A 55,879-nucleotide genomic window follows, 5' to 3' on the forward strand; every position below is an offset into this window, starting at 1 on the left:
CCCCCCCCCCCCCCCCCCCCCCCCCTCTTGGGGGTGTCCTCCCAATTGTACCATTTTCGGCGGCAATCCGCCCCCTGCCCCGGGCCGCCGAGGGCAGCGGGCCCTACGGACTTGGCTCTCCCTCTGTGAGAGCTGTCGGCGCAGCCGACTGAGAGGGCCCGCGTCCCCCCCCGCCGTTTGTTCACCGGATCTCGATGGCCCCTACCGGGCAGCTGTCCGCCGCCTCCTGGGCCGCCAGCCGGCACTCCTCCGGCACCGGGCCGCTGATGGCCCGGGCGGGTTCCCCGGGATCCAGGGTGAACACGTCCGGGCACACCGCCGGACACAGCCCGCACTGGATGCACGTTTTCGCGTGGACCATAGCCTGCATATTCCGCCCCTCCTTTCCGTTGATCTGCCCATAGTCTGCCCCGTTTCCCGGGGAATTATCGCCTGCTGCCTTGCCCGGGGCAACAAATCATGCTATACTGGCCTCATGTGTATAAAAAGGAGTGCATTTCCATGTCTGATACCATCGCCGCCATTGCCACGGCTCCGGGGCCGTCGGCCATTGGCGTGGTGCGCCTGTCCGGGCCGGACACCTGCACCGTGCTGGACCGGGTGTTCCGCCCGAAAAACGGCCGCCCCATGTCCCGGCAGGAGCCCCGCCGCCTGGTGCTGGGGGACGTGCTGGACCGGGACGGCCAGGTCATCGACAGCGCCCTGGCGGTGCTGTTCCCCGGCCCCGGCAGCTACACTGGCCAGGACTGCGGCGAGCTGCAGTGCCACGGAAGCCCGGTGGTGCTGGACGCGGCCCTGGCCGCCATGCTTGCCGCCGGAGCCCGCCAGGCCAAGGGCGGCGAGTTCACCCGCCGGGCCTTTCTCAACGGCCGCATGGACCTTTTGCAGGCGGAGGCCGTGGCGGACCTGATCGACGCCGAGACCGCCCAGGCCGCCCACAACGCCGTGGGCCAGCTGGAGGGGGTCCTCAGCCGCACCGTGGCGGAGATCTACGACGGCCTGATGGCCATCGTCTCCCGGTTTTACGCCGTGGTGGACTATCCCGACGAGGACATCGGCGACCTCCAGCGGGAGGACATGCTGGATACCCTCCGCCGCGCCGAAAACCGGCTGGAGGAGCTGCTGGCCACCTTCTCCCGGGGAAAGCTCCTGAAATTAGGGGTCCCCACGGTGATCCTGGGCCGCCCCAACGTGGGCAAGTCCTCCCTGCTTAACGCCCTGCTGGGCTATGACCGGGCCATTGTCACCGACGTGGCCGGAACCACCCGGGACACGGTGGAGGAAAAGGTCCGGGTGGGCCATGTGCTGCTGCGCCTGTGCGACACGGCGGGCATCCACCAGACGGAGGACGCCGTGGAGAAGATCGGCGTGGAGCGGGCCCGGGCCGCCGCCCGCCAGGCCTCCCTGGCCCTGCTGGTGCTGGACGGCTCCACCCCCCTGACCGACGCCGACCGGGAGGCCATGGACCTGGCCCGGCAGGCGCCCAACCTGCTGGTGGCGGTGAACAAATCCGACCTGCCCCGGGCGGTGGACATCGGCCGACTGGCCGACGAGTTCGACAACATGGTGTCCCTGTCCGCCCGCAGCGGCGAGGGGGTGTCCGTCCTGTGCGACGCCATCGGAGCCATGTACCCCGCCGGGGAGGGCCGCCCCGGGGAGCTGCTGACCAACGCCCGCCAGGCCGACGCCGTGTCCCGGGCCCTGGCCTCCGTCCGCAGCGCCCGCAGCGCCCTGGATATCGGCATGACCCCGGACGTGGTGCTCACCGACGCCGAGGCCGCCCTGGAGGCTCTGGGGGAGCTGAACGGAAAACACATCCGGGACGACCTGATCCAGACCATTTTCTCCCGCTTCTGCGTGGGAAAATAAAAAGACGCAAAAACGCCGGGACAGGGCTTTCCGTCCCGGCCTGTCCCGGATAAAAACCGGGACAAAGCCCGGCTTTTGCGGGACGTCCCGCCTGAAACCGGGACAGCTTTTGGGGAGGTTTTATGGACGTGAGTGAGGCAAAGAAAAAGGACCAGCTGCCCACCTGCCCGGTGGAGACCACGCTGACCTTGATCGGCGACAAGTGGAAGGTGCTGATCCTCCGGGACCTGATGCCGGGCACCAAGCGCTTCGGCGAGCTGAGAAAATCTGTGGGTGATGTGTCCCAGAAGGTGCTCGCCGCCCAGCTGCGGGACATGGAGAAAAGCGGCCTGGTCCACCGGGAGGTCTATGCCGAGGTGCCGCCCCGGGTGGAGTATTCCCTGACCCCGCTGGGCCGGAGCCTGGAGCCCATTCTGGACTCCATGTGGGCCTGGGGCGAGGGATACAAGGCATCCCTGGAATGAAAAACCGCCGTGAAGCGCTTGAAAAAAGAAGCGCTTCACGGCGATTTTTGTTATTTTTTCAGCAGAACATAGGTGACGCCCCGGTTTTCGGCATCCAGATCCCGGTCCTGCCGCAGCCGGGGACACAGGGCCAGCCACCGGCGGGCCTCCTGGTTGAAGATGCTGAACTCCTCCCCGGGCAGAAAGCACAGCTCCTGCTGCCGCAGCCAGGTGCGGCAGGCAGTGCGCAGCCGCCCGCCTTTGCCGGAGGAGCCGTAGCCATGGATCAGCTTCATGGCCGGAGTCCCCATTTTCCGGGCGGCTTCCACCTCCGCCGCCAGGCGGCGGAGGGCTTCCGCGGCGTCGGGCCGCCCCAGCTCCAGATTCAGCTCCCGCACGGGTCTGTCCATGGTTCTCCTCCTATCAGTGCAGCGAAATAGGCAAACAGGGCCTCTGCCCCGGGGGCGTCCGCCCGGCGCAGGCCATAGCTCTGGCGCTCCGGGTGCCACTGGACCCCCAGCACCGGCAGCTGCCGGTGGACCGCCGCCTCCACCACGCCGTCCGGGGACCACTGCACCGCCTGTAAGGGCGGGGCCAGGCGGTCCACCGCCTGGTGGTGGCAGCTGGTGACGGCGGGAGCTTCCCCCAGCAGACGGGCCATCAGCCCCTCCGCCCGGGTGGGGTGCACCAGATCGCCCCGGGGCAGCTGGTGGCCGGGGATATCCCGCAGGGTCCCGCCCCAGTGGACGTTCAGGGCCTGGAGTCCCCGGCAGATCCCCAGAATGGGCCGCCGGGACCGGGCAAAGGAGTCGATCAGAAAGGACTCCGTTCCCGGAAGGGGGCCCCGGATGTCCCCGCCGCCGGGCAGCAGCAGTCCCCCGCAGTCCAGACTGCGGTACAGGTCCCGGCACAGGACCACCCGGACCCCGGCGCTCTCCAGCGCCGCCAGATAGTTTTCATATTGACCCGGCACACCGTACAGATAAACAGCAGGCTTCATAGCGTTCCCCTCCCCTGTCTATTATGCGGCGGCGGGGAAAATTATGCCGGGACGGCGGACAAAACAATAAATCCGAACCCACGGCCAATCGGCAAAGGGTTCGGATTATATTGCGTTGGTGGACCTGAAGGGATTCGAACCCTCGACCTCTCGGATGCGAACGAATTAAAAGCTCTGATTTGTATTGATTTTTAGCCATTTCCGCCGCTTTTGCCTGGAATGTAAATGGTCTTGTGGCCTCTTTTTCCCGTTGTAACCATGTGTCCCGGAAGCGTCTGTGGTACGTGTTGTGGTCATAGAAAGACAGGCGGAAAGGCGTCCATCCTCGGTGCGCCTATTATAGCCAGAAATAGAAAAAGCGTCAACGATTTTCTTAACCCTTGGCGGCGCAAACCGTGGGATGCTATAATCAAAGAATAAGGGCAGCTGCTTTGTACGCTCTCCGAAGGCAGAGGAAAAGATGAGAGATGGTTAGTTGACACTAACCATCGGCGGTGCTATACTTTTTAGCAGAAATGGGAAGTAATGATTTTCTAAAAAAATCGTCCGAAAACGCTAAATTAAGCAAGAATAGCTTTGGGAGGGGTGCCGCAGCAATGCGGCTTTTCCAAGACACGATAGTTAGCGACATCTAACCGAATAACTGCACGTATCGGTTAGGCAAATCTAACACCGAAGGGAATGACAGAGATGCGAGAACACAAGAATTTCTGGGACAGAAATGCCGGTCGGTACGACCGCTTTATGCGAAAGGATCGGGCGGCGTATGACGAGATGTATGAGCTGATCCGGCCGGTGGTGAAAGCCAAAACGGTGCTGGAACTGGCAACCGGCACGGGGCTGATCGCAAAGCACATCGTGAATGCGGCGGCGCATATTGAGGCGACGGACGCCTCTGCGGAGATGATTGCAGAGGCCAAGCGGGACAACCGCTCGGCAAAGCTGCACTTTTCCGTGCAGGATATGTTCTGCCTGCCCTATGCAGACAAATCCTTTGATGTGGTGATCGTGTCCAACGCGCTGCATATCGTGCCGCAGCCGGAGAAAGCCCTTGCCGAGATTCGCCGGGTTCTGAAGGATGACGGAGTGCTCATCGGGCCCACCTTCACCCACGCGGAGAATTCTATTTTCGGCAAGGTCAGGGCATTTTTCATGAAGCTGGCAGGATTTCCTCTCCACAGCAGGTGGACGGGCGAGGAATACCTGCGCTTCCTAAGGCAAAACGGCTGGACGGTGCGGAAAAGCGTTGTTCTGAAAGCCTCATTCCCGCTGACCTATGCCGAGTGTGAGAAAACGGAGGTGTGATATGTCATTCTTTGAAAATACCCGCAAGCCCGAGGGCTTTGGCGGAAAAATCATGGTCGCCATGATGAACGTCGGGCACAGCGCCGTGGCTCGGTGGGGGCTTCGATTTTTGGAGCTTGCGCCGGACGCCAAGGTGCTGGACTGCGGCTGCGGCGGCGGGGCCAATATCCGGAAGCTGCTGAAAAAATGCCCGCAGGGTATCGTCAAGGGCATCGACTATTCGCCCGTCAGCGTGGAGAAATCCAAAAAGGTCAACGAGGCCGCCATCGCGGAGGGCCGCTGCACCGTTCTGCAGGGCAGCGTGGCGGATATGATCTTTGCAGGCGACTGGTTCGATGCGGTAACGGCCTTTGAAACCGTCTATTTCTGGCCCGATCTGCCGCAGTGCTTCCGGGAGGTTTACCGGGTGCTGAAGCCCGGCGGGACATTACTCATCTGCAACGAAAGCAACGGCGATACGGACAAGGACAAGAAGTGGACAGAGATCATCGGCGGCATGACCATCTATAAGGACATTGAATTAAAGGCGTATCTGGAACAGGCGGGTTTTCACGAGGTGCAAATACACAAAAGGAAAAGCTGGCTCTGCATTACGGCGCGGAAATGAGGGGGCTAAATCATGAGTATCTTTGCATCTATCTTACGCAGCGTATACAAGCTCTCCGGCGCGAAAAAGGCGTTCGCCTTGCCGGAGGATGCACTGCGAAAGGAAATTGAAAAGCAGAACCGACACCGCGGCGTTTTTACGCCCACCGACAGCAAGGCATATTATGAAACGATCGCGGTAAACGGATTTCCCTGCCTGATCGTGCGAGAGCATCCGAAGCCGTCCGAGCGCGCGATTCTCTATTTCTTTGGCGGCGGCATGGTGATCGGCCCCGATAAGGGCGACCTGCCTGTGATGCGCAAGCTCTGCCGCGAGACCGGCTGTGATGTGTGGTTTCCGTTTTACCCGCTCTGCATGGAACACTGCATTACTGAAACCTACGCAATGGTGTACGAATGTTATCGAAAAATGATTGCACTGTATGGCGGCGGAAATGTCAGTACCTGCGGCTTTTCCTCCGGCGGTGCGCTGGCTTTGGGGATCGCGGCGCACAACAACGCGCAGCCCGAGCCGCTGCCGCAGCCAAGGCACATCGTCGCCGTATCCCCCGGCGAAGTACCGTGGAACGACGCGGAAAAGGCGCGGATGCAGGCACTCAACAAAAGGGATGTTTCCATCGACTATGCCTTCATGGTGACGGTGGAAAAGTTCATGCGGCATGGCTGCGAGAATGTGCCGGACTATATGCTCTCCGGCTCCCGGGGAGATTTTACCGGCGTAGGCGATATTCACTTCTTCTATTCTGCCGACGAGGTGCTCTACGGTGCTTTGCCGGACTTTGAGGAAGCCTGCAAACGGGCAAATGTCCCCTATACGGTGTCCGCCCGCCCGAAGATGGTGCATTGCTACTGTATGCTGCCGATCTTCAAGGAGGCAAAAGAGGACTTCGTAAAGATTGTAGATTTTTTGAAGAAATGAGACCGGAAACGGTCGTGTGTTGATTGAAACACGGAGAGAAAACCATGGAACGAAAAGAAGCCATTCGCGGTGCGTACCGAATGACGGGCGGAAACAGCTTTTATGACGGCATGATTACCTGCTCTACTCTGAGTGGGAAAGCGGTGTGTCGCTTGGTGTGGGCAATGAACAAGGCGGAAAACGACGCCTATCTGGAAAAGGCAATGTCCGGTATTCCGGAGCATTTCTCCGACAAGCTGCTGGAAGTGCCGGTGGGAACAGGGATTCTGACCATGCCGGTTTATCAGACTATGCCGGAGGCGGACATTACCTGTCTCGATTATTCGCCCGATATGATGAGGCAGGCACGGGAAAAGGCTGACCGCCTGCACCTGAAAAATGTAACCTTCCGGCAGGGCGATGTGGGGGCGCTTCCCTATGAAGACGATACTTTCGACATCGTTTTGTCGCTGAACGGCTTTCATGCTTTTCCGGACAAGGAAGCCGCTTATCGGGAGGTTTTCCGGGTTTTGAGACCCGGCGGGACATTCTGCGGCTGCTTTTATGTGAAGGGCGAGCACAAGCGGACGGATTGGTTCGTCCGGCATGTTTATGAAAAGGCAGGTTTTTTCACACCGCTCTATGAGACGGTTTCCAGTCTGAAAGCACGGCTGGAACGTATGTACGCAGCCGTGACCCTCGGAAATGTGAAGAGTATGGCATGGTTTGTCTGCCGGAAAGCAGAATGAGGAGAAGCAGGGATGATTTTACAAACGATCCTGGAAGGCATAGGGCTGGGCGTTCTGCTCATTTTGGTTTGCGCCATCGGTATCCGCAAGGGCGCGGTGGGCATGGTGCATCTTTACAGCCAGGAGGTGCAGGAGCGGTGCGTAACGCTGGGACTTACAACACACGAAAAAATCAAGCGAAACGCCCTGCTATGCAAAGCCATCTGCGTTCCCGGCTATATTGCCTATGTGCTGGTGTGCGTCTATGCGGTGAACGGTGCGCGGGGTTTTCGTGCGGGCTTCTGGCAGCTTCTGGTCATACTGTCCGTTATGAATCTCATAGACCGATTTTGGGTTGACGGCTATTGGGTAGGACATACGAACGCATGGGAAATTCCGGGAACGGAAGACCTGAAACCCTACATTACAGCCAAGGATAAGGGCAAAAAGTGGCTGTTCGGCACAATTGGTATGGCGGTCATTTCGGCAGCACTGGCGGCGATTATGTCGGTATTTATTCACTGAAGGAGATACCTATATGAAATATAAAATCGAGAAAAACACCGTACAGGAGACGCTGATCATTCCGTTGTATGCGCGGAAGGTCTGCTCAGAACTATACCCGAATCTTTACCGGGACGAAACAGCGGTGCGGCTGATTAACGAGATCGACTACGATTTTTCTGAGGCGGAGAAAAAATCCCGCAGCCTGATGCAGCGTTTCGGTTCACTGGAGGTGGCCATGCGGCAGAATGACCTTGCTTTTGAGGTGCGGGATTATCTGAAAGACCACCCCCATGCGGCGGTGGTCAATCTGGGCTGCGGACTGGACAGCACAGGGAGAAGCTGCGACAACGGCAGTTGCAAGATTTATAATCTGGATCTCCCGGATGTGATCGCCGTGCGCAATGAGCTGCTGCCCACCGGGGAGCGGGAGGAAAACATCCCCTGCAATTTGAACGATACCGAATGGTTCTCCCAAATCGATGCCTCCGGCGGCGCGGTGTTCTTTGCCTCCGGCGTGTTCTACTACTTTCTGACGGAACAGGTCAAAGCATTGGTGCAAAAAATGGCGGACGCCTTCCCCGGCGGCGTGCTGGTGTTTGACGCTGCAAATCGGACGGCGGTGAAGATGATCGCCAAGACATGGCTCAGGACGGCGAAAATCAAGGATGTCGGCGCATATTTTGCGGTTTCGGACGCTCCCCAAGAGATCAGTGCGTGGGATAGCCGCTTGCAGGTCACAAGCCGCGGCTATATGCTGGGCTACAACGATCTCCGCGATCCTTCCGTCAGCGGCTTTTTCCGTTTTCTTGCCAAAGTCGGTGACGGAATGATGAAGATGCAGATTGTAAAGATCAACTTTTGAAAGAGGCATTTTGAATGAAACACATCCACTTTGATGTTGAAAGCGATGGCTTTTACGGCGCGTATTGGGCGTGCAAGGACGGATCGGACTGCACCGTCATCGCCATGCTCGGCGACGACCCCGAGGATTATATGGCGCGCTCGGCGGTGAAGTGGCTGATTCGCCTCGGCGTGAACATTTTGACCATGTCGCCTGCAAAAAAGGACTACGGTCATCACAACTATCCCCTTGAACGCATCGAAAAAGCAATGGCATGGCTCAAATTACACGGAAACGAAAAAATAGGCATTGCGGGAGCCTCAACGACAGGTACCCTCGCCCTGACGGCAGCATCGATATTCAGCGACATTTCTCTAACCATTGCAATGACACCCAGCGACTTTGTGTGGCAGGGGTTCATGCAGGGCAAAAAGGATGGCTGCAAGGAATGGCCAATCGAGGGAGAATCACTCTTTTCTTGCAAGGGAAAGCCCTTGCCATACATGCCGTTTTGCTATCAGCGCCCTGACTATTGGCGCATAATCTCGGAGGAGTCCAAACGCACCGGCAATATGATTGCCTCCCGCAAGCTGTTTGACGACTCTGAAGCGGCGCACCCGATTACCGAGGAGGAATTCATAAAGGTCGAGAATATCCGCGGCAAGCCGTTTCTTGTCGGCGCAGAGGACGACGCACTTTGGGACACCGCAAAATATATCCGCCGCATGGAAAAACGCCTTGCGGAGAAACCGCACTCCTGCGAAGTCGAGGCGGTCGTATATGAGCACGGCACGCATTTTGTTTTCCCCGACGGTATGCTCAAGACCATGCTTCCCGTCGGCTCGGCACTGTTTGTCAAGCTGGCGTTCAGCGCTGCGAAGAAATATCCCAGGGAGTGTAAAACGGCTCGCATTGACATTGACCGCCGCATGACCCGCGTGATATGCGATTGGAGGGACAAAAAGTGACCTATTTGGGAATGCCTTTCGGCATGTGGACGATGTTTGCGCCGTCCTTCCGAAACCAGCTGACAGCGGTGTTCGGCTACGGTACGAATACGGCAAAAGCCATCACGAAAAAAGCAAAGCCTAAATACAGGGAGATCATCTCCGAGCTGCCTGAATTTGAAAAAGGCGACCGATTCAAGATGAACCTCGTCAACTGCGCGATGATCGGTGCTTTTATTCTCTCCATGCCGCAGCGTCCGGAGGTGGACAGGCTGACGGATTACTATGCAAAAGCCATGATGACTGCGCCCATGCAGTGGTTCTGCCGCAAGAGCGGAAAAAGCAAGTTCACCGAAAAGGATATTGCCACTATGAAGGCAACAGCCGCTCTGAAAGCCGCCGACCGCAACCCCTATTCGTGGAACATGGAGTTTTACGAATACCCGGATGGCAGCGGCTACGAGGGACGCTTTACCAAATGCGGCATCTGTGTGCTGATGAAAGAGCTGGGGCTGTACGACCTAACCCCCGCCCTGTGCCATCTGGACTACACCATGAGCGAGGCGGGCGGCGCGACTGATTTTGTGCGGCAGTACACTCTCGCCTCCGGCGGACCCTACTGCGACTGCGGGTATAAAAAGAAAGGGTAACGGACGATGAAGAGGAAGGAAACCTATCTTTCCCGTGATTTCCGGGAGACTGTGGCACTGCGCTTTCCCGCGCAAGCAAAGGAACTGAACACCGCTTTCGATATGCGCCTGAGTGCGCTGCTGGCTGAAAATGCGGGTGCAAGCAAGGAAAAGCAATACCACCTCAAGCGGCAGATATTGCCGGGCATTGCGGCCTACGAGACCTTACAGCGGGTCATGCCGAAAGAGGAGGCGCTGCAAACCGTGCACGGCTATGTGGAGCGCTTGGCGAGAACGAGCCACAAACAGCTTGCCGCCCTGCTGCACATACCGGGGCTTTACCGCCTTGTCCCCGGCGTTTTCGTCAAATCCACCCGGAGCGTTTTCGGCCTGGCGGCGGGCTTTGCCCCAAAAGAACTGCAGACCGGTAACGGCGTCTGGCGTGTGGATATGATGGAGTGTCCCTATCACGACACCTGCGCAGAATACGGCTGCCCAGAGCTGTGCCGCTGCTTTTGCGACAGCGACGACATCAGCTATACCGGGCTGCATCCGAAGCTGATCTGGGAGAGAAGTATGACACTGGGGCGTGGAAATGACCGCTGCGATTTCTGCATGAAGGTCGAAAAATAGCCGGGAGGCAGATTGGTATGGACATCAAACGATTCGGCAATAGACAAGGAAAGACCATTATGCTGCTGCACGGAAATCTTATGTGTTGGCGGCAGTTTGAGAATCTGATCCCGCTGCTGGAAAAGAAATTCTGCGTGTATGCCGTCAGTTTCGACGGCTTTGACGGAACAGGCGAAACGACCTACACGACCGCTCAGGCTCAGGCGGACAAGCTGGCGGAATATATTGAAAAAGAACTGGACGGACGGCTGGACCTGCTTTATGCAGAGTCGCTGGGCTGCGGACCGACTATTTTTCTGAAGGCTTCCCCAAACATTCAAATCGGTCGAATGATCCTCAGCGGGCCGGAGTATCTGGATTTTGGCGTGCTGAATCGACTGATTTTGAAGGTCATGCCGCAAAAGCAGTATCGAACGGCACACGAAAAGTATATGCCTGCATGGGCGTTGCGCTTTATGGGGCAGACGGAGCAGGGAATGCAGACCATGCTCCGCCGTATCCCGGATCATATCAGCTTGGAATCCGTCCGGGCCACTTGGGAGGCAGGGCTTTATCTCTATCGGACGGACTTTCCGGTACAGCCCGATGCAAAGGTCGCCTGCTGGTACGGAGAAAAAGAAGGGCATATGAAAAAGGCCATCCAGCGACTGCGGAAGGCATATCCGGGTCTGATCGTCCGCTGCTTCCCCGGTTTTGGTCATGGTGAGATCATCAATCATCCGGCGCTGCTTGCATCGGAGCTGGAACGCTTTCTGACGGATGGCGGAACAGAGAGATGTGCTGAAGAATCAGGAAAGTGAAATACAATGAAAGTTACAACATTGGACGAAAAATCCATCCATGATATCGGTCACGCTTTCGGCTATTACGACTACGGAGAGGAAACGGGAATGTCCGCTGCCTTTTCCGGGAAAGAAGCCACGGCAAACTATATCTGCGCCTATGTGCGCGGGGTGCTGCGGGGCGGCTTTCTGCACACCACCGGCGAGCGGGGCGAGGGCTATATCGCCTACAAGCTGCCGAAGCAGAAACTGGGCGTCAGGACGCTGTGGCCCATTGCAAAGGGGATGCTGCGCAATTCCAGCCTGAAGAGGCTCGTGCACTTCGCTATGGCCATCAAGCGCGGCGGTGTGCCACTGCAAGATCGCATGGACAAGGAGAAGAAGCCGTATATCTTTGTAGGGCTTGTCTGTGTGCGGGAGCAGTATCAGGACAGGGCTATATGCGCAAGGTTATGGATATTGCCTTTGCCGAGGGCAACCGGCTGGGCGTGCCGGTAATTCTGGAGACCGATGCCAAGTCCAAGTGCGACAAATATGTCCATCTGGGCATGGAACTTGCCGGAGTGCGGGACATCGGCGAATTTGGAAAGCTGTATGACCTGATCAAAAAACCGGACGCGGAAAAGCAGCAGTCTGTCAGTACGGAGGCATCAACATCAAAATGAAAATCACGGTTCTTGTAACGCTCATGGTATTTCTGGCATACTTTCTTGTTTTATACGGCGGGGTGGGTTTCATTCAGGACAAGCGTTTTTTCTCATCCGCACCAAAGGAAAATCTGGACGCAATCCCCGATACAAAGGAACGATTTCCCGGCGCACATAGTATCGGCTGGGTGATTGAGATCATTGCCATCCTGCTTTTTCTCGCTGCGGCGGCACTAAGCGTATGGGACGGCGTCAGAAACGGCTTCGGCTTCCTGGACTTCTTTGTGCGGTTTCTCGCCGTGCTCTACGCCATGGAGATCTACGACATCATTTTCTTTGACTGGGTGCTGCTGTGCCACTCCAATTTCTTTCCGCATTTCTATCCGGAGCTGAAGGGCGTGGTCGGTCCGCATATGTTCGGCTATAACAAGCAAACACATATCTGGCACTTTGTGATCTACATTCCCGCCTCCGCTGTGGCAGCGTGGCTTTGCGCGCTGCTTTGAGGACGTGTGACAGAAGCAATCGTTTTGGGAGGCAGAGATTTTCTATGCGTGTGATAAAAAAAGTCCTGCATGAAAAAAGAAAAACAACAGAAGCCCATATCCAGCAGCTTCAGCAGGCGGGGAAACAGGGTGTCCGATATACAGCGATGATGCCGGATATTCCGTTCCTGATGTTGGGGCTAATCAGCGATATTGGCTGGATGATCCACTTGATTGCAGGTGTTATTTACTTTTGAAGAAACGGCTTTTGCCATGTGCTGGACTATGCGGCGCTACTTGCGCTGGCGGGCGTCCTGTTCGGTGTTGCGTATCTAATTTATCTGAACAAGATCCACGAAAAGGAGATTGCCACAAAGCTCCAAAAGAATTTGAGCTTTGGGATAACGGTTTATTCCGGACTGGCAGGGGCGGTTGTCGGAATGACTCAGATCACAACAGCGGGCGTTTCCTCAGTGCTTGTATGGCTCATCGTTGGCGGTGTTCTTAACTTCGTCGCAGGACTGCCAATCTACCTCTCCTTCAAAAAAGAAATTTTCTATGGGGTGCAATGACTTTATGAACCGCAATAGGAGGCGAAGAAAATGGGAGCATATGCCCGATTCGCACGCAGACTGAGAAGGGAAAAACAATGATCATACTGCAATTGTTGATTTATTGCCTGCTGTTTACCGCAATGGTAAAAATCGCTGTGATCGGCGGGGCGGTCAATGGACTGTACTTTTATCCCAAGACGGTGCAGGACCAAGCCATTGAGCTGGGACTGATCGACCGCAATACGATGAACCGGAAACGAAAGCGCTTTATGATTTCGTTTTACATCGTGATGCTTGCTGCTCTTGTGCTGATTATTGGTATGTGGAACAGGGCTTCTATCTTTGGTGAAGCCTATTGGCAGGCGCTGCTGCTTCTTGAGGTCATGAATGTTTACGATGGCGTTGTAATCGACAGGCTATGGGTCGGGCACAGCCGATTTTGGGTGCTGCCAGGGCTTGAAGATGCACCGTTTGTGCAGACCTGGCGGCAGGTGCTGAAAAGGCGAAGCATACTGGCGTTGATCTGGGTCGTAGGAGCGGCAATTGTCGGCGGTATTGTCGTTTTGATCTTCTAAGAAGGAGGAAATTGCCCAAATGAAAAGCAGAATCATGAACTGCAATCGGAGGCAAAAAAGATGAAGACGGAGAAACCGAAAAAGCTGATTCGATGGTACATTCTCGGTGCGATCGGAGCAGTTCTGATGGCTGCCGGGGACTGGCTGCTGGGGTGCGTTCCGCTTCAGAAAACCGACACCAGCCTTTTCAACAGAGCCTGTTATCTGTCTGGCTCTTATGGGCTGTGGAGGCCCGTGCTTACCGTTGGACTGGGAGCGATTGGGGGCTTTCTCTATTACTTTGCGGTAAAAGCACTGAATGCGGACATTGATACAAAGTACAGAAAAACAAAGATCATTCAGTATCTGTGCGGAATTTTCACCGTTGCGGTGGCGCTGACGATCCACACCTGGGTGGCTACCATGGCGTGGTTCACCACCTATCTGGGCCCGCGCATCGGAGAAGAAGCCGCCATCGCGGCGGTCACCGCCTATCAGGACGGCATGCTCCTCGCCATTGCGCCGATGTACGTTCCGATGATACTGGCTTTCGGCATCCATTTTGTGATGCTGCTTGCGGGCAAGACATGGTATTCCCGGTGGATGCTGGCTTTTCACCCGGTCACATGGAACATTCTGCTGGCAGGCGTCCCGGATATTGCCCAAGCGATGCAGGTGCCTGTCGATACATGGATGTCCGTAATGAGCCAGAGCAGCACCAATACCGCCATCGTGATCTGGTGCATTGCGGCGGCGGTTTATGCGAGAAACAATTTTAAGAGAAAGGAATCACTTACATGAAAAGCACTATTTCTGATGTTCAAAAGAAAATCAAAGTGGGAACGCACGGAGAGGACTACGGCAGCTGGATGTCAAATCCGGTCTTCTATGTTTTTGGGGGAATTGCGCTGGTGACGCTGGTGCTGACTGCACTGTCTTTTACCGTATTCCGCATCACGGTTTTGGGCGTTGTGTTCGCCGCAGCCACCGTGATTCTGGTGGCACTGCTGTGCTGGATGGCGTGGATCCGCCGCCAGTACGCCTTCGGCAAAGGCGGCATGATGGAAAAGGTGCATCAGACAATTCTGAGCAGCCTTGACTTTGACGGTCACGGAAGCCTGTTGGAGGTCGGCTGCGGCTCCGGTGCGCTGGCGGTCCGTGCAGCGCTCACATGGCCGGAGGCGAAGATCACCGGCCTTGATTATTGGGGCGCCATGTACAACTACAGCAAAGCACTCTGCGAAAAAAACGCGGCGTCCGAGGGTGTCGGTAAGCAATGCGGATTTGTCCACGGCGATGCCAATAAGCTGGATTTCCCGGACGGGAGCTTTGATGCTGTGATCAGCAACTACGTCTATCATAACATTATGGGTGCGGACAAGCATGCCCTGCTGCTGGAAAGCCTGCGGGTACTGAAAAAGGGCGGCGTGTTTGTCCTGCATGACAATATGAAGCCGCAGATGTACGGCGACATGAACGCCTTTGTGGAGGAACTGAGGGGCATGGGCTTTGCCGAGGTTCAGTATGTGGAGACCGCAGAGAAAATTTTCGGCTCGAAGCAGCGTGCCGCTATGATGATGCTGGGCAACTCGGCCATGATCGTTGGAAGAAAATAACGCCGGAGATCGGCGTGGGAGACAATCCATATGAAAAGAGCTTATGCAAAATCGCAATATGCAAAGCCATATGAAAGCTATTGCCGGGAGCGATATCCGAATGAAGCCGAGCAGATCTTCAGGGAAGCCGAAAGGTATTACCTCGAATTCATGAAGGATATGCCCGACCTCGGTGAAAATATAATGGCAAAGAATATGCTGGATTGGTTCACTATCCTTTCCTTCTATGAAGCAAGCGGACACCGACTTGACGGCGAAGCACTGCTCAAAATCAAACGGCAGATGACCGACAAAATGAAATTTCTCGGAAAATTCGTAGACGGAAACCGTCAGAGATGGCCGTATCGGTTATTTGAAAGGACATATATCAAGTTCATCCGGATGCAGAAAGAGCATCAGGCAAAGGGAGAATGGATGGATAGCTGGAGGGTTGAGATCAACCCCGAGCAGCACACGGAGGGCTTTGCTTTTCATCTTGTCGGCTGCCCGATAGTAAAACACGCAAAAGAGCATGGCTATGATAAGCTTTTGCCGTACCTCTGCAAAACTGACCACTATCTTGCCGAGGTCATGCACGCTCGGCTTATCCGCACGCAGACCAAGGCGCTCGGCGGCAGCTACTGCGACTATTGGTATGTAGGAGATAAAAGTCCTGTGCTTGAACAGTACAAAGATTTGGAGCAGATATGATTCTCGTACCGTCGGCAATATGCCGGCGGTATTTTTTGCAGTGTACTGTAAAATTTGCAAACCATATTGACAAATAAACGGAGCAACGATATAATTACAACATAATCAATTACATTGTAATTATGGAGGGAGGGGCGAATATATGGCACTTAGAGACCATACGCTTGACAATAAGATCATCACGGCTGCTCGACAGGAATTTTCGGCGAAAGGTTATTCCAGTGCATCGCTTCGGAAGATCGCCGAGAAAGCAGGCGTGACCGTAGGTGCAATACAGACCCGCTACAAATCCAAGGACGAGCTGTTCGGTTGCCTGCTGGAGCCGCTCCTGAGAGAGATCGAGGCCTTGTTTCAAAACACCAAAGCGGAGTATTACGCAAGTACAGATGCTGACCTCCTGACAGCCCTGAAAGTATCCATGCAGCACGAATCGGCAGCGATCCTGCACCTGATTTTCGACCACTATGAGGAGGCTGTACTGCTTCTGTGCCGCAGTACGGGAAGCAGCTTTGAACATTACTTCGAAGGAATCGTGCAGAGCAAGATCAAGGAAAGCATCGTGTTCTTTCGGAATTCCGGCTTCACCGGCATGGATGAAAAGCTGCTCGGACTTCTGATATCCGCACAGTTTGACAGCTACCGGCGAATTGTCAGCGAATGTACTGACCGCAAGGCCGCCGAAACGTATATGGATGCGCTGATGGCTTATCATATCGGCGGCTGGTCTGCGTTTTTTGAATCTGTAAATAAATCACGGGAGGACAAGTGATATGAAATACAACGGCTTTTATTTCTGGATGTTCAAAAGCCCGATGAAAAAGGTTCTGGCAGAGAAGTACGGCAGGGAATATGCCGCCGACATTATGAAAAAGAGCAAAAAGGTCTATCGTGAGCTTGTCGAGAAAGCAGACGACATCGGTGACGATAACCCTATGGCATACAACGAGTTGTTCGCCCTTGCCTTTGTTGCGCCGTATGTGGCAAGTGAAAAGAAAATTCCCCCGGAGACGGTGCAGGAGATGATGCGGTGTTCGCTTTACCACATCAAATGGTACTTCGGCAGGACTGACCTGAACACCGACAAGGGTAAGACGGAAAATAAAAAGAGCGTCGTGAAATATTACAAGTGGTACACGCCGGAAAAGGAAAAGCAGTATCCGACCTCCTTCAAGGTGGACTTTGTCGGTCAGCCGCACGAGGGAGCCTGCTACTACCGCATCACCCGCTGCCCGATTTGCATTTACACGGAGAAACTCGGTGTTTCCGAACTCATGCCGTTGTTCTGCGAACTTGATGAAGTGATGATCACGCTTCAGCACGGCGTGCTGCACAGAAAGCAGACGTTGGCAAACGGCGGAGAATTCTGCGACTATTACATTACAGGAAACAGAGAATAAACGAAGAAGCTCGTATCGTCAATAATGATACGAGCTTCTTTTCATATTTTTTAGATTGTGTTTCTTCAGACCTTCCATCCGGCGGCCTGCTTGCGCTCCACCACAAAGCGGCGGTAGAGCCCGTCAACAGCAACCAGCTCGTCATGCGTGCCCTGCTGGACGATCTCACCGTGATCGACAACGAATATTTTGTCGGCGTTGCGCACAGTTTTCAGCCGGTGAGCAATCATGATGACCGTCTTATCGTGGGTCAATTCCGCAACAGCCTCCATCAGCTCCTTTTCATTTTCGGGGTCAACATTGGCAGTGGCTTCGTCCAGAATGATGATAGGCGCGTCCTTCATAATTGCCCGGGCGATGGAAATGCGCTGGCGCTCGCCGCCGGAAAGCGAGCTGCCTGCCTCGCCGATGACGGTGTCAAAGCCGTCCGGCAGTGCCATGATAAAGTCGTAGCACCGCGCCTTCTTTGCAGCGGCCTGCACCTCCTCCATGGAAGCATCGGGCTTTCCGAAGCGGATGTTATTGGCGATGGTGTCCGAGAACAGATAGGTCCGCTGGAACACGAAGGAGAAATTGCGGATGAGGCTGTCGTAGCTGTATTCCCGCACATCCCGCCCGCCAAGGCGCACGCTGCCTGACTGCACATCCCAGAACCTCGCCATAAGATTGCAGAGAGTGGTCTTGCCGGAGCCGGAGGGGCCGACGATAGCGACCGTGGTTTTTTCTGGGATGGTCAGGGACACGTCGTGCAGGATGGGCTTGCTGTCATAGGAAAAATCCACATGAGACAAGGCGATGTCTTCCCGTTCCGGCGTCAGGTCTTCGCCATCGATGTCCATAGGTTCTACGTTCAAAATGGCGTTGGCCTTGTCTACGCCGATATCAATGGAGCGGAACAGAGCCGAAAAGCTCCCGGCAGAATCCAGCTGTTCAAAGAGAATGAAGGAGCAGATCAGCATCAAAAGGCAGTTTGTAAGCTCCATAGTGCCGCCGAAGTAAAAGCCGATGGCAGCGGTGCAGACGGCAACGCCGGTGAGCTTGTTGACGATGAACTGCGCCAGCATATAAAGAACAGACGGTATCTCCATGGCGAAGGACGCCCTGCGGGCTTCCTCCACGGCACCGTGTACCTGCGTTGCAGAATCGTGGGTCAGGTCAAAATTCTTGACCTCGGCGATGCCCCGCACATATTCCAGCACCTTGGAGACAAGCCGCTCGTCGGCATTGAACTTCCGCTGGGAAAGGGCCTGCTCCGAGCGCTGCATGGCGGCATTGACGGCGAAGAACAGAATCAGTCCCGCCAGCGTGATAAGCCCCATGCGCCAGTCGAACAGGAACATCATGACCGCGATGATGCCGGAGGTCAGGAAGCCCCTCGTTGTGACCATGACCACCCGTGTGGCAATGTTGGCCATGTTCTCCATGGTGTTGGTGGTGACGGAGGTCACCTCACCCAGGCTGTTGTCATTGAACCAGCCCATAGGCAGATACCGCAGATGCTCGGCAATCTCAATTCGCTTGTTGGCGCAGGCACGGTAGCCTGCACGGGTCTGGAGCATAGTGGCCTTCATATTGATGGCAATCGTAATGATCAATGAGATTACGATAATGCCGAGGCTCGTCCAGAGCGTCGGCATGGTGACATTTTTAGTGAGTAGCGCCTGAATGACGATGGCAGTGGCGGGAATCCGCATGGCGGAGCAGATGGCGCTGATCACGCCCAGCCAGATGGATGTCATAAACAGCCTGCGGTTGTCTGCCCCGCAGAAGGCAAAAAACTTTTTCAGTGTCTTGAGCATTATGCCACCTCCCCATCGTCTTTGACGCTGATGTGGGCTTCCCACATGGTTTGATAAAGCGGGCAGGACGCCAGAAGCTCTGCCTGTGTTCCGGTGGCTTCGATTTTGCCGTGATTCACGACAATGATCTGATCGGCATCGGCGATGGTAGACAGGCGGTGGGCGATGACCAGCAGCGTCTTACCCCGTACCAGCTTTGCCAGTGCCGACTGGATGACCGCCTCATTCTCCGGGTCGGTGTAGGAGGTAGCCTCGTCCAAAATGACGATAGGTGCATCCTTCAGCATAGCCCGGGCAATGGAGATGCGCTGCCGCTCACCGCCGGAGAGGTGTCCGCCGGAAGCACCGCATATGGTCTGATACCCGTTTTCCAGACCCATGATGAACTCATGGCAGCCGCTTTTTTTTGCCGCATCGATGACTTCCTCGTTGGTTGCGCCCTTTTTGCCCATACGAATATTGTCCATCACCGAAAGGTCAAAGAGGTAGTTGTCCTGGGATACATAGGCGATGCGCCTCGTACACTCCGCCAGCGGAAGTGTACGGATGTCCACGCCGCCCAGCTCGATGGCACCGTCCTTTACATCCCACAGAGAGGCGATAAGCCGGGCGATGGTGGACTTTCCGCTGCCGGAGGGGCCAACAAGAGCATTGACCGTCCCCGGGGCAATGTGCAGATTGATTCCGTGCAGTACCTCCTTGTCGTGATAGGCAAAGCGGACATCCTTCAGTTGGATGGCGTTATCGGCCGGCAGCTTTTCCGCCGTCGTTGGACGCTGCATATCCTCGTCGGACAGCACTTCCGCCACCTCACCGACTATGGTTTTGACCTGTGCAATGTCGTCGGTGTAGGAGAAGGCGGTGATCAGCGGCTGCATAACGCCGAAGGAAAGCACGATGACTGCCAGAAATGTTTCTGCCGACAGTGTGTCGTGCATATAAAGGAGACAGCCCACCGGCAGGATGCCGAGAAGCGTTGAAGGAAGTATCGCCATTCCGGCCACCTGTCCGAACAAGCTCCCGCGCATCCAGTCGATGAAGCAGTCTGCCCCTTCCTTTGCAGCAGAGACGAACTTTGCATAGCTGGTCTTAGACTGCCCGAAGGCCTTGATGACCTCAATGCCGCTGATGTATTCCACAGCCGTGTCGTTCAGCGCCTTTGTCGCGGTGACCGTGCGCTGAAACTTCTCGTTATAGCCGCTGAACATGGACATAAAGCAGATAATGCCCAGCGGCACGACGATCAGCATGGAAAGCCCCATGCGCCAGTCCTCGATAAACAGCAGCACCAGCACCGCCAGCGCGCCCACAATGTTGGCTGTCATCTCCGGCAGCAAATGCGCAAGGGTGGTTTCGATGGAGTCCACCCGCTCCACGATAATGTTCTTGTACGAGCCGGAGGAACGGTCCAGCACCGTGCCAAGGGGCAGCGTGGCCAGCTTATCCAGTAGCCGTGTGCGGGTATTGGCTAACACATGGAAGGTGGCATGGTGGGAAAGAGAGGTGGAAACGCTGTGCAGCGCATAGCGCAGCACCCAAAAGCCCGCCATCCACGCGCAGAGGGTCAGGCAGCGGGAAAGCTCCGCCGTCCCGTTTGCCAGTGCGGTGATGAGCCGGATGATGATGAAATACGGCGCAAGGGAGCAGGCGACGCCCAGCAGCGCCGTAAGGACGCTCAAAGCGTACTCGCCGTACCGCCCTTTTGCCAGCTCTGCCAGCCACGAGGCGGCAGAGCGATTTGGCTCAATTTCTTTCATGGTGAACTCCTTTCGACTGCATTACGCAGCAAGATGCTTTTTCACGATCCGCTTGCCGATCATTGTGCCGATAAAGGCCGCCACGATCACGCCGGCCACCAGCGCCACAGACACCCAGGACTGCAGCATTTGGGATGCGGCAAGGATGGCGTCCTGACGGCCATCGGTGACCATCTGATCCGCCATAGCCTTGGCTGCGATGGCGTAGGGAATTATAGTGCTGCCGAATGCGGCCAGCACCTGATTGATGACATAGCTGACGGTCAGCGCCTTCGCATTGCCGTAGCCCATCTTCCACAGCAGCAGCTCGGCAATGACACCGGAGAGAATAAAGAGGATGATGTACGGCAGATATCCGCCCATAATGGCGCGGACAATGCTGTAAATCAGGATCGCACCGGGCTTTTTCACCTTCGTGCCGATGATGAAGTAGACGATGCCCTCCAGCAGGGCGAAAAACACCGGCATCAGAATGATGGTAATGGGCGTTGCGTACAGGACGGAGCTGGCGAAGAAAATGACCACATTGATCAGGGCCAGCAAGACAACGGTAATGATGTCCTTGACTTTCAGTTTATTGGGGTTTGCAGTACTCATGGTTAAAGACTCCTTTTTGAATGGAATATGGTTGAACGTCGCAGAGACGGCGATCACAGAACAAGGCCGGCGGCGACCGATGCCGCCAGCAGGACACAGAACACAGCATCCCACGCAGAGAACCGAAGCGACAGATAGTTGCTTTTGCGGCGGGTTAAGTCGATGCCCCGTGTTTCGGCAGAGGCGGACAGCGTCTCGGCGATGCGGATAACGCGCAAAGCCATCGGTACGGTCAGTATTTCGATATAGGATGGCAGCGCCCGCAGCTTCTGAAGCGGCGTTGCAAATGCGCCCCGCGTGCGGATGGACTGCCGCAGCAGCTTCATGTCTCCCGACAGAACGGGGAAGAAGCGGAAGATCACAGCGACGATCATAATGAGCCGTTCCGGCAGGTGCAGATTACGCAGCGCCGCCAGGGTACGGCTGGCTTCATTCCGCCCAATCAGCGTCCGCATGGAAATGCCGATGGCAATGATTCGCGGGAACAGCACCAGCATGAAGGAGAACACCGTGCCCGGCAGCAGAGCGTTTGCCGCCCACAGCAGCCCAAAGCTCATCCCGCCTGCCAGCGCCGTTCCGAACCAGCCGTCAGCTGCGGTCAGCAGGATCAGTGCCGCGTATGCGGCATAAACTAAGTGGTTGTTGGACGTGGAGATCACGACCAGCAGAGTCAGCCAGTAAAGCAGCTTTGTCGCCGGATGGAATCGTTCTTTATGCTGTTTTTTCGCAGGAGCATCGGAAGGATGGAAGCGCTCCATATATTGCCGTACCACTTGCAAATCTCGTTCCGAATGAACGGGAAATTTTGCTTCTGCATGTCCATCCGACAGCCCGATGCAGTAGTCGCAGGCATCTGCAATCAGTTCAAGGTCGTGGGTGATGATGAGAACAGTCTTTTTCTTCCGCATCTCCCGGATCAGTGCCGCGCACCGCTCCAGACTTTCCGCGTCCTGTCCTGCTGTCGGCTCGTCCAGTATGACGATTGGCTTGTCGGACAGATACGCCATCATCAGCGTCAGACGCTGCATCTGCCCGCCGGAGAGGGAAAAGGGATGCCGGTCGCGGCAGTCCCACATATCCATACTTTTCAGCAGCGCTTCCGTTTTTGCTTCAAACTCCGGTGTCACCGCATGGCCGTATTGCAGTTCGTGCAGGACGGAGTTGGTGAAGAACTGGAACTCCGCCTCCTGAAGAATGAACAGCACTTGCTTTTGCAGCTGCTTTGGATTTTGCGGCTTTCCGAAAAGCATTATCCTGCCGCCGGAGGGGCGGTAAAGCCCTGCAATCAGCTTGCCGATGGTCGTTTTGCCGCAGCCGTTTGCGCCCACAAGGCCGACGATCTCATGCTCACGGACGGAAAAGCTGACACCAGAGAGGGTATCTCCGGCCTTCCTGCCGTATGTATAGCGGACATCTGAGACGGCATGTGCCGTCGGCGCGGTTTTCGGCAGCGGCTCTTTCTCCGGCACGGTGATCTCCGCAAGGTCGAGCGTGCGCAGAGAAAGTGTTTGTCTCCGCTCCACTGAGAACGCCTTTGCCTCTGCGGCAGTGTATTTTCCTTTGATCTCGCCGTCTGCCATGGCCCAATATTCATCGGCAATATCCGCAAGATAATAGAGTCGATGCTCGCTGAGCAGCAGCGTTTTGCCCTGCCTTTTCAGCGCCAGCAGAATCTCCTTTAACTGTTGCGTGGCTGCAAAGTCCAGGTTGGCCGTTGGCTCGTCCAGCAGAAAAATATCTGTGTCCATTGCCCACGCGGACAAGATGGAGATGAGCTGTCGCTCGCCGCTGGACAACTCGTAGACATTGCGATCCTTCAGCCGCTCCAGATGAAAGATCCGGAAGGCCTCATCTACCCGCCGTCGGATTTTATCTTGCGGCAGACCGTGATTTTCAAGACCGAAGGCCACTTCATTGGAACTGTTCACAGTAAAAAACTGACTTCGTGGATCCTGAAATACCGATGCTGCCAGCTCGCCGATCTCGCCGATACGCAGCCCGGCGGTGTCCTGCCCGTTCAGGCGGCAAAAGCCCTTCAGCTCTCCCTCGTAAAATTGTGGGATTAGTCCGTTGATGCACCGCAGCAGCGTAGATTTTCCGCATCCGCTGCCTCCGCAGAGCACCACGCAGCGTCCCGCCGGGATGCCTCCGCCGACTTTTTGCAAGGTGGGCTTCTTTTCTTCTGCATATTGAAATTCAAATTCAAAATCTATCATCGCAAACTCTTTTCTCGCCAGTTAGCCCTCTCTAACTGGCGTCCGTAAGAAATGGGCGCACGCACCGCCCATTTCCTTTGCCAATTTAATTCAGGCTGTCACATAACTGCCGCCAACCGGCGTTGGTAAAATCAAGGACCGCCTGTAAGCAGGTAAGCATTCTGCTTTCCTCCATGTGCCGATCCAGCAGCTGACGGAAGTACCAGAACTGGGAGCCCATCAAAAGGCGGATCGCATCGGCATTTGGCGCTTTCCCATAGATATGTGAAAAGAATTCCACCGTTTGTTCCGCCTTTTGATCCATTAGTTTATGCAGCACGGTTTCCATGGAGCTGCCATCGCTGCGGCAGAAAAACAAAGTACAGTCGTCACGATGTTCGGTCAGCAGCCGAAAATATACTTGTTCCTCGACGTTGATGGCGTGGAGGATATCCTCCGGCTGCGCGCTGTACTTTGCTTTTTCGTATTCTTCAGCGATGGGCGCAAACAAGGCCTTCATCGTCTCAAAAAAATCCTGAAGCAGACTGGCAAACAACGCGTCTTTATTCTTGTGTCTTGTGTAGATCGCCCCCGTTGTGACGCCGGCCTTTTCAGCGATCTTATGCAGAGAGGCTTTCTGAAAGCCGTAAGCAAGAAATTCCGAATAAGCAGCCTGAATGATCCCATCATCCAGGGAATGATCCCTATTGGCCATGTCTTCACTCCTCTGCACCTAAATAATAATGTCATTATCGATAATGACATTATTATAGCGTTCTTTTTGCTTCTTGTCAATGCGAATTGCACACTGCTTTGCAAAAACACACCTTGATAATGCTATTTGGCGAATATCCGCAAAAATCAGTTGTTGATGCTGCCGTAGAGTTCCCACCCACAGGCAATCGAGGCAGGACACATTTTTAGAATTGATGCAGATCAGCGTCCCCTTCCACATGGAAGGATCCCCACGGCGTGGGATGCCATAATCAAAGATTACCGACAGCCGCAGGCTATCGCACCGAATGGCCTGCGGCTGTTCCCGCGCTGACAAAGAAATCTCGTAAGGTCTCGAAACCAGGAGGTTTTATGAAAAGGATCATCCTCTTTCCACTTTGCACATTCGCCACCATTAGGGCATTGGTTTAGCGGCAGCTCTTTCTCACGACTCCTTCAGCCAGCGGGAGAAATCCTCCGGTGTGATCGTGCCGTTGTCGCAATCCTCTTTTTTCTTTCTGGCTTCCTCACTCCAGGCGTAAAATACGCTCTTGGTCAGCTTGCCGGCGTTGATGCGGGCGAAACGCTTTTTGTACTCTCTGCGATATTCCTTGAACACCTCGTCGCCCTGCTTGCGCTGCGTCCATGTGTTGATGGCCCCGATTTCCCGGCAGGTGCGGCCCTTGCTGTCGCAGATCCGGTCGCAGTACTCCGTGCTGGCCTTGCCCGTCACAGCGAAGTAGCGCAGGCAGTTCTTGCATACCCGCATCCTCACCTCACGCTTCACGCACTCCCGTATATGGTGGTCGATGAGGTCATAGATGTCCTTGGGATATAGCACCTCGGCAAAGATCCGTCTGTCGATGACCTCGAAGTTGACAGGCTGTGGCTGGAACTGGAAAGTGTACAACGTGTCGTTGCCCTCGGCGTTGTAGTAGGCTACCATCTTTTCAGATACGGATTTCTTCTCGCCGTCCATGTCCAGCGCATGTGCGATTAAACTGATGATCTGTCGCTGCATGGTATCGATGTTGCTGTAAATGTGGCTGATTTTTTTATGGGGCAGCAGCCGAAGATACTCCTTGGGCGTGACGCGCTCCGCCGCTTTCAACCGCTCTGTCCAGTCCAGCCGCAGCAGCTCAAAATAGACGTGTCGGGATGCAAGCTCGTCCAGTCCTGCTGCTACGACCTGCAGGTCATCCTTGGCGCCGGACTGGTAAAAAGCCAGCAAGGCTTTGTCCATTTTCTTGGTGATGGCTTCCAGCTCCTGCGTATCCATATACAGCAGCTCCATCAGACTTTCCGGGAACGGAAAGTCTTTTTTTATGGTCTGCTCTCTATCCGCCGCATCGGTGTACTCGTAGTACTCCCTGCCGCCGTCAATGTAGGTTTTAAAAATATAGTCTGGCATAATGTGCACTCCTTAAATTAGACTAATGAAATATACTGCCTTCGCTAAGACTTGACAATAGGGTGTTGACATGGTATAGTATGCTCAAAAGTGGACACAGAAAACATCTTTTATAAAATAAGTCTAATCCATTAAGGCGGATATGTCAACCGTTTCATTGGCCATGTCTCCGCCAAGACCACGCTGAACATCTACACCCACATCACAAACGAGATGCAGGAAAATGCCGCGGCAAGTATCGACCGTGGCATCGCAAAGGCAGAAGCATCCGAGCAAAAAGCGGAGACTGCACCGAAAGCGCAGACGTTTGAGCCGTACACACCGCCCCGCCGCAGACCCGGCACAGGGTACATCAAACAGATTAAAGAGGACTTATGGGAGGGGCGCTACTCTCCCGTCTGGCCAGATGGGAAGAAGCACTCCCGCAATGTGTATGGCCACACGAAGGAGGAATGCGAGGAAAAGTTGGCGAAGCTGATCCTGCAAATGAAAGCGGAGATCGCCGCCCTGCGGAATGGGACGGCTGCGGAGTATCCAGACGGTGTCAGTCCCAAGAAAAAGCAGCTGGCGGAGTACCTGCGCAAGAACCCCGGCGTGAGCAATAAAAGCTATATCGCACGGGAAACAGGCATGGACCGCACCACGGTACAGAAATACTTTGACGAGGTCAGAGCAGAACTTGCCGAACCGGCAAACACATAAAACGAAAATCCGCAGGTGGTGAGGGGCTGCTACTCACCGCCTGCGGATTCCAAGAGTGGTCAGGATTTTCTGCCGTCTGTGGTATAATTGTGGTCAAACGAAAAATCACCGCCGAATTGGCGGTGATTTTTCTCGAAATGGTGGACCCAAAGGGATTCGAACCCTCGACCTCTCGGATGCGAACCGAACGCTCTCCCAGCTGAGCTATGGGCCCATATCGCCGCTTTTTGCGGGGTTTTCGCAACAAAAAGCAGATTTTCAAGTTTTTCGATTTTAGAAGATTTCAGAGGAAATTCTCTCCGAAATCATGGGCTGAAACTCGCAGGTCGATGTGCAGCCATAGGGATGCGAACCGAACGCTCTCCCAGCTGAGCTACAAGCCCATATGAACAGGGCAGTACACCCTGCTCATCTATTATACACATTTCCCGGCGGATTGCAAGCATTTTCTTCCCCGGCGGGCAAAAATCCGGTTCCGGCGGCGGGGCGGGAGCCGATTGTAAAGCCTTCTGATTTGTGATAAAATGCATGCCGGACCATAAAAGACAAAGGAGGCGCGCCATGGACCGGGAAGCCTTTGACCGGAAATATGCCGCCCGGCTGAACCGCCAGCAGCAGGAGGCGGTGCACGCCGTGGAGGGCCCTGTGCTGCTGCTGGCGGTGCCCGGCAGCGGGAAAACCACCGTGCTGGTGACCCGCCTGGGTTATATGCTGTGCTGCTGCGGCATTGCGCCGGACCAGATCCTCACCATGACCTATACCCGGGCCGCCGCCGGGGAGATGAAGCAGCGCTTTGCCGCCCTGTTCGGCCAGGACTGCCCCCATCCCCCGGAGATCCGCACCATCAACGGCGTGTCCTCCAAGATCATCGCCTACTATGCCCAAAATTGCGGCAAAAGGCCGCCCTTCATCCTGGCGGAGGACGAGAGCGCCCTGGCGAAGCTGGTTTCGGACCTGTACCGGGACCTGTGCGGCGAGTACCCCACCCAGAGCGTGGTGAAGGAGCTGCGCAAGAGCATCGCCTATGCCAAGAACATGATGCTGCCGGAGGAGCGGCTGGGGGAGCTGGACACCGGCTTCGAGAAATTCCCGGAGCTGTACCGGGAATACGGCAAGGCCCTGCGGGACAATGAATGGATGGACTATGACGACCAGATGGTGTACGCCAAAAAAATTCTGGAGCTCCACGAGGATGTGCGGACCTATTTTCAGAACCGCTTCCCCTATATCTGCGTGGACGAGTCCCAGGACACCTCCCGGATCCAGCACGCCATCATCCGCCTGCTGGCCGGGAAAAGCGGCAATATCTTCATGGTAGGCGACGAGGACCAGAGCATCTATGGCTTCCGGGCCGCCTATCCGGATGCCCTGATGCAGTTTGAACAGACCTATCCCGGGGCCCGGGTGCTGCTGATGGAGGAAAACTACCGCTCCACGCCGGAAATTCTCCGGGCGGCGGACGCCTTCATCCGGAAAAATCACCACCGCCGCCCCAAGACCATCCACCCCACCCGGGCCTCCGGCGCTGCCGTCCGGGTGATCTACGCCATGGACCGGGCCGACCAGTACCCCTGGCTGGTGAATATGGCGGCCAGCGTCCGGGAGGAGACGGCGGTGCTTTACCGCAACAACGACAGCGCCCTGCCGCTGATCGACCTGCTGGACCGGGGCGGGATACCCTATCGCTGCCGCCGGATGGACGACGCCTTTTTCACCCACCGGATCGTGGCGGACATCCGGGACATCATCGCCCTGGCCCATGACCAGACGGACGCGGAGACCTTCCTGCGAATTTACTACAAGGTCGGCGGCGGAATTTCCAAAAAGGCGGCGGAGTATGCCTGCCAGAAAAGCCGGGCCACCGGAGGCTCCATCCTTCGGGAGCTGCTGGGCTTTCCGCAGCTGTCCCAATACGGCAGGGACAGCGCCGCTGCCCTGCTGACCATGCTGCCCATGCTTTTGCAGGACACTGCCGTCCAGGGCCTGAGCCGCATCTGGGACGGCCTGCGCTACCGGGACTATGCGGAGCGCCAGAAGCTGGACGGCGGCAAATATGAAATTCTCTGCCTGCTGGCCCGGCAGGAGACCGGGCTGGAGGGGCTGTGCCGCCGCCTGGACGAGCTGCAGGCCCTGGTGTCGGCTCCCTCCCTGCCCTGCGGCGGGGGACTGATCCTGTCCACCGTCCACTCCAGCAAGGGCCTGGAGTACGACACGGTGTATCTGCTGGACGTGCTGGACGGCATCCTTCCGGCGGTGACGGAGCCGAAGGACGCCGGGCAGCAGGACCAGTATCAGGAGGAGCGGCGGCTGTTCTATGTGGCCGTGACCCGGGCCCGGAACCGGCTGTATCTGTTCGCCTGCCGGAATCGGGAGTCCGCCTTTGCCGACGAGCTGCGCCGGGGGCTGCCCCGGGAATACATCGGGCCGGAGGACGTGTTCGCCTCCCTGAATACGGAGCCGTGCGGAAAGCACTATCGCCACGCCGAAAAGGGCGGCGGCGTGATCCGGGCCTGCTGCCGGGGGCAGTGCATGGTGGCCTATGCCTCCGGCGAGACGGAGTTCCTGACCCTGGGCCAGATGGTGGACCGGCGGGCCGTGGCCTGGAGGGCCCCGGACCGGCCGGCTCCGGCGGCATTGCCCCGGGAGCAGGCGGCGCTGCCGCCGTCCGGGGTCCGTCCCGGGCAGAGAGCCGTCCACAGGGTTTTCGGACCGGGAACCGTGTTGTCCTTCCGGGACCCCATCGTGGAGATACGCTTTCCTGCCAAGGGGGACAAGAAATTCGTCCTGTCCGACTCGGTGCAGCGGGGACTGCTGCGCCTTGAGGAGTGAGGGAGTGCCGGCATTTTTCCAGATTCAGGAAATCCCTGCATGATACTGTTCGCTATGGGGAAACATAAACAGTGAAAAAAGTAGATATGTCAGGGACGTTGTATAAGGAAATTGTATGACACATTCGCCGAAATGTGTTGCATTTTTTGGGGCGTGTATTATAATATGGACATACCCGCAGTTCTATCAGGCAAATACAGACAAGAAGGTGATCAATTATGGAACTTCAGATTCAGGATCTTGTTTCTTCCATCAAAAAGGACGGCATCGACAGCGCAAATCAGCAGGCCGCCGCGATCCTGGCCGACGCCCGGAAGCAGGCGGACGCCATCATCGCCGACGCAAAGAGTCAGGCGGATAAGCTGCGGGACGACGCCAAGGCCGAGATCGAGGTGTTCAAAAACAGCGCCCAGCTCAGCGCCCAGCAGGCCAAGCGGGACGCAGTCCTGGCCTTCCGGCAGGAGGTGCAGCAGGAGTTTGAGAAAATCCTGGCCGCCGACGTGGGCAAGGCTCTGGACCAGCAGACGCTGGCCAAGCTCATCCAGGCAGCCCTCCAGGGAGAGGACGTTTCCGGCTACGCCGTGGAGGTGGGTCAGGTGACGGACGGCATCCGCCAGCAGCTGGCCCAGGAGCTGAAAAACGGCCTGGAGCTCCGCCCCTCCAAGAAGGTGGGCGCAGGCTTCCGGCTGGCCGCCAAGGACCGCTCCGGCTATTTTGACTGCTCCGACCAGGAGATCGCGGAGATGCTCATGCCCTTCTTCCGGGATATGCACCTGTAAGGGGGCGGCCTATGGCTTCCTATTACTATCTCATCTCCAGCCTGCCCATGCTCCGGACCCAGGGCGAGCCTCCCATGGACTACGCCGCGTTTCTGGCCATGTGCCGCTCGGCGGTCAGCGCCGGGGTATACCGGACGCTGGAGGAGCTGACGGTGGACTCGGACAAGGGGCCGCTGCTGTCGGAGTGGGCCGGGTTTTACAAGGCCCTGTGCCGGGAGCTGACCTATCAGCGGAATGTGAAGCTGGGACGGCCCTGCGCCGTGCCCTCCGACCGGGACGCTGGCATTGTCCAGACGGTGACGGCGGCGGTGAACGCCGAAAATCCCCTGGAGGGGGAGCGGCTGCTGCTGGACCTGGAATTCCGCCGCCTGGACGGCATGATCGGCCTGCACAACTTCGATGACCACGCCCTGTACGGCTACGCCATGAAGCTGCAGCTGCTGGAGCGGCAGCGGACCTTCCGGTATGAGTCCGGCAAGCGGGCCTTCGACGGCCTGATGCAGAGCATCCGCCAGCAGGTTTCCAGCCTATAACGAAACAGGAGAATCAAAATGGACAAAGTGACAGGATATGTGACCGGAGTGAACGGGAATCTGGTGGCAGCCACCTTTTCCGGCTCCGTCCGAAAGAATGAAGTGGGCTATGTCCTGGTGGGCGATGACCGGCTCAAGGGCGAGGTCATCCGCGTCAACGGCGACACGGCCAGCATGCAGATCTATGAAATGACCAACGGCATCCAGGTGGGCGACAAGGTGGAGCTCTCCGGCGAGCTGATGAGCGTGGAGCTGGGCCCGGGCCTGCTGACCCAGGTGTTCGACGGTCTGCAGAACCCCCTGCCGGAGCTGGCGCAGCAGTGCGGCTTCTTCCTGCAGCGGGGCGTGTATCTGGATCCCATCCCCAACAAGGACTGGGAGTTTACCCCCCTGGTGAAGCCCGGTGACCACGTCACCGCAGGCGACGCCGTGGGCAGCGTGCCCGAGGGGCTGTTCACCCACCTGATCATGGTGCCCTTCGGCCTGAAGGACCAGGGCTGGCGGGTGAAATCCGTCCGGGAAAAGGGCGTGTACAACGTCCGGGACACCGTGGCGGTGCTGGAAAACGAAAGCGGCGAGGAGAAGGAACTGACCATGGTGTTCTCCTGGCCCGTGAAGCAGCCCATCCGCTGCTATGAGGAGCGTCTGCGCCCGGATGAGACCCTGGTGACCAAGCTCCGCTCCATCGACACCTTCCTGCCGGTGGCCAAGGGCGGCACCTTCTGCGTACCCGGCCCCTTCGGCGCGGGCAAGACCGTTCTGCAGCACATGGAGGCCAAGAACGCCGACGTGGACGTGGTCATCGTGGCCGCCTGCGGCGAGCGGGCCGGCGAGGTGGTGGAGGTGCTGAAGGAGTTCCCCGAGCTGGTGGACCCCCGCACCGGACGCTCCCTGATGGAGCGCACCATCATCATCTGCAACACCTCCTCCATGCCCGTGGCCGCCCGTGAGGCGTCGGTGTACACCGCCGTCACCATGGCGGAGTATTACCGCCAGATGGGTCTGGACGTGCTGCTGCTGGCAGACTCCACCAGCCGCTGGGCCCAGGCCATGCGTGAGATGAGCGGCCGTCTGGAGGAGATCCCCGGCGAGGAGGCCTTCCCCGCCTATCTGGAGTCCGTCATCGCCTCCTTCTATGAGCGGGCCGGTAAGGTCCGGCTGAAGAACGGCAAGATCGCCTCCGTCACCATCGGCGGCACCGTGTCCCCCGCCGGCGGCAACTTCGAGGAGCCCGTGACCCAGGCCACCCTGAAGGTGGTGGGCGCGTTCCACGGTCTGTCCCGCGAGCGGTCCGACGCCCGCAAATACCCCGCCATCCACCCCATCGACTCCTGGTCCAAGTACCGGGGCGTGGTGGATATGGAGCGGGTGGAGCAGGCCCGCAGCATCCTCAAGCGCAGCAACGAGATCAACCAGATGATGAAGGTCATCGGCGAGGAGGGTACCTCCGCCGAGGACTATATCGTATACCAGAAGGGCGAGCTGCTGGACGCGGTGTATCTGCAGCAGAACTCCTTCGATCCCATTGACGCCGCCTGCGACCCCGACCGTCAGATCCACGAGTTCAACGTGCTGTATGACGTGCTGACCCGGAACTTCGCACTCAGCGACAAAAAAGAGATCCGCGCCTTCTTCAACCAGGTCCGGCAGGAGTTCCTGGACTGGCACAACACCGTGTTCCGCACCCCGGAATTTGAGGCCCAGGAAAAGCGGCTCAAGGACTTTTACCTGAGCAAGGCAGCGGGTTGAGAGGGGAGTCAATATGCAGAAAGTTTACACGAAAATTGAGTCCATCGTGGGCAACGTTGTCACGGTCCGGGCCACCGGCGTCCGCAACGGCGACCTGGCCCTGGTGGGCGACAGCTATGCCAACGTCATCAAGCTGGACAAGGACCTGGTGACGCTGCAGGTGTTCAGCGGCACCCAGGGCGTCAGCACCACGGACCCGGTCCGTTTCCTGGGCCGCCCCATGATGGTGTCCTTCTCCGACCACCTGCTGGGCCGCATCTTCGACGGCGCCGGTGTCCCCCGGGACAACGGCCCCGCCCTGACGGAGAACATGATCCCCATCGGCGGCCCCTCCGTGAACCCGTCCAAGCGTATCGTGCCCAACAAGCTGATCCGCACCGGTATCCCCATGATCGACGTGTTCAACACCCTGGTGGAAAGCCAGAAGCTGCCCATCTTCTCCGTGTCCGGCGAGCCGTATAACCAGCTGCTCTCCCGCATCGCCATGCAGGCCCAGGTGGACGTGATCGTCCTGGGCGGCATGGGCCTGAAGTACGACGACTATCTGTACTTCCGGGACACCCTGGAAAAGAGCGGCGCCATGGGCCGCACGGTGATGTTCATCCACACCGCCTCCGACCCCACCGTGGAATGCACCCTGGTGCCCGATATGGCCCTGGCCGTGGCGGAGCAGTTCGCCCTGGCCGGAAAGCGCGTGCTGGTGCTGCTGACGGATATGACCAACTACGCCGACGCCCAGAAGGAAATGGCCATCACCATGGAGCAGGTGCCCTCCAACCGGGGCTACCCGGGCGATCTGTACAGCTGCCTGGCCGCCCGCTATGAAAAGGCCGTGGACTTTGAGGGCGCGGGCTCCATCACCATTCTGGGCGTTACCACCATGCCCGGCGACGACGTGACCCACCCGGTGCCCGACAACACCGGCTATATCACCGAGGGCCAGTATTACCTGAAAAACGGCCACATTGAGCCCTTCGGCTCCCTGTCCCGCCTGAAGCAGAACGTCAACGACAAGACCAGAAGCGACCACCGGGCCCTGATGGACGGCATGATCCGGCTGTACAGCGCCTATAAGGAGAGTCTGGAAAAGAAGTCCATGGGCTTCATGATGTCCGAGTGGGACGAAAAGCTGCTGAAATACGGGCACCTGTTTGAAACGAAGCTGATGGACCTGAGCGTGAATATCCCGCTGGAGGAGGCGCTGGACCTGGGCTGGGAGATCCTGGCCGAGTGCTTCGAGCCCAACGAAACCGGCCTGAAAACCAGCCTCATCCAGGAGAGATGGCCCAAGCGGTCCGCCGTGGAATGAGGGTGCGCCTATGGCTGTCAAACTTACCAAAAATGAATTGAAGGTGCAGAAGGACCGCCTGAAGCAGTTTCAGCGCTATCTGCCCACCCTGCAGCTGAAAAAGCAGCAGCTGCAGTCCGTGGTGATGCAGGTAACGGCCCAGCTGGAGCAGGTGGAGCAGCAGCGCCGGGCCGCCGTGGCGGGACTGGACGACTGGGTGGCCGTTTTCGCGGAAAACGACAGCTTCCCGGCGGACAAGCGCCTGGAGACCCTGATCCGCCCCCACCATGTGGTGTGCGGCCAGGAGAACATCGCCGGTGTCACCGTTCCGGTGTTCCAGGAGCTGAGCTTTGAGGAGATCCAATACGACGTGGCGGACTACCCCCTGTGGGTGGACACCGCCGCTGTGCGCCTGCGGGAGATCGCCCGGCTGGACGCTCTGGAAAAGACCCTCCGCCGCCAGGTGGAGCTTCTGGAGCAGGAGTTGCGCTCCACGGCCCAGCGGGTGAACCTGTTTGAAAAGGTCAAGATCCCCGAGGCCAAGGAGAACATCCGGGTCATCGGCATCTACCTGGGCGACCAGCAGACCTCCGCCGTGGTGCGGGGCAAGATCGCCAAGAAGAAGCTGCAGGAGGTGAGCGGATGATCGAAAAAATGAAGGTCGTCCACATTGTGGCGGCCGCATCGGAAAAAACCGCCCTGCTGGACCGGCTGCGGACCCTGGGCATCGTCCACTTCGCCGAAAAGGCCAGCGCCGACCAGCGGCATCTGGAGCGCTTTGCGCAGCTGTCCCGGATGGACATGGCCCTGCAGGAGTACGCCGGCCCGGGCCGGGAGACCGCGCCCATGTCCGACAAGGACTTTGAGCCTTTTTATAAGGAGCTGGCCGACTGCCTGGAGCGCCGCAAGACCCTGCAGGAGAAGAAAACCGCCGCCGGTGCGGCGGCGGAGAAGCTGGCCGAGTGGGGCGATTTCTCCCCGGAGGAGCTGCGGGAGCTGAAGGACCAGGGCTTCGACATCCACGTTTACCGGACGGATAAAAAGACCATGGCCGCCCTTGCGGCGGACCCGGACGTGAAGATCATCCGCCTGGCCCCGGTGGGGAAAATGCCCACCCTGGCCTCCATCGGTCCCCTGCCGGGGACCTACCCCGTCACCGAGTTCCCTATCCCCGATAAGGGTGCGGGTCAGCTGCGGCGTGAGCGGGACGACTGCGACCAGGGGCTTCGCAGCTGCCAAGCCTTCCTGACCGAGGCCGCCAAGCACCTGCCCAGCATCCACGACCAGATGCTCAAGACCCAGAACGCCGCCGAGTACTCCTCCGTCAGCAACACCTCCCAGAGTCAGGACGGCCTGGTGTGGCTCACCGGCTATATCCCGGCAGCGGAGGTGGAGGGCTTCAAGAAGGCCGCCGCCCAGGCCCACTGGGCCTGGGCCATGGAGGACCCCGCCGCCGATGACGACAAGGTCCCCACCAAGGTCAAGTACAACAAGGTCACCCGGCTGATGATCCCGGTGTTCGACATTCTGGGCGTGGTTCCCGGCTACCGGGAGTATGACATCTCCTTCTGGTTTCTGGGCTTCTTCACCCTGTTCTTTGCCATGATCATCGGCGACGCCGGATACGGCTGCCTGTTCCTGCTGGCGGCCCTGGTCATGACCCTGAAAAGCAAGAAGGCGTCCACCGCGGTGCAGCTGCTGTGGCTGCTGTCCATCGCCACCATTGTGTGGGGCGCGCTGACAGGCACCTGGTTCGGCCTGGAGCAGGCCATGGACGTGCCGCTTCTCAAGAGCCTGGTGATCCCCACCTTCGCCAACTATCCCGCCCACTTCGGCGTGGAATCCACCACCCAGCAGAACACCATCATGAAGTTCTGCTTCATCCTGGGCACGGTGCAGCTGTCGCTGGCCTGCGTCATGAACATCCGCCGCAAGCTCCGGGAGAAGGACCTGAGCTGGCTGGCGGACCTGGGCTGGCTGGCCGCCATCGACGCGCTGTATTTCGTGGTGCTGTACCTGGTCATCGGCCAGCAGGTGAATCTGATGCCTGTGGCCTGCGTGGTCATTGCGGGCTTCCTGCTGGTGGTGCTGTTCGGCGGCATGTCCCCGGACAAGAGCTTCGGCCAGGGCCTGAAGGCGGGCCTGGGCGACGCGTTCACGGTGTTCCTGAACACCATCAGCGCCTTCGGCAACATCATGAGCTACATCCGCCTGTTTGCCGTGGGCATGGCGTCCCTGGCCATCGCTCAGAGCTTCAACAACATGGCCCTGGGCTTCAAGGGCCCCCTGGTCATCGCCGCCGTCCTGATCCTGCTGATCGGTCACGGGCTGAACATTGTCATGGGCCTGCTGTCTGTGGTGGTCCACGGCGTCCGCCTGAACCTGCTGGAGTTTTCCGGTCAGCTGGGTATGGAGTGGGCCGGTATTGCTTACGATCCCTTTAAAAAGCACGATAAAATCAAAAAATAAACGGATAGGAGATCAACTATGAATATCGAATTTATTGGTATGGCGTGCGCTCTGGGCCTGTCCGCCATGGGCTCTGCGTTCGGTTCCGGTTTTGCCGCTCAGGCCTCCGTGGGTGCGTGGAAAAAGTGCTACGCCAACGGCAAGCCCGCTCCCTTCATCATGGTGGCCTTCTCCGGCGCACCTCTGACCCAGACCATCTATGGCTTCCTGCTGATGAACTTCATCCGCAGCGCCGTGGAGGGCGGCTGTGACGCGGCTCTGGCCATGTTCACCGGCATTTTCGCGGGCCTGGCCATCGGCCTGTCCGCCTTCTTCCAGGGCAAGGTGGCCGCCGCCTCCGCCGACGCGCTGGGCGAGACCGGAAAGGGCACGGCAAACTACTTCATTGTCATCGGTATTATCGAAACGGTGGCACTGTTCACCCTGGTGTTCAGCCTGCTGCTGCTCCAGTAACCCCGCAAAAGCAAGGGGATCCGGTCCCCTGCCAGACAACGCAAAAACTTCCCCTGCCATAGGCAGGGGAAGTTTTTTGCTTATTAAAAAGGTCTCGCAGAGTTTGTCGCCCGCGGGTTTCGCGCATTTTGGACAAGTATTAGTAATACTTCACCAGCCCCGACAGCAGCAGGGTGGGGAGCAGCAGCAGAACCAGAAAGGCCAGCATGTACAGCGGCGACAGGGCGGCGAAATCGCCGGCGGTGGTCAGATAGTACGACAGCACCAGGCCGCACAGGCCGCCGATCCAACTGAGGATGGTGGACCAGCGCACCGCCTGACACATCCGCTGGCTGCCGATGACGGTTTCCGCCATAGGCAGCAGGCCGTCCCGATAGATCAGGGCGTTGGGGGTCTCCCCGGGCTGGGCGGTCAGGTCCGCCAGGGCCAGCCGGGTGGCCACCCCCGGGTAAATGGGTCGGGCGTTCAGGCGGAATTTCCGCTTCAGCAGATTGGGGGTGATGTTGACGCCCCGGGTGGCCAGCACCGGGGTCACCCGGTTCCGGCGCAGGGCCCGCAGGGCCCACTCCACGTTCCGGGAGGGCAGGTACTTCACCGCGAAGATGGCCGCCAGGCGGCCGTCCACCGTCATGAAAACACCGGTTTCCATTTTCAGGTCCCGGGGCAGGGCGATGCGGCGCTTTTTCATGAAATAGGCGCTGCCCATGGCCACCGTGGCCCCCCGGATGGTGCAGTCGATGCCGCCGTCCTCGTAATAGTGCAGGTCGTGGGCGTCGTATCGGAAGCTGACCTGGCCGTCCATCAGCTGCAGCAGCAGGGGCGTCAGCTGGCTTCCGGCGGCCCGGCACAGGGCCTCGGCATAGGCCAGGGCCTCGCCGATCTCCTGATCGTATACCTTCAGGCCGTTAAGCTCCACCGTACCCAGGGCGGCGGAGGGCTCGTTCTTCTCCTTGCCGCGCAGGGACAGGACCCCGACCGGGAACAGGTCCTCGTCCGTGACCACCACCCGGCGGGCGGCGGTAATGGCCCGGGCCCCCCTCCAGCCCGCCACGGCGCAGCCGCTTTTGTGCAGGCGGCGGCACAGCAGGGACAGGGGCAGCGTCCCGGACAGGGGCAGGGACAGGGGTACCGTGGCCGACAGCAGCGCCGACCACAGCCAGAGGAAGCGGTTCATCTGGTGCCCGCTGAGGGCTGCCACCAGGGCCAGCACCGTGGCCAGGGCCAGGTACAGCGGCGTCAGAATGGGCTGCCACCGGGCGGCGGGGTCCGGGGACTGCCACATGCGGTAAAAGCCCTCCAGACGCCCCTGCTGCTTGCAGGCTCCGGCGGCGGTGACGGAGGCCACATACGGCGGCGTGCCACCCAGCTGGGCCAGGCGGAAGCTGTCATACCGGGCCCGGGCGGCGCGATATTGGCCGCAGGCGCACAGATACAGCAACGCCGCCGCCGGGGCGGCAAAGGGCAGATTCGGGCATTGCCCCAGAAACAGGCACTGGGCGCTATCCGCCAGGGCTGCCAGGCCGCACACCAGCGCCGCCGCCGGGGCGGTGACGCGCCCATGGCCCAGGCTCTCCCCTGCCTCGTGCCACAGCCGGGTGCTCAGCAGCAGGCACAGGGCCAGCAGCCCCGCCGGTATGCCGCAGCGCAGCCAGACGTGGTCATACCACCCCTGGGACAGCAGATCCAGCCCGTCGATGACGGCCACGGCTATGGCCAGCAGGGTGGGCGCCGTCAGCAGCAGACGCTGCCGGTGCAGCCGGGCGCACTGCCACTTCTGCTCCCGGGCGGCGTCGTCCATGGTGGGCTCCGGCTCCGGCGGCTCCTCCGGGGTGTCGTCCGGGTTTTCCAGGTCCCGGGCGGGGATGCGGTCCCGGACCCACTGGGCGGCGGCGGACAGGCGCTCCCTCAAAGGCACCCGCTCCGGCAGGACGCCGTCCTCGTCGTCCTCCTCCGGAACGGCCCGGGGCTCGTCCGGGTCCTCCTGCCGCTGCCGGAAGCGGCGGCGCAGCCGGTCCAGGGGGTTGTCCCGGGGCGGTTCGTCGTCCGGGCGATACTCCGGCTCCGGAACCGGCTCCGGTTCCGGTTCGGGTTCTGGTTGTGGTTCTTGTTCCGGCTCTTGTTCCGGTTCGGGGGCCGGCTCCGGCTCGGGGACCGGTTCGGGTTCGGGGATGGGCTCCGGTTCCGGGGCAGGCTCCGGCTCCGGGTCCCTTCGGGACCCACCCGAGCCGAATTCGTCCAGAATGTCGTCTATGGTGAAGTCCATCTCCGGCGGCGTGGGCCGCATGTCTTCGTTACGCATGGTGATCCCTCGTTGTTATCCCCGGCGCTGGCGCACGGCCTCATACAGCAGGATGGCGGCGGCCGCCGACGCGTTCAGGGAGGAAATATGCCCCTTCATGGGGATGCTGACCAGGAAATCGCAGTTTTCCGCCACCAGGCGGCTCATGCCATCTCCCTCGGAGCCGATGACAATGGCCGCCGGGCCCTTGAGATCGGCGCTGTACAGGTCCGTGGAGGCTCCGGCGGCGGTGCCGAAGATCCAGACCCCCTGTTTTTTCAGGTCCTTCAGGACGGAGGTCAGGTTGGCCACCCGGGCCACCGGCAGATAGCTGACGGCCCCGGCGGAGGTTTTCCCCACGATGGCGGTGAGCCCGGCGGAGCGGCGCTTGGGGATGATGAGCCCGTGGGCCCCGGCGCACTCGGCGGTGCGGAGGATGGCCCCCAGGTTGTGGGGGTCGGATATCTCGTCGCACACCACCAGCAGAGGCGGCTCCCCCTTGGCGGCGGCGGCATCCAGGATGCTCTGGACGCTGACGTATTCCCGGACGGCGGCCAGGGCGATGACCCCCTGGTGGGAGTGGGTGCGGCTCATGGCGTCCAGCTTCCGCCGGTCCGCCTCCACCACCACCACACCGGCCTCCCGGGCCCGGGAGGCGATATGGCCCAGGGTCTTGTCCGTCTCGCCCTTGGCCAGGTAAATTTTGTCGATGGCCGTTCCGGCCCGCAGGGCCTCGATCACGGCGTTCCGGCCCTCGATGATGCCGTCGGCCTCCGCCTGGGGCATGGGCCGCCTGTTTTCGTTGTCTTTCATGGCGCGATATCCTCGTTTTCGACGATTTTTCTTCAGTATACCATATTCCATGGACAAGATAAAGCGCCCGGGACACAAATTTTTCGCCATTTTTCCCGGCGGGCTTTCTTGTATCAGGCCGGAAAATGTGGTATGATGAATTATTAAATTAGGGAAGTGCCGCCTTTTTCACGACACGGGGCGGCTGGGAGGTTTCCATTGGACAGAAAGCAAGTGCTTCTCGACGACGGGCAGATGGCCCGCCAGCGGGAATTTACCGAAAAAATCCACGCCATGCACCAGGCCCGGGGCCGGACGCCTCTGGCTCTGGTGGACACCTTCGGGTGCCAGCAGAACGTGGCCGACAGCCAGCATATCCTGGGGATGCTGCGGGACATGGGGTGCGAGTTCACCGACGATGCCGCCCGGGCGGACATTGTGGTGATGAACACCTGCGCCATCCGGGACCATGCGGAAAAGCGGGTATACGGCACCCTGGGCGCCCTGACCCACACGAAAAAGGCGAACCCGGAGCAGATCATCTGCCTGTGCGGCTGCATGGCCCAACGGCCGGAGGTGGCCCGGAAGGTCCGGGAGAGCTATCGCCATGTGGACCTGGTGTTCGGGCCCCAGGCCCTGTGGAAGTTCCCGGAGCTGCTGTACCGGGTGTATACCCGCCGGGGCCGGGTGTTCTCCGTGGAGAACGAGCACGGCTCCATTGCCGAGGGGATGCCCGTGGTCCGGGAGGGCCGGGTCCGGGCGTGGGTGTCCATCATGTACGGGTGCAACAACTTCTGCTCCTACTGCATCGTCCCCTATGTCCGGGGCCGGGAGCGCAGCCGCGCCCCGGAGAAGATCGTGGAGGAGGTCCGCCAGCTGGCGGCGGAGGGCTTCAAGGAGATCACCCTGCTGGGCCAGAACGTGAACTCCTACGGAAAGGACCTGCCGGAGCCCTGGGACTTTGCGGACCTGCTGCGGGAGCTGGACAAGATCGACGGCGACTACCTGATCCGCTTCATGTCGTCCCAGCCCAAGGACGCCAGCTTTAAGCTGTTCGACACCATGGCCCAAAGCCGCCATGTGGCCCACCAGCTGCACCTGCCGGTGCAGTCCGGCAGCGACCGGGTGCTGCGGGCCATGAACCGCCCCTATGACCGGGCGAAATACCTGGACCTGATCGGCTATGCCCGGAAGGTCATGCCGGACCTGGTGCTGACGTCGGACGTGATTATCGGCTTCCCCGGCGAGACGGAGGCCGAGGCCATGGAGACGGTGGACCTGGTGCGGCAGGTGGAATTCGACGCCCTGTTTACCTTCATCTTCTCCCCCCGGCCCGGTACCCCGGCGGCCAAAATGGACGATCCGGTGCCCCGGGCGGAGAAGCAGAAGTGGTTCGACATTCTGTGCAGCACCCAGAACGAGATTTCCGCCCGGCTCCACGCCGGGTATGTGGGCCGGACCCTGCGGGTGCTGGTGGACGGCGAAACCGACGACGCCCGGTGGCCCCTGTCCGCCCGGACGGCGGGGGGACGGCTGGTGCACCTGGTGGGGGACAAGTCCGCCCTGGGCCAGTATCGGGACGTGAAGATCACCGACAGCAACACCTGGGCCCTGTTCGGGGAGATGCTTCCTGCATCAAAAGAACGTTGTTCTTTTGATGCATAAGATACCACGGCCAACGCCGCGAAGCGGGCATATGCCCCATAGAACAATAAGTTTTGCACTTTTCAACAATGTTTTCCACCACCATTCGACAGATCAGCCGCCTATGCGGCAGAAAGCGCGGGTGAAACCATGGCAGAGCTGACCCCCATGATGAAGCAGTATCTGCAGATTAAGGAACAGAATCAGGACGCCATCCTGTTTTTCCGGCTGGGAGATTTTTACGAGATGTTCGGCGACGACGCCCGGAAGGCGTCCAAGGAGCTGGACCTGACCCTGACCACCCGGGATAAGGACAAGAACAAGAGCTTCGAGGAGAAGATCCCCATGTGCGGCATCCCCTATCACGCCTCGGACGCGTATATCGCCCGGCTCATCGCCAAGGGCTACAAGGTAGCCATCTGCGAGCAGACCGAGGACCCTGCCACGGCCAAGGGGCTGGTGGACCGGGACATCATCCGGGTGGTGACCCCCGGCACGGTCATTGACGCGGCCTGCCTGGAGGAGGGACGCTCCAACTTCTGCGCGGGGCTGTATCTGGACGACACCTGCGCGGGCTTCAGCGTGTGCGACATCTCCACTGGCAAGACCCACGTCACCGCCTTCCAGGGTCCGGACCGGGCGGAGCACCTGCTCAACGAGCTGGGGCGGTTTTCCCCGGCGGAGGCGGTGGTGAACCAGGCGGCCTACGACTGCGGGCCGCTGCTGAGTCTGATGCAGGATAAGCTCCACTGCCATGTGGAGCGGCTGCCTGCCGGGCGCTTTCAATTGCAGGAGGCGGAAAGGACCGTCCGCACCCAGTTCGGCGACGAGGCCGCCGCCCGGCTGCCCAAGGGGAATCCCGCGGCGGCGCTGTCGCTGGGAGCCCTGCTGGGCTATCTCCACGAGACGCAGAAAACCGACCTGCGCCATGTGGACGACCTGGACTATTATCAGCAGGGGCAGTTTATGGAGCTGGACCTGACGGCCCGGCGGAATCTGGAGCTGACGGAGACCCTGCGCAGCAAGGAGAAAAAGGGCAGCCTCCTGTGGGTGCTGGACAAGACCAAGACCCCCATGGGCGGGCGGATGCTCCGCAGCTGGCTGGAGCGGCCCCTGCTGTCCGTAACGGCCATCACCCGCCGCAGCGGCGCCGTGGGCCAGCTGGTGGACCACACCATGACCCGGGAGGAGCTGGCCCTGGCCCTGTCCGGCATCGGCGACATGGAGCGGCTGGTGGGCCGCATTGTATACGGCACCGCCGGGGGCCGGGACGTGGTATCCCTGAAAAACGCCATGGCGCGGCTTCCCCATGTAAAGGAGCTGCTGTCGGCCTTTGACCGGGGCCGCCTGGGGGAGCTGGCCCAGCTGGACCCCCTGGAGGACCTGACGGACCTCATCGGCCGCACCCTGTGCGACGATCCCCCCTTCTCCGTCCGGGAGGGGGAGTTCATCCGGGAGGGCTTCGACCCGGAGGTGGACCGCCTGCGGAGCATCCTCCATGGCGGCAAGGGCGTCATCGCCTCCATGGAGGCCGCCGAAAAGGAGAAAACCGGCATCCGCACCCTGAAGATCGGATACAACAAGGTATTCGGATACTACATCGAGGTGTCCAACTCCTTCAAGGACCAGGTGCCGGATACCTATATCCGCAAGCAGACCCTGGTCAACGGCGAGCGCTATATTACCCAGGAGCTGAAGGACCTGGAGCACGACATTCTGTCCGCCTCGGACCGGGTGTCGGCCCTGGAATATGAGCTGTTCACCCGCCTGCGGCAGGAGCTGAGCGGCCATGTGGCCCGGATCCAGGCCACCGCCGCCGCCGTGGCGGAGGCGGACTGCCTGTGCTCCCTGGCGGCGGTGGCAGTGAAGAACAACTACTGCTGCCCGGCGGTGGACGAGTCCGGGGTCATCGAAATCCACCAGGGACGCCACCCGGTGGTGGAGGCCATGCGGCCTGACGCCCTGTTTGTGCCCAACGACACCTATATGGGCCGCAGCGAGGACCGGGTGTCCATCATCACCGGCCCCAACATGGCGGGCAAGTCCACCTATATGCGCCAGGTGGCGCTGATGGTGCTCATGGCCCAGATCGGGTCCTTTGTCCCGGCCAAGGCCGCAAGGCTTGGCATCGTGGACCGGATCTTCACCCGCATCGGGGCCTCCGACGACCTGTCGGCGGGACAGTCCACCTTTATGGTGGAGATGACGGAGGTCAGCGACATTCTGCGCACCGCCACCGCCGACAGCCTGCTGATCCTGGACGAGATCGGCCGGGGCACCTCCACCTTCGACGGCATGAGCATCGCCCGGGCGGTGCTGGAATACTGCGCCGACCCCAAGCGCCTGGGGGCCAAGACCCTGTTTGCCACCCACTATCACGAGCTGACCGCCATGGAGGGGACCCTTCCCGGCGTGAAGAACTATAACATCGCCGTCCGCACCCGGGGGGAGGAGATCGTGTTCCTGCGGAAGATCGTCCCCGGCGGCGCGGACCGCAGCTACGGCATCGAGGTGGCCAAGCTGGCGGGCCTGCCGGAGGCGGTGGTGTCCCGGGCCAGAAAAATCCTCCGGCAGCTGGAGGAGGAGTCCGGCCACCCGGCGGCAGCCCCCGCTCCCCGGGAGGACCAGGTGTCCTTTGCCGCCGTGGCCGAGGGGGAGGTCATCGACCGGCTGCGCCGGGCCCAGGTGGACTCCCTGACGCCCCTGGAGGCCCTGCAGCTGCTGTATGAGCTGAAAAAGAAGCTGACGTAACACGAAAGGACAACTCTATGCCTGATATTCAATGCCTGCCCCGGCACGTGGCGGACCTGATCGCCGCCGGCGAGGTGGTGGAGCGGCCCGCCAGCGTGGCCAAGGAGCTGCTGGAAAACGCCCTGGACGCCGGGGCTACCGCCATCGTGGCGGAGGTGCAGCACGGGGGCCTCACCTATCTGCGGATGACGGACAACGGCTGCGGCATCGCGCCCCAGCAGCTGCCCACGGCGTTTCTGCGCCATGCCACCAGCAAGCTGCGCACCGCCGGGGACCTGGTTGCCATCGGCACCCTGGGCTTCCGGGGGGAGGCGCTGGCCGCTATTTCCGCCGTGTCCCGGGTGGATATTTTCACCCGCCAGACCGGGGCCCAGACCGGGGCCTCCCTGCATCTGGAGGGGGGCGTGCCGGGCCAGGTGGAGGAGATCGGGTGCCCGGAGGGCACCACCATCTGCGTGCGGGACCTGTTTTACAACACCCCCGCCCGGATGAAATTCATGAAAAAGGACAGCGCCGAGGGAGCCGCCGTGGCGGGCATCGTCCAGCACCTGGCCCTGAGCCATCCGGAGGTGTCCTTCAAGCTGCTGCGGGACGGGGCCGAGGTGCTCCACACCCCCGGCGACGGGCAGCTGCTGTCCGCCGTATACGCGGCCATGGGCCGGGACTTCGCCATGGGCCTGCAGGAGGTCCGGGGCTGCGGCGGCGACGTGCAGGTGTCGGGCTATGTGACCCGGCCCCTGAACGGCCACGGCACCCGGGGCCGCCAGCTGTTCTTCGTCAACGGCCGGTTCGTGAAAAGCCAGCTGCTGTCGGCGGCCCTGGAGGAGGCGTACCGCAACCGCCTGCTGAAGGGGAAGTTCCCCGGCTGCGTGCTGCATCTGACCCTGCCGGAGGACCGGGTGGACGTGAACGTGCACCCGGCCAAGACCGTGGTGAAATTCGTATCCGACAAAACCGCCTTTGACGCGGTGTACTATACCGTCATGGACGCCCTGAACCGGGCGGAACAGCCCGCCCGGCAGGAGGAAAAGCCCTTTTACCGGACCATGACCGCCCAGGAGTTCCGGCAGCAGCAGAAGCCCCAGCCGGAGAAGCCGCCGCTGGGCAGCTATACTGCCCGGCCCGCCGCCCCGGCCCGGCCGGTGCACCCGGCGGAACAGCCGGCCCTGGCGGTGCGGGACGTGGCCCCGGAGCCGGGGAAGGCCTTCACGGCCCCCACGGCCCGGCCCGGCGTCAGCTATCACATCACCCCGCCGTCCCCGGCCCCTGCGGCAGAGCCGCAGGAACCGGCGCCTGTGCGGGAGGAACCGCCTGTGCAGGAGACGGTATCCCTGCCGGAGCAGGTGACCCTGGAGCCGCCCAGGGAGGCCCCCTGGCGCATCGCCGGGGAGGTGCTGCGGACCTATATCATCTGCGAGGACGAGGAGGAGAACGTGTGGCTTATCGACAAGCACGCCGCCCATGAGCGGGTGCGGTTTGACGCGCTGAAGGCCGCCGCGGAGCCGGTGATGACCCAGACCCTGCTGGAGCCGTTGGCGGTGGAGCTGCCGCCGGAGGACTGCGCGGCGATGCTGGAGCAGCTGCCGCTGCTGGAGCGGTATGGCTTCCGGTGCGAGGATTTCGGCGGCGCGGTGCTGGTGCGGGAGGTACCCGGCGATATCGACGACCCCGCCGGGGCCCTGGAGGAGCTGGCGGAGGACCTGCGGCTGAACCGGGCGGACCCGGACGCGGCCCGGGACAGCCTGCTGTCCACCATGGCCTGCAAATCCGCCATCAAGGCCGGGATGCACACCGACCCCGCCGAGCTGCGGCGTCTGGTGGACCGGGTCCAGTCCGGGGAGATCCAGTATTGCCCCCATGGCCGCCCGGTGGCGGTGAAGCTCAGCAAATACCAGGTGGAAAAAATGTTCAAGCGGGCGTGACGCCCGGAAAGGAGCGGCCTATGGCCCCCAGGGTCCTGTGTGTGGTGGGTCCCACCGCCAGCGGAAAAACGAAAATGGCCGTGGCTCTGGCCCGGCGGCTGAACGGCGAGGTGGTGTCCGTGGACTCCATGCAGATCTACCGGGGCATGACCATCGGCACCGCCGCCCCCACGGCGGAGGAGATGGAGGGGGTCCCCCATCACATGATCGCCGTGGCGGACCCGGCGGAGCAGTGGTCTGCGGCCCGGTTCTGCCAGGCGGCGGACGCCTGCATCCAGGATATTCTCAGCCGGGGAAAGCTCCCGGTGCTGGCCGGAGGCACGGGCCTGTACCTGGACGCCCTGATCCGGGGAGACGACTTTGCCCCCGGCTGCCAGGGGGGGCAGACCCGCCTGCGGCTTCAGCAGGAGCTGCGGGAGCTGGGGCCCCGGGAGATGCTGCGGCGGCTGGAGGCCGTGGACCCGGAGACGGCGGCGCGGCTGCACCTGCGGGACGAAAAGCGCATCCTCCGGGCCCTGGAGGTATATGAGGAGACCGGGGAGCCCATGTCCCGGCGGGACAGGCGGGGCCGGGAAAAGCCGGACCGGTACCAGGCGGTGTATATCGGGCTGAGCTTCCGGGACCGGGCGGACCTGCGGGAGCGCATCGACCGCCGGGTGGACGAGATGGTCCGCCGGGGGCTTTTGCAGGAGGTGCAGGCGCTTCTGGCCGGGGGCCTTCCCCGGGACGCCACGGCCCTGCAGGCCATCGGATACAAGCAGTTCCTGGCGGTGGCCGACGGCACGGCCACGGCGGACCAGGCGGTGGAGGAGGTCAAGCTCCGCTCCCGCCAATATGCCAAGCGGCAGCTGACCTGGCTGCGGCGGAACCCGGCGATCCACTGGATCTACTGGGACAAGGAGCCGGATTTCCCGGCGGCTCTCCAGAATGCGACAGATTTTCTCACGGCCCATGGCTTAGGATAAGGGCAGGCGGACAGCCGTCCGCACAAAGAGAAAAGGAGCATTCGTTATGCAGAAAAACAACCTTCAGGACATCTTTTTGACCAAAGTCCGCAAGCAGAGCCTGCCCGTGACCGTGTTTCTGATGAACGGTTTCCAGATGCGGGGCAGCGTCACCGGCTTCGACAGCTTCACCGTGGTGCTGGACACCGACGGCAGGCAGCAGGTGATTTATAAGCACGCTATATCTACGATTGTCCCGCTACACCCGGTGGCCCTGTACGACCCGGAGGCGCAGACCTGACCGGCGGCGGGGCACGTGGGCCCCGCCCTACGAAATGAATGGATTCCCGGGAATCGCCAAAGGAGGTACGTTATGAAATCCACCCGCGTATTCAAAATTCTGTCCATTGCCCTGGCGGCGGCGGTGGTGTTCTATTTCCTGGTCCAGGGGGTGCGGTATCTGACGAACCCCTACGCCACCACCCGGGTGTATACCAGCACCACGGAGGATGCCGTGGAGGCCTCCGGCTGGCTGGTGCGGGAGGAGGAGACCTTCCGCACCGATGCCGGGACCCTGAGTCCCACCCGGGAGGAGGGGGAGAAGGTGGGCCAGGGCCAGGTCATCGCCGCCACCTATGACAGCCCCGGGGCCCTGGAGGCCGTGGCCCAGATCCAGGCCAAGCGGCTCCAGCTGGAGCAGCTGGAGTATGCCCTGTCCTCCTACCTGAACCCCGACGCCGCCCTGAAGCTGGACGGCTCCATCTCCGACGACATCATGGCCCTGCGGAAGAACCTCACTGACGGGGACTATACCGCCGCCTCCGGCGACCTGTCCCAGCTGAAGGCCGCCATCGTCAAGCGCAGCCGGGCCTATACCTCCAGCCAGGAGATCAAGGCCGAGATCACCGCCGTGCAGGACGAGATCGACTCTTTGCAGGCGGGACTCACCGGCGCGGCCAACATCACCGCCCCCCGGGCGGGGACCTACTCCGCCGTGTGCGACGGATACGAGTCCGTGCTGACCCCGGCGGGGCTGGATGACCTGACCCCCAGCGCCCTGGACAAGCTCACCGCCGGGGAGAATAACGCCAACGTGGGAAAGCTCATCTACGGCAACACCTGGTACTATGCCGCCGCCGTCACCCAGGAGGAGGCCCAGCGCATCGCCGGCTGCGGCAACGTGTCCCTGCGGCTGACCAAAGGCATCACCGATGACATCGCCGCCACGGTCCACTCCGTCGGCCCGGCGGAGGACGGCCGGTGCGTGGTGGTGCTGGCCTGCCGGGAGTATCTGGCGGAGACCACCCAGCTGCGGCACCAGACGGCCCAGATCGTGCTCCACAGCTACACCGGGCTGCGTCTGCCCTCCGTGTGCCTGCGGCAGCAGGAGGACGGGACCCTGGGGGTTTACTGCGCCCAGGGCAGCTTCTCCCGGTTCAAGCCGGTGGACATGGTGTACCAGGGAGATGACTATGTGCTGGTGTCGGTGCCCCAGAACACCGACGGACTGGACACCCTGCGTCCCGGGGACGAGGTCATCATGACCGGCGTCACCCTGGACGGCTCACAGATATTGACAGGAGATTAATACGGGAAAGGAAGGCTTTCACTATGTCTATTGCGGAGAACATTGCCGCCGTCCGGCAGCAGATGGACCAGGCGGCCCGGGAGACCGGCCGCACCGGCGCCGACATCATCCTGGTGGGCGCCAGCAAAATGAACGACGCTGCCGCCTGCCAGGAGGCCATTGCCGCCGGTATTGACGCCCTGGGGGAAAACCGGGTCCAGGAGATGACCGCCAAGCTGGCGGAAAACGCCTATGAGGGCCGTCCCCTGCACTTTATCGGCCATTTGCAGCGCAACAAGGTCCGCCAGGTGGTGGGCAAGGCCGATCTGATCCAGTCTGTGGGCAGCGCGGAGCTTTTGCAGGAGATCGAAAAGGCCGCCGGAAGACTGGAGCTCTGCCAGGATATCCTGCTGGAGGTGAACATCGGCGGCGAGGCCGCCAAAAGCGGCTTTTCCCCGGATCAGATCCACGCTGCGGCGGAGATGGCCCGGGCCCTGCCCCACGTGCAGGTGCGGGGACTGATGACCATCCCCCCGGTGGCGGCGGAGCCCCACGGAAATTTGGCATATTTCGAGAAAATGCGCTGGCTTTATGTTGACATCAATGCAAAAATATACGATAATAAGATGGAATATCTCTCAATGGGCATGAGCGGCGACTTCGCCGACGCCATCCGGTGCGGCAGCAACATGATCCGGGTGGGCACGGCGATCTTCGGCGCGCGGGACTATACGAAATAAAGAGCAGGAGGGACGCATATGAGCCTGAAGGACGAGTTCAGAAAGTTTATCCACCCCTATGACGAGGAGGATGAACCGGAGGAGTATCAGGAGGAGCGCCCGGAGCGTCCCCGCCGGGACGAGGAGCGCCGCAGCGACGACCGCCGCAGCAAGGTGGTGAACATCAACTCCGCCGGGCAGCTGAAGGTGGTGCTGATGAAGCCGGTGAAGTTTGACGAGGATGCCAACACCATTGCTGACCATCTGATGGAAAAGCGCACGGTGGTGATGAATATGGAGAACACCGACCCGGATATCGCCCGGCGTCTGCTGGACTTCGTGTCCGGCGTGGCCTACGCCACCAGCGGCAACGTCAAGCGCGTGGCGGCCAAGACCTATATCGTCACCCCCTATTCGGTGGACCTGATGGGGGACCTGATCGACGGACTGGAAAACAGCGGCCTGTATATGTGACGGACCGAGAGAGAATACGGAGGGATAGAGCATGTACACACCCCAGGAAGTTTCCGAAAAAACCTTTCCCAAGTCCACCGGCCTGACCAGCGGCTATAACATGACCGCCGTGGACGAGTTTCTGGACGGTCTGACGGAGGATTATACCGCCCTGTATAAGGACAACACCACCCTGAAGGCCAAGCTGAAGATGCTGGCGGAAAAGGTGGAGGAATACCGGGCCACCGAGGACGCCATGCGTTCCACCCTGCTGGCGGCCCAGAAGATGGCGGCCCAGATGGTGGCCGACGCCCAGGCGGAGAAGGAAAAAACCATCGCCGATGCCCAGGCCCAGGCGGAGCAGATCCTTGCCGACGCCCGGGGCGAGGCGGATGTCCAGGCCCGGCAGCTCCAGCAGGAGATCCGGGATTCCTGGGAGAAGCTGGCAACGGCCCAGAGCGAGACGGAGGACTTTATCCAGCGCAGCCGGGACCTGTGCGCCCAGCAGCTGGCGTTTCTGGATTCTCTGCCGGAGCGCAATGCCCCGGAGCAGGAGGACCAGGAGCCGGAGAACGAGGCGGTGACCCTGACCGCCCCGGAGGAGAACGCCGTGCCCGTGGCGGACGCGGAGCCTGTTCCCCAGGAGGAGGCCCCCCAGCCGGAGTCTGCCGCCGAACCGGAGCCGCAGCCGGAGTTTCAGGAGAAGAAAGAGGAGGAGTCCCCCTTCCCCCTGGATTTCAAGCTGAATCTGGAGGACCTGCAGTTTGGCCGCAACTACAACGGCGGCGACCGGCGGTGAATCATTCTGTCAAAAGCGGCCCGGCGGCCGCTTTTGCCTTATCTGCAAGGAGGTGGCAGTATGACGCCCATCGTGGCCCTGCTGTATGACTTTGACAAGACCCTGTGCACCACGGATATGGAGGACTACGCCTTTATCCCGGCCCTGGGCTATACCCCGGCGGAGTTTTGGAAAAAGGCCAACGATTTCGGCCGGGAGAACCGCATGGACGGCCTTCTGGCGTATATGTACACTATGATCGCCGAGTGCCGGGCCCAGAACATCCGGCTGGACCGGGAGTTTCTGGTGCGCTGCGGCCACAGCCTGGAGCTGTTCCCCGGGGTGGCGGAGTGGTTCGGCCGCATCAACGCCTTCGGCCGCAGTCAGGGGGTGCAGGTGGAGCACTATGTCATCTCCTCCGGCCTGCGGGAGATCATCGAGGGCAGCGGCATCGCCCGGGAGTTCCGGGAGATCTACGCCTGTGAGTTCTTCTATGACCGGGACGGGCTGGCCTCCTGGCCCAAGCTGGACGTGAACTTCACCAACAAGACCCAGTTCGTCTATCGCATCAACAAGGGCGTTCTGGACGTGTCCGACGACAAGAGCCTGAACGACTCCATGCCCGACGACAGCAAGCGGGTGCCCTTTACCAACATGATCTACATCGGCGACGGACTGTCCGACGTGCCGTGCATGAAGATGATGCGGGCCTATGGCGGCCAGGCCATCGCCGTGTATCAGCAGGAGAACCGCCAGGGGGTGGAGGACCTGCTGGCCAAGGGGCGGGTGGACTTCATCTTCCCTGCCGACTATCGGGAGGGGACGGCCCTGGACGCCACCGTGCGGAACATCATCCGCAAAATGGCCATTACTGACGCGCTGACGGAGGAAAACGCCGCCCAGCGCCGGAATATCGGCCAGGCGGGCCTGCCCTACCAGGCCAGTCTCTTTGAGGAATAAAATCACAAAAGTGCGGCAGTTCACGAGAACTGCCGCACTTTTTTCCGTGTAAACGGTAAGTTTTCCTTGCATCCCGGGGGCTTTTCCGATATAATATCATGCGCGGCAGTTTTGGAAGCGCCGCAAAAGGAAGAATTGGGGAAAACTCTTGCTCAAATCGCCGCCGGGCCCGGCCCGGGGCCTTAACGTAAGGAGAAAAGCAGCAAATGAAGGTAAAGATCACCTCGGACAGCACCTGCGACTTATCGCCGGAGCTGATCGAAAAGTACGACATTGCCATCACCCCCCTGTCGGTGCACTGCGGCGACAAGGTGGGCCGCGACGGCGTGGAGATCACGCCGGAAATCATCTATGACTATGTGGACGCCAGCGGGCAGCTGCCCCGGACCAGCGCCGTCAACGTGTTTGACTATGTCCGGGAGTTTCGCCACTGGCGCCAGCAGGGGTACAGCATCGTGCACTTCTGCATCAGCAGCGACTTTTCCAGCTCCTACCAGAACGCCTGCATCGCGGCGGCGGACATCGGCCAGGTGTATGTGGTGGATTCCCGGAACCTCTCCACCGGCCAGGGCCTGCTGGTGCTCCACGGGGCGGAGCTGGCCGCCGCCGGACAGACGGCGGAGGAGATCCAGAAGGCCTGCACGGACCTGGCTCCCCAGGTGGAGGCCAGCTTCGTCATCGACCGGCTGGACTATCTGTACAAGGGCGGCCGCTGTTCGGCCCTCAGCGCCTTCGGCGGAAACCTGCTGAAGCTGAAGCCCTGCATCGAAGTGAAGGACGGCAAAATGACCCCCGGCAAGAAGTATCGCGGCCCCATCGACAAGGTGATGCAGCAATATGCTGACGACCGGCTGCGGGGTCGGGACGACATCAACAAGCACCGGGTGTTCATCACCCACACCCGCTGCGCCCCGGAGGCGGTGGAGGCCGTGCGGCAGAAGATCCTGGAGCTGGCCCCGGACTTTGAGGAGATCATCGAAACCAACGCCGGTTCCACCGTGACCTCCCACTGCGGCCCCGGAACCCTGGGCGTGCTGTTCATCCGCACAAAATAGGTCTGCAATTCCCGGAGCACCGCTCCGGGAATTTTTTTTAAAATTTTTTGAAAAAACCGGTTGCAGATTCGCCGCTTTGGTGTTTCATGAGTATAGGGGGCGAAAAGCGCCCTATCTGCGGGATCACCTGTGCGGGGACCGACCCTCTCCTGTACGGTATCCATAGAAAAATACCGCCGGATTTTCCGGCGGTATTTTTTGCTCGTTTGCGTATCAGAAGGCCCAGGTGCCGTTCCGGAACAGGGGGACGGTTTTCCCATCTTCGCATACGCCGTCGATGGATAGGTCCGCCGAGCCGATCATGAAGTCCTCGTGGACCATGGAGTCGTTGACGCCCATGGCCCGGCACTCCTCCAGGGTCTTGCTCTGGAAGTCCCGGATGGTGTCGGCAAAGCCCATGCCCAGGGCCAGGTGGCAGCAGGCATTCTCGTCAAACAGCGTGTTATAGAACAGCAGGCCGGACTGGTTGATGGGGGAGTCGAAGGGCACCAGGGCGCACTCGCCCAGATAGCAGCTGCCCTGGTCCATGGTGATGAGCTTGGTCAGCAGGTCGTTGTTGACCTGGGCGTTCCACTCCACGGCCTTGCCTTCGTGGAAGCGGATCCAGAACTCGTCGATGAGCTGACCCTGATAGCTCAGGGGCTTGGTGGAATAGACGATGCCCTCGGCCTGGCCCTTCATGGGGGAGGTGAAGCACTCCTCGGTGGGGATGTTGGGGTTGAAGAAGATCCCCTGCAGGCTGGTTTCGCCGCCGCCGCAGAACTGCCCCTCCGGGATCAGCCCCACGGTCAGGTCCGTGCCGTTGGCGCTCTTATACTTCAGCTGCCGCAGGTGCAGGCTGTTGAGATACTGGCACCGGTCGTGAAGGTCCTGGTTGTGGGCGTCCCAGGCGGCCAAGGGGTCCTCATCCACCCGGCTGGTGGACAGAATGGCCTCCCACAGCTTCTCCATAGCCTGGCTGGTGCGCAGGCCCGGGAACAGCTTCTTGGCCCAGGCCGCGCCGGGCACGGCGGCGATGCACCACTGATACTTGTTCTCGATCTGGTCCCGGTATTTGCGGATGGTGGGATAGAGCCGCTGCTGGGACTTGGCCATCTTCTCCTGGTTGATGCCGTTGAGGCCGTCGGGGTCCTCCGACAGCAGATAGATGCGGCAGGGGATGGTGTCCACATAGTGCTGCCAGCGGGCCTCCTCATAGTTGTCCAGCTTGGACAGGGTGGTCATGGTGCGATAGCGGTAGTGCAGCTTCTGCAGGGGCTGATAGCTCCAGTCCACCACCACCTTCTTGGCCTTGCGCTTGTAGCACTCCTCCACCAGCATCTTCACAAACTCCGGCTGATCCAGGTCGGCGGCGATGAACACCTCCTGGCCGGGCTGCACGTTGACACCGGTCTGGGCGATGAGCTGGGCATATTTGCGTAAAACGGTCTTTTTCATGGCTGTGATTCCCCCTGTAGTACAAAATAATGGAAACATTATACCACCGGCGGACAATCTTGAAAAGAGGTTTTTGTGAAATTTGAAGAAAGCCGCCGCGTCACTCCGCCTGGCGGGCGATGTCCAGCAGCCAGCGGACCGCCTGAGCCGGATACCGGCCCCGGGCCGTTTCCCCGGTGAGCATCAGGGCCGACGCCCCGTCCAGCACGGCGTTGTACACGTCCAGCACCTCCGCCCGGGTGGGGGTGGGGTGCTCCGTCATGGTGTGCAGCAGCTGGGTCACCACCAGGAAGGGCTTCCCGGCCCGGCGGCACCGGGCGGCAATGTCCTTCTGGGCGGCGGGCAGGTGCAGAAGCCCCAGATTGCTGCCCAGGTCTCCCCGGGCCACGGTGACCACGTCGCAGGCGTCCATCCATTGGGGCAGACTCTGCCAGCCCCGCCGGTCCTCGACCTTGGCGAATATCGTGAGGTGCTCCAGACCCCGGCGGGCCAGGGCTGCCCGGACCTCCTCCAGCTCATGGCGGCTGCGGACAAAGGGCTGCATCACCGCCGTGACCCCCTGTCCGGCGGCGGCGTCCAGGTCCAGCAGGTCCTGGGCCGTCAGGGCCGGACGGCACAGCTCCACCCCGGGCAGGGTGATGCTTTTCCGGCTTTCCAGCACCCCGCCCCGGGTGACGGTGCAGGTGACGGCCCGGCCGCAGGTCTCCGCCCGCAGGGCCATCAGGCCGTCATCCAGCAAAATCTCCTGCCCCGGGGCCACGGCGGCCAGAATATCCGGCTCCACCGGCAGGCCCCCGGGGCCCAGGGTCACGGTCTCCCCCGCCGTCAGGGTCACGGGACGGGACAGGGGCCCCATCCGCAGCTCCGGCCCCCGCATATCGACGATCAGCTCCGCCGGACGGCCGGAGGCCTCCCGGGCCTGCTGCACCGCCTCCGTCCAGGGGCGGCAGGCCGCCAGGGTGGTGTGGGACAGGTTCAGGCGGAAGCCCGTCAGCCCCATGTCCAGCAGTTCCGTCAGCAGGTCCGCCCGGCAGCAGGCGGGGCCAAGGGTGGCGTAGGTTTTCACGACGTCTCCTCCTTGTGAAAGTGGTCGTATACCGCCCGGGCGGCGGCCTTGGGCAGCACCGCCTCCAGCTGCAGAAGCTCCGCCTGCTCAATGGCCCGGACGCTTTTGAAGTGCTTCAAAAGGGCCTTTTTCCGGACGTCTCCCACCCCGGGGATGCCGTCCAGCCGGGAGGTCAGGGCGGATTTCGTGTGCTTTTCGTGGTGATAGGTGATGGCGAAGCGGTGGACCTCCTCCTGCACCCGGCCCACTAAGGCGAACAGGGGCGGGCTCTGCTGGATGCCCAGCTCCTGGCCCTCCGCCGTTACCAGCGCCCGGGTCCGGTGGCGGTCATCTTTTACCATGCCCAGCACCGGCACGGTGAGGCCCAGCCTTTCCAGCACATGGCAGGCGGCCTCCGCCTGGAGCTGGCCGCCGTCCATCAGCAGCAGGTCCGGCAGGGGGGCAAAGTGCTCGTCCCCCTCCAGATACCGCCGGAACCGGCGCTCCAGCACCTCCTCCATGGCCCGCAGGTCGTCGGCGTGGTCCAGGGTCTTTACCTGGAACCGGCGATAGTCCCGCTTCAGGGGCCGTCCGTCCGCGAACACCACCATGGAGGCCACCATGTCCTGCCCGGCGGTGTGGGAAATGTCGTAGGATTCCAGCCGCCGGGGGGCCTCCGCCAGCCCGGCCAGGGTCCCCAGCTGCTCCAGGGTCTTGCTGGTGCGCTCGGCGTCGGAGGTGATGCGCTCCACCTCCTCCCGGGCGTTGCGGCGGGCCATGCGCAGCAGCTCCGCCCGCTCTCCCCGCTGGGGCACCCGCAGGATCACCCGGTGCCCGGCCCGGCCTGTCAGCAGGGCAGCGAAGGTGTCCATATCCTCCAGCTCGCAGGGCACCAGAATCTCTCGGGGCAGGGCCTGGCGGTCCAGGTAATACTGGCTCAGCACGGCGGAGAGAATGTCCGCCTCCTCCTGGTCGGCGGCGGCGGAGAACACCTCCACCTCCCGGCCCAGAAGATTGCCGTCCTCAATGTGCAGCACGGCGCTGCCGCAGCGGACCTGGCCCGGGTACACGCCCCACACGTCCGTGTCGGCGCAGACTCCGGCGATGACCTGCTGGGTCTTGCCCAGC

Annotated in this window: 58 protein-coding genes and 1 tRNA gene (1 of these 59 cut by a window edge); 43 read left to right on the forward strand and 16 right to left on the reverse strand. The window is 60.3% G+C overall.

The window, feature by feature from the left end; genetic code table 11:
- Positions 1-181 precede the first annotated feature (181 nt).
- Positions 182-370, reverse strand: coding sequence for a ferredoxin (locus tag LKD37_RS01685; protein WP_302927652.1), 189 nt, complete (start codon positions 368-370; stop codon positions 182-184).
- Positions 371-501: 131 nt separating this feature from the next.
- On the opposite strand from LKD37_RS01685, the gene mnmE reads away from it, so the two are divergent.
- Entirely contained in the window at positions 502-1,869 is a 1,368-nt protein-coding gene (gene mnmE, locus LKD37_RS01690; RefSeq protein WP_302927653.1) for a tRNA uridine-5-carboxymethylaminomethyl(34) synthesis GTPase MnmE, read from the forward strand.
- A gap of 122 nt (positions 1,870-1,991) precedes the next feature.
- Positions 1,992-2,333 carry a winged helix-turn-helix transcriptional regulator gene (locus LKD37_RS01695; protein WP_302927654.1) on the forward strand — a complete coding sequence of 114 codons (342 nt, stop codon included), beginning with the start codon at positions 1,992-1,994 and terminating at the stop codon, positions 2,331-2,333.
- Positions 2,334-2,383: 50 nt separating this feature from the next.
- Here the strand turns inward: LKD37_RS01695 and LKD37_RS01700 are convergent, their stop codons facing one another.
- Both LKD37_RS01700 and LKD37_RS01705 read right to left on the reverse strand, forming a co-directional pair.
- Complete coding sequence (locus LKD37_RS01700; protein ID WP_302927655.1) at positions 2,384-2,722, reverse strand: Smr/MutS family protein; 339 nt, start codon at positions 2,720-2,722, stop codon at positions 2,384-2,386.
- The gene (locus LKD37_RS01705; RefSeq protein WP_302927656.1) at positions 2,698-3,312 is read right to left on the reverse strand and encodes a gamma-glutamyl-gamma-aminobutyrate hydrolase family protein; all 615 of its coding nucleotides are present in this window, start codon (positions 3,310-3,312) and stop codon (positions 2,698-2,700) included. The genes LKD37_RS01700 and LKD37_RS01705 overlap by 25 nt, the downstream gene beginning before the upstream one ends.
- A 690-nt stretch (positions 3,313-4,002) precedes the next feature.
- Here LKD37_RS01705 and LKD37_RS01710 point away from each other — a divergent pair.
- The 21 genes from LKD37_RS01710 to LKD37_RS01810 all read left to right on the forward strand — a co-directional run bounded on the left by LKD37_RS01710 (position 4,003) and on the right by LKD37_RS01810 (position 17,131).
- The gene (locus LKD37_RS01710; protein ID WP_306414368.1) at positions 4,003-4,617 is read left to right on the forward strand and encodes a class I SAM-dependent methyltransferase; all 615 of its coding nucleotides are present in this window, start codon (positions 4,003-4,005) and stop codon (positions 4,615-4,617) included.
- A gap of 1 nt (position 4,618) precedes the next feature.
- Positions 4,619-5,224 (forward strand): class I SAM-dependent methyltransferase, encoded by a 606-nt coding sequence (locus tag LKD37_RS01715; RefSeq protein WP_302927658.1) that lies wholly within the window; start codon positions 4,619-4,621, stop codon positions 5,222-5,224.
- A 12-nt stretch (positions 5,225-5,236) separates the two neighbouring features.
- The gene (locus tag LKD37_RS01720; protein ID WP_302927659.1) at positions 5,237-6,142 is read left to right on the forward strand and encodes an alpha/beta hydrolase; all 906 of its coding nucleotides are present in this window, start codon (positions 5,237-5,239) and stop codon (positions 6,140-6,142) included.
- 44 nt (positions 6,143-6,186) lie between these two features.
- The gene (locus LKD37_RS01725) at positions 6,187-6,870 is read left to right on the forward strand and encodes a class I SAM-dependent methyltransferase (RefSeq protein WP_302927660.1); all 684 of its coding nucleotides are present in this window, start codon (positions 6,187-6,189) and stop codon (positions 6,868-6,870) included.
- Positions 6,871-6,882: 12 nt separating this feature from the next.
- Positions 6,883-7,374 (forward strand): hypothetical protein, encoded by a 492-nt coding sequence (locus tag LKD37_RS01730; protein ID WP_302927661.1) that lies wholly within the window; start codon positions 6,883-6,885, stop codon positions 7,372-7,374.
- Between the two features lie 13 nt (positions 7,375-7,387).
- A complete protein-coding gene (locus tag LKD37_RS01735; protein ID WP_302927662.1) occupies positions 7,388-8,218 on the forward strand; it encodes a class I SAM-dependent methyltransferase in 831 nt (276 codons plus the stop codon).
- Positions 8,219-8,232: 14 nt separating this feature from the next.
- Complete coding sequence (locus LKD37_RS01740; protein WP_302927663.1) at positions 8,233-9,165, forward strand: acyl-CoA thioester hydrolase/BAAT C-terminal domain-containing protein; 933 nt, start codon at positions 8,233-8,235, stop codon at positions 9,163-9,165.
- Entirely contained in the window at positions 9,162-9,794 is a 633-nt protein-coding gene (locus tag LKD37_RS01745) for an L-2-amino-thiazoline-4-carboxylic acid hydrolase (protein ID WP_302927664.1), read from the forward strand. Before LKD37_RS01740 ends, LKD37_RS01745 begins: the two co-directional genes overlap by 4 nt.
- Positions 9,795-9,800: 6 nt before the next feature.
- Positions 9,801-10,406: an L-2-amino-thiazoline-4-carboxylic acid hydrolase gene (locus LKD37_RS01750; RefSeq protein WP_302927665.1), complete on the forward strand. Its 606-nt coding sequence runs from the start codon at positions 9,801-9,803 to the stop codon at positions 10,404-10,406.
- 17 nt (positions 10,407-10,423) lie between these two features.
- The gene (locus LKD37_RS01755; protein WP_286147835.1) at positions 10,424-11,206 is read left to right on the forward strand and encodes an alpha/beta fold hydrolase; all 783 of its coding nucleotides are present in this window, start codon (positions 10,424-10,426) and stop codon (positions 11,204-11,206) included.
- 6 nt (positions 11,207-11,212) lie between these two features.
- On the forward strand, positions 11,213-11,686 hold the full coding sequence (locus LKD37_RS01760; protein WP_286147834.1) for a hypothetical protein: 474 nt from the start codon (positions 11,213-11,215) through the stop codon (positions 11,684-11,686).
- Entirely contained in the window at positions 11,629-11,853 is a 225-nt protein-coding gene (locus LKD37_RS01765) for a hypothetical protein (protein ID WP_286147833.1), read from the forward strand. The genes LKD37_RS01760 and LKD37_RS01765 overlap by 58 nt, the downstream gene beginning before the upstream one ends.
- Positions 11,850-12,341: a hypothetical protein gene (locus LKD37_RS01770; RefSeq protein WP_302927666.1), complete on the forward strand. Its 492-nt coding sequence runs from the start codon at positions 11,850-11,852 to the stop codon at positions 12,339-12,341. The genes LKD37_RS01765 and LKD37_RS01770 overlap by 4 nt, the downstream gene beginning before the upstream one ends.
- Before the next feature lie 44 nt (positions 12,342-12,385).
- Positions 12,386-12,577, forward strand: coding sequence for a hypothetical protein (locus tag LKD37_RS01775; RefSeq protein WP_286147831.1), 192 nt, complete (start codon positions 12,386-12,388; stop codon positions 12,575-12,577).
- 18 nt (positions 12,578-12,595) lie between these two features.
- Entirely contained in the window at positions 12,596-12,892 is a 297-nt protein-coding gene (locus tag LKD37_RS01780; RefSeq protein ID WP_302927667.1) for a hypothetical protein, read from the forward strand.
- A 77-nt stretch (positions 12,893-12,969) separates the two neighbouring features.
- On the forward strand, positions 12,970-13,449 hold the full coding sequence (locus LKD37_RS01785; protein ID WP_302927668.1) for a hypothetical protein: 480 nt from the start codon (positions 12,970-12,972) through the stop codon (positions 13,447-13,449).
- A gap of 60 nt (positions 13,450-13,509) precedes the next feature.
- On the forward strand, positions 13,510-14,229 hold the full coding sequence (locus LKD37_RS01790; RefSeq protein ID WP_302927669.1) for a DUF6796 family protein: 720 nt from the start codon (positions 13,510-13,512) through the stop codon (positions 14,227-14,229).
- The gene (locus LKD37_RS01795; protein ID WP_302927670.1) at positions 14,226-15,044 is read left to right on the forward strand and encodes a class I SAM-dependent methyltransferase; all 819 of its coding nucleotides are present in this window, start codon (positions 14,226-14,228) and stop codon (positions 15,042-15,044) included. Before LKD37_RS01790 ends, LKD37_RS01795 begins: the two co-directional genes overlap by 4 nt.
- A gap of 30 nt (positions 15,045-15,074) precedes the next feature.
- The gene (locus LKD37_RS01800) at positions 15,075-15,734 is read left to right on the forward strand and encodes an L-2-amino-thiazoline-4-carboxylic acid hydrolase (RefSeq protein ID WP_302927671.1); all 660 of its coding nucleotides are present in this window, start codon (positions 15,075-15,077) and stop codon (positions 15,732-15,734) included.
- Positions 15,735-15,876: 142 nt separating this feature from the next.
- Complete coding sequence (locus LKD37_RS01805) at positions 15,877-16,503, forward strand: TetR/AcrR family transcriptional regulator (RefSeq protein WP_302927672.1); 627 nt, start codon at positions 15,877-15,879, stop codon at positions 16,501-16,503.
- A 1-nt stretch (position 16,504) separates the two neighbouring features.
- Positions 16,505-17,131: an L-2-amino-thiazoline-4-carboxylic acid hydrolase gene (locus tag LKD37_RS01810; RefSeq protein WP_302927673.1), complete on the forward strand. Its 627-nt coding sequence runs from the start codon at positions 16,505-16,507 to the stop codon at positions 17,129-17,131.
- A 65-nt stretch (positions 17,132-17,196) separates the two neighbouring features.
- Here the strand turns inward: LKD37_RS01810 and LKD37_RS01815 are convergent, their stop codons facing one another.
- The 7 genes from LKD37_RS01815 to LKD37_RS01845 form a co-directional block, all read right to left on the reverse strand.
- On the reverse strand, positions 17,197-18,930 hold the full coding sequence (locus tag LKD37_RS01815; protein WP_302927674.1) for an ABC transporter ATP-binding protein: 1,734 nt from the start codon (positions 18,928-18,930) through the stop codon (positions 17,197-17,199).
- The gene (locus LKD37_RS01820) at positions 18,930-20,687 is read right to left on the reverse strand and encodes an ABC transporter ATP-binding protein (RefSeq protein ID WP_302927675.1); all 1,758 of its coding nucleotides are present in this window, start codon (positions 20,685-20,687) and stop codon (positions 18,930-18,932) included. The genes LKD37_RS01815 and LKD37_RS01820 overlap by 1 nt, the downstream gene beginning before the upstream one ends.
- Positions 20,688-20,708: 21 nt before the next feature.
- Entirely contained in the window at positions 20,709-21,284 is a 576-nt protein-coding gene (locus LKD37_RS01825; protein WP_302927676.1) for an MptD family putative ECF transporter S component, read from the reverse strand.
- A gap of 53 nt (positions 21,285-21,337) precedes the next feature.
- Complete coding sequence (locus tag LKD37_RS01830; protein WP_302927677.1) at positions 21,338-23,500, reverse strand: ATP-binding cassette domain-containing protein; 2,163 nt, start codon at positions 23,498-23,500, stop codon at positions 21,338-21,340.
- Positions 23,501-23,585: 85 nt separating this feature from the next.
- Positions 23,586-24,194 (reverse strand): TetR/AcrR family transcriptional regulator, encoded by a 609-nt coding sequence (locus LKD37_RS01835; RefSeq protein WP_302927678.1) that lies wholly within the window; start codon positions 24,192-24,194, stop codon positions 23,586-23,588.
- 18 nt (positions 24,195-24,212) lie between these two features.
- The gene (locus tag LKD37_RS01840; RefSeq protein WP_302927679.1) at positions 24,213-24,530 is read right to left on the reverse strand and encodes a hypothetical protein; all 318 of its coding nucleotides are present in this window, start codon (positions 24,528-24,530) and stop codon (positions 24,213-24,215) included.
- Between the two features lie 108 nt (positions 24,531-24,638).
- Positions 24,639-25,604: a DUF6076 domain-containing protein gene (locus LKD37_RS01845; protein WP_302927680.1), complete on the reverse strand. Its 966-nt coding sequence runs from the start codon at positions 25,602-25,604 to the stop codon at positions 24,639-24,641.
- A gap of 213 nt (positions 25,605-25,817) precedes the next feature.
- On the opposite strand from LKD37_RS01845, the gene LKD37_RS01850 reads away from it, so the two are divergent.
- Positions 25,818-26,306 (forward strand): hypothetical protein, encoded by a 489-nt coding sequence (locus LKD37_RS01850; RefSeq protein ID WP_302927681.1) that lies wholly within the window; start codon positions 25,818-25,820, stop codon positions 26,304-26,306.
- Between the two features lie 138 nt (positions 26,307-26,444).
- Here LKD37_RS01850 and LKD37_RS01855 read toward each other — a convergent pair.
- Positions 26,445-26,520 (reverse strand) — tRNA-Ala (locus LKD37_RS01855).
- Between the two features lie 347 nt (positions 26,521-26,867).
- Between LKD37_RS01855 and LKD37_RS01860 the strand changes: the two genes are divergently transcribed.
- From LKD37_RS01860 to LKD37_RS01895, 8 genes are all read left to right on the forward strand, one after another.
- A complete protein-coding gene (locus tag LKD37_RS01860; protein ID WP_302927682.1) occupies positions 26,868-29,135 on the forward strand; it encodes an ATP-dependent helicase in 2,268 nt (755 codons plus the stop codon).
- Between the two features lie 218 nt (positions 29,136-29,353).
- Positions 29,354-29,914, forward strand: coding sequence for a hypothetical protein (locus LKD37_RS01865; RefSeq protein WP_302927683.1), 561 nt, complete (start codon positions 29,354-29,356; stop codon positions 29,912-29,914).
- Positions 29,915-29,925: 11 nt separating this feature from the next.
- Positions 29,926-30,447 carry a hypothetical protein gene (locus tag LKD37_RS01870; RefSeq protein ID WP_302927684.1) on the forward strand — a complete coding sequence of 174 codons (522 nt, stop codon included), beginning with the start codon at positions 29,926-29,928 and terminating at the stop codon, positions 30,445-30,447.
- Between the two features lie 18 nt (positions 30,448-30,465).
- Positions 30,466-32,196: a V-type ATP synthase subunit A gene (locus LKD37_RS01875; protein WP_302927685.1), complete on the forward strand. Its 1,731-nt coding sequence runs from the start codon at positions 30,466-30,468 to the stop codon at positions 32,194-32,196.
- 13 nt (positions 32,197-32,209) lie between these two features.
- Complete coding sequence (locus LKD37_RS01880) at positions 32,210-33,505, forward strand: V-type ATP synthase subunit B (protein ID WP_302927686.1); 1,296 nt, start codon at positions 32,210-32,212, stop codon at positions 33,503-33,505.
- Positions 33,506-33,515: 10 nt separating this feature from the next.
- Positions 33,516-34,130: a V-type ATP synthase subunit D gene (locus tag LKD37_RS01885; RefSeq protein WP_302927687.1), complete on the forward strand. Its 615-nt coding sequence runs from the start codon at positions 33,516-33,518 to the stop codon at positions 34,128-34,130.
- Positions 34,127-35,953, forward strand: a complete 1,827-nt coding sequence (locus tag LKD37_RS01890) for a V-type ATP synthase subunit I (protein ID WP_302927688.1) — start codon at positions 34,127-34,129, stop codon at positions 35,951-35,953. The genes LKD37_RS01885 and LKD37_RS01890 overlap by 4 nt, the downstream gene beginning before the upstream one ends.
- Positions 35,954-35,971: 18 nt before the next feature.
- Positions 35,972-36,406 carry an ATP synthase subunit C-like protein gene (locus tag LKD37_RS01895; RefSeq protein WP_302927689.1) on the forward strand — a complete coding sequence of 145 codons (435 nt, stop codon included), beginning with the start codon at positions 35,972-35,974 and terminating at the stop codon, positions 36,404-36,406.
- Between the two features lie 139 nt (positions 36,407-36,545).
- Here the strand turns inward: LKD37_RS01895 and LKD37_RS01900 are convergent, their stop codons facing one another.
- Both LKD37_RS01900 and rlmB read right to left on the reverse strand, forming a co-directional pair.
- Positions 36,546-38,705: a hypothetical protein gene (locus tag LKD37_RS01900; RefSeq protein ID WP_302927690.1), complete on the reverse strand. Its 2,160-nt coding sequence runs from the start codon at positions 38,703-38,705 to the stop codon at positions 36,546-36,548.
- 15 nt (positions 38,706-38,720) lie between these two features.
- Positions 38,721-39,497 carry a 23S rRNA (guanosine(2251)-2'-O)-methyltransferase RlmB gene (gene rlmB, locus LKD37_RS01905; protein ID WP_302927691.1) on the reverse strand — a complete coding sequence of 259 codons (777 nt, stop codon included), beginning with the start codon at positions 39,495-39,497 and terminating at the stop codon, positions 38,721-38,723.
- 198 nt (positions 39,498-39,695) lie between these two features.
- Between rlmB and miaB the strand changes: the two genes are divergently transcribed.
- The 11 genes from miaB (at position 39,696) to LKD37_RS01960 (ending at position 52,269) form a co-directional block, all read left to right on the forward strand.
- Positions 39,696-41,141, forward strand: coding sequence for a tRNA (N6-isopentenyl adenosine(37)-C2)-methylthiotransferase MiaB (miaB, locus tag LKD37_RS01910; protein ID WP_302927692.1), 1,446 nt, complete (start codon positions 39,696-39,698; stop codon positions 41,139-41,141).
- 129 nt (positions 41,142-41,270) lie between these two features.
- Positions 41,271-43,871, forward strand: a complete 2,601-nt coding sequence (mutS, locus tag LKD37_RS01915) for a DNA mismatch repair protein MutS (protein WP_302927693.1) — start codon at positions 41,271-41,273, stop codon at positions 43,869-43,871.
- A 17-nt stretch (positions 43,872-43,888) separates the two neighbouring features.
- Complete coding sequence (gene mutL / locus LKD37_RS01920) at positions 43,889-45,793, forward strand: DNA mismatch repair endonuclease MutL (RefSeq protein ID WP_302927694.1); 1,905 nt, start codon at positions 43,889-43,891, stop codon at positions 45,791-45,793.
- 20 nt (positions 45,794-45,813) lie between these two features.
- Positions 45,814-46,758, forward strand: coding sequence for a tRNA (adenosine(37)-N6)-dimethylallyltransferase MiaA (gene miaA, locus LKD37_RS01925; protein ID WP_302927695.1), 945 nt, complete (start codon positions 45,814-45,816; stop codon positions 46,756-46,758).
- Positions 46,759-46,804: 46 nt separating this feature from the next.
- A complete protein-coding gene (gene hfq / locus LKD37_RS01930) occupies positions 46,805-47,038 on the forward strand; it encodes an RNA chaperone Hfq (RefSeq protein WP_302927696.1) in 234 nt (77 codons plus the stop codon).
- 72 nt (positions 47,039-47,110) lie between these two features.
- Complete coding sequence (locus tag LKD37_RS01935; protein ID WP_302927697.1) at positions 47,111-48,325, forward strand: biotin/lipoyl attachment domain-containing protein; 1,215 nt, start codon at positions 47,111-47,113, stop codon at positions 48,323-48,325.
- A gap of 23 nt (positions 48,326-48,348) precedes the next feature.
- Positions 48,349-49,044, forward strand: a complete 696-nt coding sequence (locus tag LKD37_RS01940) for a YggS family pyridoxal phosphate-dependent enzyme (RefSeq protein ID WP_302927698.1) — start codon at positions 48,349-48,351, stop codon at positions 49,042-49,044.
- A gap of 18 nt (positions 49,045-49,062) precedes the next feature.
- A complete protein-coding gene (locus LKD37_RS01945) occupies positions 49,063-49,497 on the forward strand; it encodes a cell division protein SepF (protein WP_302927699.1) in 435 nt (144 codons plus the stop codon).
- A gap of 31 nt (positions 49,498-49,528) precedes the next feature.
- Positions 49,529-50,275 (forward strand): DivIVA domain-containing protein, encoded by a 747-nt coding sequence (locus tag LKD37_RS01950; protein WP_302927700.1) that lies wholly within the window; start codon positions 49,529-49,531, stop codon positions 50,273-50,275.
- Positions 50,276-50,335: 60 nt separating this feature from the next.
- Positions 50,336-51,214 carry an HAD family hydrolase gene (locus tag LKD37_RS01955; protein WP_302927701.1) on the forward strand — a complete coding sequence of 293 codons (879 nt, stop codon included), beginning with the start codon at positions 50,336-50,338 and terminating at the stop codon, positions 51,212-51,214.
- A gap of 206 nt (positions 51,215-51,420) precedes the next feature.
- Positions 51,421-52,269: a DegV family protein gene (locus tag LKD37_RS01960; RefSeq protein ID WP_302927702.1), complete on the forward strand. Its 849-nt coding sequence runs from the start codon at positions 51,421-51,423 to the stop codon at positions 52,267-52,269.
- Between the two features lie 213 nt (positions 52,270-52,482).
- On the opposite strand, the gene LKD37_RS01965 is transcribed toward LKD37_RS01960, so the two are convergent.
- The 3 genes from LKD37_RS01965 to uvrC all read right to left on the reverse strand — a co-directional run.
- Positions 52,483-53,706, reverse strand: a complete 1,224-nt coding sequence (locus LKD37_RS01965; RefSeq protein ID WP_302927703.1) for an aminopeptidase — start codon at positions 53,704-53,706, stop codon at positions 52,483-52,485.
- A 100-nt stretch (positions 53,707-53,806) separates the two neighbouring features.
- The gene (locus LKD37_RS01970) at positions 53,807-54,772 is read right to left on the reverse strand and encodes a pyruvate kinase (protein WP_302927704.1); all 966 of its coding nucleotides are present in this window, start codon (positions 54,770-54,772) and stop codon (positions 53,807-53,809) included.
- Positions 54,769-55,879: the 3' portion of an excinuclease ABC subunit UvrC gene (uvrC, locus tag LKD37_RS01975; RefSeq protein WP_302927705.1), read on the reverse strand. It continues 722 nt past the right edge of the window; the window shows 1,111 of its 1,833 coding nt (coding positions 723-1,833); the start codon falls outside the window, past its right edge; its stop codon occupies positions 54,769-54,771. The genes LKD37_RS01970 and uvrC overlap by 4 nt, the downstream gene beginning before the upstream one ends.

It is taken from the genome of Brotocaccenecus cirricatena (genome assembly GCF_020687045.1).
Classification (GTDB): domain Bacteria; phylum Bacillota; class Clostridia; order Oscillospirales; family Oscillospiraceae; genus Vescimonas; species Vescimonas cirricatena.

Bases quoted from the DNA above. Each gene is read 5' to 3' on its own strand.
- LKD37_RS01900 (WP_302927690.1), bottom strand. From the start codon at position 38,705: ATGCGTAACGAAGACATGCGGCCCACGCCGCCGGAGATGGACTTCACC.
- LKD37_RS01685 (WP_302927652.1), bottom strand. From the start codon at position 370: ATGCAGGCTATGGTCCACGCGAAAACGTGCATCCAGTGCGGGCTGTGT.
- LKD37_RS01790 (WP_302927669.1), top strand. From the start codon at position 13,510: ATGAAGACGGAGAAACCGAAAAAGCTGATTCGATGGTACATTCTCGGT.
- LKD37_RS01800 (WP_302927671.1), top strand. From the start codon at position 15,075: ATGAAAAGAGCTTATGCAAAATCGCAATATGCAAAGCCATATGAAAGC.
- LKD37_RS01740 (WP_302927663.1), top strand. From the start codon at position 8,233: ATGAAACACATCCACTTTGATGTTGAAAGCGATGGCTTTTACGGCGCG.
- LKD37_RS01895 (WP_302927689.1), top strand. From the start codon at position 35,972: ATGAATATCGAATTTATTGGTATGGCGTGCGCTCTGGGCCTGTCCGCC.
- LKD37_RS01730 (WP_302927661.1), top strand. From the start codon at position 6,883: ATGATTTTACAAACGATCCTGGAAGGCATAGGGCTGGGCGTTCTGCTC.
- mutS (WP_302927693.1), top strand. From the start codon at position 41,271: ATGGCAGAGCTGACCCCCATGATGAAGCAGTATCTGCAGATTAAGGAA.
- LKD37_RS01710 (WP_306414368.1), top strand. From the start codon at position 4,003: ATGCGAGAACACAAGAATTTCTGGGACAGAAATGCCGGTCGGTACGAC.
- LKD37_RS01835 (WP_302927678.1), bottom strand. From the start codon at position 24,194: ATGGCCAATAGGGATCATTCCCTGGATGATGGGATCATTCAGGCTGCT.
- LKD37_RS01940 (WP_302927698.1), top strand. From the start codon at position 48,349: ATGTCTATTGCGGAGAACATTGCCGCCGTCCGGCAGCAGATGGACCAG.
- LKD37_RS01860 (WP_302927682.1), top strand. From the start codon at position 26,868: ATGGACCGGGAAGCCTTTGACCGGAAATATGCCGCCCGGCTGAACCGC.
- LKD37_RS01935 (WP_302927697.1), top strand. From the start codon at position 47,111: ATGAAATCCACCCGCGTATTCAAAATTCTGTCCATTGCCCTGGCGGCG.
- LKD37_RS01965 (WP_302927703.1), bottom strand. From the start codon at position 53,706: ATGAAAAAGACCGTTTTACGCAAATATGCCCAGCTCATCGCCCAGACC.
- LKD37_RS01875 (WP_302927685.1), top strand. From the start codon at position 30,466: ATGGACAAAGTGACAGGATATGTGACCGGAGTGAACGGGAATCTGGTG.
- LKD37_RS01810 (WP_302927673.1), top strand. From the start codon at position 16,505: ATGAAATACAACGGCTTTTATTTCTGGATGTTCAAAAGCCCGATGAAA.
- mnmE (WP_302927653.1), top strand. From the start codon at position 502: ATGTCTGATACCATCGCCGCCATTGCCACGGCTCCGGGGCCGTCGGCC.
- LKD37_RS01760 (WP_286147834.1), top strand. From the start codon at position 11,213: ATGAAAGTTACAACATTGGACGAAAAATCCATCCATGATATCGGTCAC.
- LKD37_RS01785 (WP_302927668.1), top strand. From the start codon at position 12,970: ATGATCATACTGCAATTGTTGATTTATTGCCTGCTGTTTACCGCAATG.
- LKD37_RS01820 (WP_302927675.1), bottom strand. From the start codon at position 20,687: ATGAAAGAAATTGAGCCAAATCGCTCTGCCGCCTCGTGGCTGGCAGAG.
- LKD37_RS01950 (WP_302927700.1), top strand. From the start codon at position 49,529: ATGTACACACCCCAGGAAGTTTCCGAAAAAACCTTTCCCAAGTCCACC.
- LKD37_RS01805 (WP_302927672.1), top strand. From the start codon at position 15,877: ATGGCACTTAGAGACCATACGCTTGACAATAAGATCATCACGGCTGCT.
- LKD37_RS01720 (WP_302927659.1), top strand. From the start codon at position 5,237: ATGAGTATCTTTGCATCTATCTTACGCAGCGTATACAAGCTCTCCGGC.
- LKD37_RS01695 (WP_302927654.1), top strand. From the start codon at position 1,992: ATGGACGTGAGTGAGGCAAAGAAAAAGGACCAGCTGCCCACCTGCCCG.
- LKD37_RS01735 (WP_302927662.1), top strand. From the start codon at position 7,388: ATGAAATATAAAATCGAGAAAAACACCGTACAGGAGACGCTGATCATT.
- LKD37_RS01830 (WP_302927677.1), bottom strand. From the start codon at position 23,500: ATGATAGATTTTGAATTTGAATTTCAATATGCAGAAGAAAAGAAGCCC.
- LKD37_RS01850 (WP_302927681.1), top strand. From the start codon at position 25,818: ATGCAGGAAAATGCCGCGGCAAGTATCGACCGTGGCATCGCAAAGGCA.
- mutL (WP_302927694.1), top strand. From the start codon at position 43,889: ATGCCTGATATTCAATGCCTGCCCCGGCACGTGGCGGACCTGATCGCC.
- LKD37_RS01715 (WP_302927658.1), top strand. From the start codon at position 4,619: ATGTCATTCTTTGAAAATACCCGCAAGCCCGAGGGCTTTGGCGGAAAA.
- LKD37_RS01815 (WP_302927674.1), bottom strand. From the start codon at position 18,930: ATGCTCAAGACACTGAAAAAGTTTTTTGCCTTCTGCGGGGCAGACAAC.
- LKD37_RS01865 (WP_302927683.1), top strand. From the start codon at position 29,354: ATGGAACTTCAGATTCAGGATCTTGTTTCTTCCATCAAAAAGGACGGC.
- miaA (WP_302927695.1), top strand. From the start codon at position 45,814: ATGGCCCCCAGGGTCCTGTGTGTGGTGGGTCCCACCGCCAGCGGAAAA.
- LKD37_RS01845 (WP_302927680.1), bottom strand. From the start codon at position 25,604: ATGCCAGACTATATTTTTAAAACCTACATTGACGGCGGCAGGGAGTAC.
- LKD37_RS01700 (WP_302927655.1), bottom strand. From the start codon at position 2,722: ATGGACAGACCCGTGCGGGAGCTGAATCTGGAGCTGGGGCGGCCCGAC.
- LKD37_RS01945 (WP_302927699.1), top strand. From the start codon at position 49,063: ATGAGCCTGAAGGACGAGTTCAGAAAGTTTATCCACCCCTATGACGAG.
- LKD37_RS01955 (WP_302927701.1), top strand. From the start codon at position 50,336: ATGACGCCCATCGTGGCCCTGCTGTATGACTTTGACAAGACCCTGTGC.
- LKD37_RS01890 (WP_302927688.1), top strand. From the start codon at position 34,127: ATGATCGAAAAAATGAAGGTCGTCCACATTGTGGCGGCCGCATCGGAA.
- LKD37_RS01775 (WP_286147831.1), top strand. From the start codon at position 12,386: ATGCGTGTGATAAAAAAAGTCCTGCATGAAAAAAGAAAAACAACAGAA.
- LKD37_RS01705 (WP_302927656.1), bottom strand. From the start codon at position 3,312: ATGAAGCCTGCTGTTTATCTGTACGGTGTGCCGGGTCAATATGAAAAC.
- LKD37_RS01870 (WP_302927684.1), top strand. From the start codon at position 29,926: ATGGCTTCCTATTACTATCTCATCTCCAGCCTGCCCATGCTCCGGACC.
- hfq (WP_302927696.1), top strand. From the start codon at position 46,805: ATGCAGAAAAACAACCTTCAGGACATCTTTTTGACCAAAGTCCGCAAG.
- LKD37_RS01765 (WP_286147833.1), top strand. From the start codon at position 11,629: ATGCGCAAGGTTATGGATATTGCCTTTGCCGAGGGCAACCGGCTGGGC.
- LKD37_RS01750 (WP_302927665.1), top strand. From the start codon at position 9,801: ATGAAGAGGAAGGAAACCTATCTTTCCCGTGATTTCCGGGAGACTGTG.
- LKD37_RS01960 (WP_302927702.1), top strand. From the start codon at position 51,421: ATGAAGGTAAAGATCACCTCGGACAGCACCTGCGACTTATCGCCGGAG.
- LKD37_RS01880 (WP_302927686.1), top strand. From the start codon at position 32,210: ATGCAGAAAGTTTACACGAAAATTGAGTCCATCGTGGGCAACGTTGTC.
- LKD37_RS01825 (WP_302927676.1), bottom strand. From the start codon at position 21,284: ATGAGTACTGCAAACCCCAATAAACTGAAAGTCAAGGACATCATTACC.
- LKD37_RS01755 (WP_286147835.1), top strand. From the start codon at position 10,424: ATGGACATCAAACGATTCGGCAATAGACAAGGAAAGACCATTATGCTG.
- LKD37_RS01795 (WP_302927670.1), top strand. From the start codon at position 14,226: ATGAAAAGCACTATTTCTGATGTTCAAAAGAAAATCAAAGTGGGAACG.
- LKD37_RS01725 (WP_302927660.1), top strand. From the start codon at position 6,187: ATGGAACGAAAAGAAGCCATTCGCGGTGCGTACCGAATGACGGGCGGA.
- LKD37_RS01885 (WP_302927687.1), top strand. From the start codon at position 33,516: ATGGCTGTCAAACTTACCAAAAATGAATTGAAGGTGCAGAAGGACCGC.
- rlmB (WP_302927691.1), bottom strand. From the start codon at position 39,497: ATGAAAGACAACGAAAACAGGCGGCCCATGCCCCAGGCGGAGGCCGAC.
- LKD37_RS01770 (WP_302927666.1), top strand. From the start codon at position 11,850: ATGAAAATCACGGTTCTTGTAACGCTCATGGTATTTCTGGCATACTTT.